60 protein-coding genes and 1 tRNA gene (2 of these 61 running past the window's edge) are annotated in these 53,045 nt (G+C 66.2%); 22 read left to right on the forward strand and 39 right to left on the reverse strand.

The annotated features are described in order from the left end of the window. Nucleotides 1-148: the 5' end (the start) of a translation initiation factor IF-2 subunit gamma gene (locus HACJB3_RS03760; RefSeq protein ID WP_049934262.1), read on the reverse strand. Its footprint begins 1,100 nt before the window's first position; only the first 148 of its 1,248 coding nucleotides appear in the window; its start codon is at nucleotides 146-148; its stop codon lies off the left edge, out of view. A 91-nt stretch (nucleotides 149-239) separates the two neighbouring features. Beyond that, a complete protein-coding gene (locus HACJB3_RS03765) occupies nucleotides 240-794 on the reverse strand; it encodes a carboxypeptidase-like regulatory domain-containing protein (protein ID WP_008417845.1) in 555 nt (184 codons plus the stop codon). 101 nt (nucleotides 795-895) lie between these two features. Here HACJB3_RS03765 and HACJB3_RS03770 point away from each other — a divergent pair, with 101 nt between their 5' ends. Further along, nucleotides 896-1,429: a hypothetical protein gene (locus HACJB3_RS03770; protein ID WP_008417844.1), complete on the forward strand. Its 534-nt coding sequence runs from the start codon at nucleotides 896-898 to the stop codon at nucleotides 1,427-1,429. 1 nt (nucleotide 1,430) lies between these two features. Here the strand turns inward: HACJB3_RS03770 and HACJB3_RS03775 are convergent, their stop codons facing one another. Genes HACJB3_RS03775 through HACJB3_RS03790 form a run of 4 tightly spaced genes read right to left on the reverse strand, consistent with a single transcriptional unit; the run spans nucleotide 1,431 to nucleotide 4,027 of the window. Beyond that, nucleotides 1,431-2,108, reverse strand: a complete 678-nt coding sequence (locus HACJB3_RS03775) for a cytochrome c biogenesis CcdA family protein (protein ID WP_008417843.1) — start codon at nucleotides 2,106-2,108, stop codon at nucleotides 1,431-1,433. Next, the gene (locus tag HACJB3_RS03780; RefSeq protein WP_008417842.1) at nucleotides 2,109-2,627 is read right to left on the reverse strand and encodes a TlpA family protein disulfide reductase; all 519 of its coding nucleotides are present in this window, start codon (nucleotides 2,625-2,627) and stop codon (nucleotides 2,109-2,111) included. It lies immediately after the preceding gene. Continuing rightward, complete coding sequence (locus HACJB3_RS03785; protein ID WP_008417840.1) at nucleotides 2,627-3,322, reverse strand: SCO family protein; 696 nt, start codon at nucleotides 3,320-3,322, stop codon at nucleotides 2,627-2,629. Before HACJB3_RS03785 ends, HACJB3_RS03780 begins: the two co-directional genes overlap by 1 nt. Nucleotides 3,323-3,373: 51 nt before the next feature. After that, nucleotides 3,374-4,027 (reverse strand): DsbA family protein, encoded by a 654-nt coding sequence (locus HACJB3_RS03790; RefSeq protein WP_008417839.1) that lies wholly within the window; start codon nucleotides 4,025-4,027, stop codon nucleotides 3,374-3,376. Between the two features lie 75 nt (nucleotides 4,028-4,102). Here HACJB3_RS03790 and HACJB3_RS03795 point away from each other — a divergent pair, with 75 nt between their 5' ends. Further along, nucleotides 4,103-5,059 carry a DUF5787 family protein gene (locus HACJB3_RS03795; protein ID WP_008417837.1) on the forward strand — a complete coding sequence of 319 codons (957 nt, stop codon included), beginning with the start codon at nucleotides 4,103-4,105 and terminating at the stop codon, nucleotides 5,057-5,059. A 16-nt stretch (nucleotides 5,060-5,075) separates the two neighbouring features. Here HACJB3_RS03795 and HACJB3_RS03800 read toward each other — a convergent pair whose 3' ends face one another. From HACJB3_RS03800 to HACJB3_RS03835, 8 genes are all read right to left on the reverse strand, one after another. Further along, entirely contained in the window at nucleotides 5,076-5,324 is a 249-nt protein-coding gene (locus HACJB3_RS03800; RefSeq protein WP_049934264.1) for a hypothetical protein, read from the reverse strand. Between the two features lie 2 nt (nucleotides 5,325-5,326). Continuing rightward, a complete protein-coding gene (locus tag HACJB3_RS03805; RefSeq protein WP_008417834.1) occupies nucleotides 5,327-6,502 on the reverse strand; it encodes an ABC transporter substrate-binding protein in 1,176 nt (391 codons plus the stop codon). A gap of 74 nt (nucleotides 6,503-6,576) precedes the next feature. Continuing rightward, nucleotides 6,577-7,455 (reverse strand): ABC transporter ATP-binding protein, encoded by an 879-nt coding sequence (locus HACJB3_RS03810; protein WP_008417833.1) that lies wholly within the window; start codon nucleotides 7,453-7,455, stop codon nucleotides 6,577-6,579. Then, nucleotides 7,455-8,570 (reverse strand): FecCD family ABC transporter permease, encoded by a 1,116-nt coding sequence (locus HACJB3_RS03815; RefSeq protein ID WP_008417832.1) that lies wholly within the window; start codon nucleotides 8,568-8,570, stop codon nucleotides 7,455-7,457. Before HACJB3_RS03815 ends, HACJB3_RS03810 begins: the two co-directional genes overlap by 1 nt. Before the next feature lie 55 nt (nucleotides 8,571-8,625). Further along, a complete protein-coding gene (locus HACJB3_RS03820; RefSeq protein ID WP_049934266.1) occupies nucleotides 8,626-9,840 on the reverse strand; it encodes an ABC transporter substrate-binding protein in 1,215 nt (404 codons plus the stop codon). 95 nt (nucleotides 9,841-9,935) lie between these two features. Next, nucleotides 9,936-10,670: a DUF7260 family protein gene (locus HACJB3_RS03825; RefSeq protein WP_008417830.1), complete on the reverse strand. Its 735-nt coding sequence runs from the start codon at nucleotides 10,668-10,670 to the stop codon at nucleotides 9,936-9,938. A 7-nt stretch (nucleotides 10,671-10,677) separates the two neighbouring features. Next, entirely contained in the window at nucleotides 10,678-11,811 is a 1,134-nt protein-coding gene (locus HACJB3_RS03830; protein ID WP_008417829.1) for an ABC transporter substrate-binding protein, read from the reverse strand. Between the two features lie 58 nt (nucleotides 11,812-11,869). Beyond that, complete coding sequence (locus HACJB3_RS03835) at nucleotides 11,870-12,457, reverse strand: protoglobin domain-containing protein (protein WP_008417828.1); 588 nt, start codon at nucleotides 12,455-12,457, stop codon at nucleotides 11,870-11,872. 77 nt (nucleotides 12,458-12,534) lie between these two features. Here HACJB3_RS03835 and HACJB3_RS03840 point away from each other — a divergent pair, with 77 nt between their 5' ends. Then, nucleotides 12,535-12,804, forward strand: a complete 270-nt coding sequence (locus tag HACJB3_RS03840) for a winged helix-turn-helix transcriptional regulator (RefSeq protein ID WP_008417827.1) — start codon at nucleotides 12,535-12,537, stop codon at nucleotides 12,802-12,804. Here HACJB3_RS03840 and HACJB3_RS03845 read toward each other — a convergent pair. Both HACJB3_RS03845 and HACJB3_RS03850 read right to left on the reverse strand, forming a co-directional pair. Further along, nucleotides 12,801-13,619 (reverse strand): MBL fold metallo-hydrolase, encoded by an 819-nt coding sequence (locus tag HACJB3_RS03845; RefSeq protein ID WP_008417826.1) that lies wholly within the window; start codon nucleotides 13,617-13,619, stop codon nucleotides 12,801-12,803. The genes HACJB3_RS03840 and HACJB3_RS03845 overlap by 4 nt on opposite strands. Continuing rightward, nucleotides 13,619-14,956: an ATP-binding protein gene (locus HACJB3_RS03850; RefSeq protein WP_013199380.1), complete on the reverse strand. Its 1,338-nt coding sequence runs from the start codon at nucleotides 14,954-14,956 to the stop codon at nucleotides 13,619-13,621. Before HACJB3_RS03850 ends, HACJB3_RS03845 begins: the two co-directional genes overlap by 1 nt. Nucleotides 14,957-15,225: 269 nt before the next feature. On the opposite strand from HACJB3_RS03850, the gene HACJB3_RS03855 reads away from it, so the two are divergent. The 3 genes from HACJB3_RS03855 to HACJB3_RS03865 all read left to right on the forward strand — a co-directional run bounded on the left by HACJB3_RS03855 (nucleotide 15,226) and on the right by HACJB3_RS03865 (nucleotide 17,695). Continuing rightward, on the forward strand, nucleotides 15,226-16,014 hold the full coding sequence (locus HACJB3_RS03855; RefSeq protein WP_238532824.1) for a helix-turn-helix transcriptional regulator: 789 nt from the start codon (nucleotides 15,226-15,228) through the stop codon (nucleotides 16,012-16,014). Nucleotides 16,015-16,077: 63 nt separating this feature from the next. Further along, nucleotides 16,078-17,220 carry a thiolase family protein gene (locus HACJB3_RS03860; protein WP_008417823.1) on the forward strand — a complete coding sequence of 381 codons (1,143 nt, stop codon included), beginning with the start codon at nucleotides 16,078-16,080 and terminating at the stop codon, nucleotides 17,218-17,220. Between the two features lie 73 nt (nucleotides 17,221-17,293). After that, on the forward strand, nucleotides 17,294-17,695 hold the full coding sequence (locus tag HACJB3_RS03865) for a hypothetical protein (RefSeq protein ID WP_008417822.1): 402 nt from the start codon (nucleotides 17,294-17,296) through the stop codon (nucleotides 17,693-17,695). Between the two features lies 1 nt (nucleotide 17,696). Here HACJB3_RS03865 and HACJB3_RS20620 read toward each other — a convergent pair whose 3' ends face one another. The 6 genes from HACJB3_RS20620 to HACJB3_RS03895 all read right to left on the reverse strand — a co-directional run bounded on the left by HACJB3_RS20620 (nucleotide 17,697) and on the right by HACJB3_RS03895 (nucleotide 22,999). Beyond that, nucleotides 17,697-17,882, reverse strand: coding sequence for a hypothetical protein (locus tag HACJB3_RS20620; protein WP_008417821.1), 186 nt, complete (start codon nucleotides 17,880-17,882; stop codon nucleotides 17,697-17,699). Then, complete coding sequence (locus tag HACJB3_RS20625; RefSeq protein ID WP_008417820.1) at nucleotides 17,879-18,181, reverse strand: DUF2062 domain-containing protein; 303 nt, start codon at nucleotides 18,179-18,181, stop codon at nucleotides 17,879-17,881. Before HACJB3_RS20625 ends, HACJB3_RS20620 begins: the two co-directional genes overlap by 4 nt. Nucleotides 18,182-18,240: 59 nt before the next feature. Further along, complete coding sequence (locus HACJB3_RS03880; protein ID WP_008417819.1) at nucleotides 18,241-19,356, reverse strand: glycosyltransferase; 1,116 nt, start codon at nucleotides 19,354-19,356, stop codon at nucleotides 18,241-18,243. After that, nucleotides 19,357-20,328: a glycosyltransferase family 4 protein gene (locus HACJB3_RS03885; protein ID WP_008417817.1), complete on the reverse strand. Its 972-nt coding sequence runs from the start codon at nucleotides 20,326-20,328 to the stop codon at nucleotides 19,357-19,359. A gap of 171 nt (nucleotides 20,329-20,499) precedes the next feature. Beyond that, entirely contained in the window at nucleotides 20,500-21,354 is an 855-nt protein-coding gene (locus tag HACJB3_RS03890) for a hypothetical protein (RefSeq protein ID WP_008417816.1), read from the reverse strand. Between the two features lie 79 nt (nucleotides 21,355-21,433). Continuing rightward, nucleotides 21,434-22,999, reverse strand: a complete 1,566-nt coding sequence (locus HACJB3_RS03895) for a sulfatase (protein ID WP_008417814.1) — start codon at nucleotides 22,997-22,999, stop codon at nucleotides 21,434-21,436. Nucleotides 23,000-23,103: 104 nt separating this feature from the next. Between HACJB3_RS03895 and HACJB3_RS03900 the strand changes: the two genes are divergently transcribed. The 3 genes from HACJB3_RS03900 to HACJB3_RS18695 all read left to right on the forward strand — a co-directional run bounded on the left by HACJB3_RS03900 (nucleotide 23,104) and on the right by HACJB3_RS18695 (nucleotide 25,725). Further along, complete coding sequence (locus HACJB3_RS03900) at nucleotides 23,104-24,123, forward strand: lysylphosphatidylglycerol synthase transmembrane domain-containing protein (RefSeq protein WP_008417812.1); 1,020 nt, start codon at nucleotides 23,104-23,106, stop codon at nucleotides 24,121-24,123. Between the two features lie 63 nt (nucleotides 24,124-24,186). Beyond that, entirely contained in the window at nucleotides 24,187-24,729 is a 543-nt protein-coding gene (locus HACJB3_RS03905; RefSeq protein ID WP_008417810.1) for a DedA family protein, read from the forward strand. Between the two features lie 780 nt (nucleotides 24,730-25,509). Continuing rightward, on the forward strand, nucleotides 25,510-25,725 hold the full coding sequence (locus HACJB3_RS18695; RefSeq protein WP_008417805.1) for a helix-turn-helix transcriptional regulator: 216 nt from the start codon (nucleotides 25,510-25,512) through the stop codon (nucleotides 25,723-25,725). A 93-nt stretch (nucleotides 25,726-25,818) separates the two neighbouring features. Here the strand turns inward: HACJB3_RS18695 and HACJB3_RS03910 are convergent, their stop codons facing one another. Further along, a complete protein-coding gene (locus tag HACJB3_RS03910) occupies nucleotides 25,819-27,252 on the reverse strand; it encodes an aryl-sulfate sulfotransferase (RefSeq protein ID WP_008417803.1) in 1,434 nt (477 codons plus the stop codon). Between the two features lie 141 nt (nucleotides 27,253-27,393). Between HACJB3_RS03910 and HACJB3_RS03915 the strand changes: the two genes are divergently transcribed. Continuing rightward, complete coding sequence (locus tag HACJB3_RS03915) at nucleotides 27,394-28,458, forward strand: CNNM domain-containing protein (protein WP_008417801.1); 1,065 nt, start codon at nucleotides 27,394-27,396, stop codon at nucleotides 28,456-28,458. Between the two features lie 10 nt (nucleotides 28,459-28,468). Here HACJB3_RS03915 and HACJB3_RS03920 read toward each other — a convergent pair whose 3' ends face one another. After that, nucleotides 28,469-28,882: a universal stress protein gene (locus HACJB3_RS03920; protein WP_008417799.1), complete on the reverse strand. Its 414-nt coding sequence runs from the start codon at nucleotides 28,880-28,882 to the stop codon at nucleotides 28,469-28,471. A gap of 222 nt (nucleotides 28,883-29,104) precedes the next feature. Between HACJB3_RS03920 and HACJB3_RS03925 the strand changes: the two genes are divergently transcribed. From HACJB3_RS03925 to HACJB3_RS03935, 3 genes are all read left to right on the forward strand, one after another. Further along, nucleotides 29,105-29,821, forward strand: coding sequence for a hypothetical protein (locus tag HACJB3_RS03925; protein WP_008417797.1), 717 nt, complete (start codon nucleotides 29,105-29,107; stop codon nucleotides 29,819-29,821). 93 nt (nucleotides 29,822-29,914) lie between these two features. Then, a complete protein-coding gene (locus HACJB3_RS03930; protein ID WP_008417795.1) occupies nucleotides 29,915-30,190 on the forward strand; it encodes a glutaredoxin family protein in 276 nt (91 codons plus the stop codon). Further along, complete coding sequence (locus tag HACJB3_RS03935) at nucleotides 30,191-30,706, forward strand: redoxin domain-containing protein (protein ID WP_008417794.1); 516 nt, start codon at nucleotides 30,191-30,193, stop codon at nucleotides 30,704-30,706. A gap of 12 nt (nucleotides 30,707-30,718) precedes the next feature. Here the strand turns inward: HACJB3_RS03935 and HACJB3_RS03940 are convergent, their stop codons facing one another. Further along, nucleotides 30,719-31,402 (reverse strand): haloacid dehalogenase type II, encoded by a 684-nt coding sequence (locus HACJB3_RS03940; protein WP_008417792.1) that lies wholly within the window; start codon nucleotides 31,400-31,402, stop codon nucleotides 30,719-30,721. A gap of 94 nt (nucleotides 31,403-31,496) precedes the next feature. Here HACJB3_RS03940 and HACJB3_RS03945 point away from each other — a divergent pair, with 94 nt between their 5' ends. After that, on the forward strand, nucleotides 31,497-32,360 hold the full coding sequence (locus tag HACJB3_RS03945) for an SDR family oxidoreductase (RefSeq protein WP_008417790.1): 864 nt from the start codon (nucleotides 31,497-31,499) through the stop codon (nucleotides 32,358-32,360). A gap of 31 nt (nucleotides 32,361-32,391) precedes the next feature. On the opposite strand, the gene HACJB3_RS03950 is transcribed toward HACJB3_RS03945, so the two are convergent. The 3 genes from HACJB3_RS03950 to HACJB3_RS03960 form a co-directional block, all read right to left on the reverse strand. Further along, complete coding sequence (locus HACJB3_RS03950; RefSeq protein WP_008417788.1) at nucleotides 32,392-32,925, reverse strand: HTH domain-containing protein; 534 nt, start codon at nucleotides 32,923-32,925, stop codon at nucleotides 32,392-32,394. 185 nt (nucleotides 32,926-33,110) lie between these two features. Beyond that, on the reverse strand, nucleotides 33,111-34,775 hold the full coding sequence (locus HACJB3_RS03955) for an aldehyde ferredoxin oxidoreductase family protein (protein WP_008417786.1): 1,665 nt from the start codon (nucleotides 34,773-34,775) through the stop codon (nucleotides 33,111-33,113). 41 nt (nucleotides 34,776-34,816) lie between these two features. Next, nucleotides 34,817-36,244, reverse strand: coding sequence for a sodium:solute symporter (locus HACJB3_RS03960; RefSeq protein WP_008417785.1), 1,428 nt, complete (start codon nucleotides 36,242-36,244; stop codon nucleotides 34,817-34,819). A 138-nt stretch (nucleotides 36,245-36,382) separates the two neighbouring features. On the opposite strand from HACJB3_RS03960, the gene HACJB3_RS03965 reads away from it, so the two are divergent. Beyond that, nucleotides 36,383-37,429 carry an agmatinase family protein gene (locus HACJB3_RS03965; protein ID WP_013199382.1) on the forward strand — a complete coding sequence of 349 codons (1,047 nt, stop codon included), beginning with the start codon at nucleotides 36,383-36,385 and terminating at the stop codon, nucleotides 37,427-37,429. Between the two features lie 139 nt (nucleotides 37,430-37,568). Here the strand turns inward: HACJB3_RS03965 and HACJB3_RS03970 are convergent, their stop codons facing one another. From HACJB3_RS03970 to HACJB3_RS03985, 5 genes are all read right to left on the reverse strand, one after another. Then, complete coding sequence (locus HACJB3_RS03970) at nucleotides 37,569-37,979, reverse strand: DUF2391 family protein (protein WP_008417781.1); 411 nt, start codon at nucleotides 37,977-37,979, stop codon at nucleotides 37,569-37,571. A gap of 48 nt (nucleotides 37,980-38,027) precedes the next feature. Further along, nucleotides 38,028-39,944: a cation:proton antiporter domain-containing protein gene (locus tag HACJB3_RS03975; RefSeq protein WP_013199383.1), complete on the reverse strand. Its 1,917-nt coding sequence runs from the start codon at nucleotides 39,942-39,944 to the stop codon at nucleotides 38,028-38,030. A 108-nt stretch (nucleotides 39,945-40,052) separates the two neighbouring features. Beyond that, nucleotides 40,053-41,996 carry an AMP-dependent synthetase/ligase gene (locus tag HACJB3_RS03980; RefSeq protein ID WP_008417778.1) on the reverse strand — a complete coding sequence of 648 codons (1,944 nt, stop codon included), beginning with the start codon at nucleotides 41,994-41,996 and terminating at the stop codon, nucleotides 40,053-40,055. A 147-nt stretch (nucleotides 41,997-42,143) separates the two neighbouring features. Beyond that, nucleotides 42,144-42,266, reverse strand: coding sequence for a hypothetical protein (locus HACJB3_RS20995; RefSeq protein ID WP_274378062.1), 123 nt, complete (start codon nucleotides 42,264-42,266; stop codon nucleotides 42,144-42,146). A 27-nt stretch (nucleotides 42,267-42,293) separates the two neighbouring features. Beyond that, the gene (locus HACJB3_RS03985; protein WP_008417776.1) at nucleotides 42,294-43,208 is read right to left on the reverse strand and encodes an MBL fold metallo-hydrolase; all 915 of its coding nucleotides are present in this window, start codon (nucleotides 43,206-43,208) and stop codon (nucleotides 42,294-42,296) included. Nucleotides 43,209-43,300: 92 nt separating this feature from the next. Here HACJB3_RS03985 and serS point away from each other — a divergent pair, with 92 nt between their 5' ends. Next, the gene (gene serS / locus HACJB3_RS03990) at nucleotides 43,301-44,674 is read left to right on the forward strand and encodes a serine--tRNA ligase (RefSeq protein WP_008417774.1); all 1,374 of its coding nucleotides are present in this window, start codon (nucleotides 43,301-43,303) and stop codon (nucleotides 44,672-44,674) included. Between the two features lie 66 nt (nucleotides 44,675-44,740). Beyond that, on the forward strand, nucleotides 44,741-45,889 hold the full coding sequence (locus HACJB3_RS03995; protein ID WP_008417772.1) for an MFS transporter: 1,149 nt from the start codon (nucleotides 44,741-44,743) through the stop codon (nucleotides 45,887-45,889). On the opposite strand, the gene HACJB3_RS04000 is transcribed toward HACJB3_RS03995, so the two are convergent. Next, entirely contained in the window at nucleotides 45,877-46,194 is a 318-nt protein-coding gene (locus tag HACJB3_RS04000) for a nuclear transport factor 2 family protein (RefSeq protein ID WP_008417769.1), read from the reverse strand. The genes HACJB3_RS03995 and HACJB3_RS04000 overlap by 13 nt on opposite strands. A gap of 76 nt (nucleotides 46,195-46,270) precedes the next feature. Here HACJB3_RS04000 and HACJB3_RS04005 point away from each other — a divergent pair, with 76 nt between their 5' ends. The 5 genes from HACJB3_RS04005 to HACJB3_RS04025 all read left to right on the forward strand — a co-directional run bounded on the left by HACJB3_RS04005 (nucleotide 46,271) and on the right by HACJB3_RS04025 (nucleotide 49,046). Then, complete coding sequence (locus HACJB3_RS04005; protein WP_008417767.1) at nucleotides 46,271-46,774, forward strand: DUF367 family protein; 504 nt, start codon at nucleotides 46,271-46,273, stop codon at nucleotides 46,772-46,774. A 159-nt stretch (nucleotides 46,775-46,933) separates the two neighbouring features. After that, nucleotides 46,934-47,146, forward strand: a complete 213-nt coding sequence (locus tag HACJB3_RS04010; protein ID WP_008417765.1) for a DUF3311 domain-containing protein — start codon at nucleotides 46,934-46,936, stop codon at nucleotides 47,144-47,146. Continuing rightward, on the forward strand, nucleotides 47,143-48,606 hold the full coding sequence (locus HACJB3_RS04015) for a sodium:solute symporter family protein (protein ID WP_008417763.1): 1,464 nt from the start codon (nucleotides 47,143-47,145) through the stop codon (nucleotides 48,604-48,606). The genes HACJB3_RS04010 and HACJB3_RS04015 overlap by 4 nt, the downstream gene beginning before the upstream one ends. A gap of 34 nt (nucleotides 48,607-48,640) precedes the next feature. After that, complete coding sequence (locus HACJB3_RS04020) at nucleotides 48,641-48,790, forward strand: 50S ribosomal protein L40e (RefSeq protein WP_008417761.1); 150 nt, start codon at nucleotides 48,641-48,643, stop codon at nucleotides 48,788-48,790. 171 nt (nucleotides 48,791-48,961) lie between these two features. Further along, nucleotides 48,962-49,046, forward strand: a tRNA-Leu gene (locus HACJB3_RS04025). A 316-nt stretch (nucleotides 49,047-49,362) separates the two neighbouring features. Here HACJB3_RS04025 and phoU read toward each other — a convergent pair. The 5 genes in view from phoU to HACJB3_RS04050 are tightly spaced (at most 58 nt apart) and all read right to left on the reverse strand, a layout consistent with a single transcriptional unit that may run on beyond the window. Beyond that, complete coding sequence (gene phoU, locus HACJB3_RS04030) at nucleotides 49,363-50,043, reverse strand: phosphate signaling complex protein PhoU (RefSeq protein ID WP_008417759.1); 681 nt, start codon at nucleotides 50,041-50,043, stop codon at nucleotides 49,363-49,365. Between the two features lie 2 nt (nucleotides 50,044-50,045). Next, on the reverse strand, nucleotides 50,046-50,909 hold the full coding sequence (gene pstB / locus HACJB3_RS04035; protein WP_013199386.1) for a phosphate ABC transporter ATP-binding protein PstB: 864 nt from the start codon (nucleotides 50,907-50,909) through the stop codon (nucleotides 50,046-50,048). A gap of 11 nt (nucleotides 50,910-50,920) precedes the next feature. Further along, entirely contained in the window at nucleotides 50,921-51,808 is an 888-nt protein-coding gene (pstA, locus tag HACJB3_RS04040) for a phosphate ABC transporter permease PstA (protein ID WP_008414246.1), read from the reverse strand. Beyond that, nucleotides 51,808-52,743: a phosphate ABC transporter permease subunit PstC gene (pstC, locus tag HACJB3_RS04045; RefSeq protein ID WP_008414248.1), complete on the reverse strand. Its 936-nt coding sequence runs from the start codon at nucleotides 52,741-52,743 to the stop codon at nucleotides 51,808-51,810. The genes pstA and pstC overlap by 1 nt, the downstream gene beginning before the upstream one ends. 58 nt (nucleotides 52,744-52,801) lie before the next feature. Further along, nucleotides 52,802-53,045 carry the 3' end of a phosphate ABC transporter substrate-binding protein PstS family protein gene (locus tag HACJB3_RS04050; RefSeq protein ID WP_049934275.1) on the reverse strand. 731 nt of this gene lie beyond the right edge of the window, so 244 of the gene's 975 nt are visible here — the last part of the coding sequence; the start codon falls outside the window, past its right edge — the gene reads right to left on this strand; the stop codon is at nucleotides 52,802-52,804.

Here is a 53,045-nt window from a genome sequence, read left to right on the forward strand (position 1 = left end):
AGATCCCGCGTTTCATCTCCTCGGAGTGCTGGTCGGTCCACGACCCGCTCAGCGCCTGTACCAGCGTCGTCTTGCCGTGGTCGACGTGGCCGACCAGTCCGATGTTCACCTCCGGTTGCCGTTGTTTCTCCGCCAATGAAGCCTCCATAGTAATTTGGTGAGTGTTCGCCCCGAACGACTGATAAACCTACTGTTCTCTCCCCTCTCGCCGTGCGAACCGTCACCGCATTTCGTCCCGATTAGCCCCCGGTTTCGTTCGTCCCGTTCGATCCGTCCGTCCCGCTCTCGTTGCCAGTCGACGACCCGGTATCGCCCCCCTCGCTCGGAGCGGTCTCGAAGGTAAACGTCAGGCTCTCGTCGTCGTCGGCCGCGAGGCTGACCTCCCGTCGGTCCTCCCGATCGCCGACGGCCGCGGTGACGGCGTACTCGCCGGGCTCGACCCCTCGCCGGATGACGCGCCCGTCGGCGTCGGTGGTGAACGATTCGTCCTCGATCGCGCCGCCCGAAACGGTCACTGTCGCCCCCTCGATCGCGAGTCCGGTCCCGTCGACCACCCGTACGAAGAGGTTCGTCCCCTCGACGTCGAGGCCGCCGTCCTCGGGCGCGCCGTGTCCCGCGCCGCTCTCGTTGTCCCCCTCGGGGTCCTCGGCGCTTTCGTCGTCCGCGCCGCCCTCCTCACCGCCCTCGTCTCCGCCACCGGTGGATCCGTTCTCGTCCGCACAGCCGGCAAGCGTCGCAGCGACCGCGAGGCCGGCGAGAAAACGCCGTCGGCTGGGGTGGCGCTCGGGGTTCATCTCTCGATTACCCGTATCGGCGGGATGATAAAAACACCCCCGTTCGCTGTCGCCGACCGACAGGCGGATGTTCTCGGCGGGCCGACCTCCGGCGAGATCGAATGCGAACGGGACTCCTCGCGGTCGCCTGTCTGCTGGTGTTCGTCTCGGCAGCCATCCACCTCGCAATGGGCGTCGTCGGCCTTCTCGAAGCGATTTCGGGGGGCGGAAGTGTGCTCCTGCCGGCGCTGTATCTGCTCGGCGGGTTGGCCGCGCTCGCCCTGCTTGGTGTCGTCGTGACCGGTCGGTTTTCCGCGCCGATCACCTACGCGGCCGGCGTGGGGCTGATGGGACTTCTGGTGTTCGCGTACGCCGACGTCCACGCCCTCGGCCTCGCCGAATCGACCCTCGGGATCGAGACGGGCCACGACCACGGAGCGACATCGGCCCACGACGGTGCCCACAGTCACGACCACGGGGCAGGCGAGCACGGTCACAGTCATGACCACGACCACGGCGAGCACGCCGACACGGGCGCGCTGGCGACGCTCGCGAGTCACCTCCGTGGGGACACCTATGCGTTGGTTTCGAAAGCCGCCGAAGTGGGCGCCGGCGTTCTGTTCGTCGCGTTGCTCGCGTTGGAGCGCGCTCGCTGATTCAGAGCACGTCGAGGACGACGACCGAGAGGTACAGCTGGCCGAGCCCGGCCAGGATCATGACCGCGCCCGCGAGCCGCCGCAACCGCCCGCCGTAGCCGACGAACCGCGAGGTCCCGAGTGCCACCCCCACGCCGGTGGCGACGGTCGTCGCGACCATCAGCAGGCTCACCCCGCCCGCGTACGCACCGACCACGAGCGCCGCCTCCGTCGGCGGGCGGGCGATGGCCCCCAGGAACACCCCCAGCACGACCGGCACGACACAGCCGGCGGCCGCGAGCGCGTAGACCGCCCCGAAGAGCACGAAGCCGGCCACGTCGGTGCGCCGTGCGGGCAGGGCGACCCGCAGCGAGGGACCCCGATCGAGAACGACGAACAGGCCGACGACGACGAGCGCCGCCCCGATTACGGGTTCGAGTGCCACGAGTCGCTCGAAGCCGGCCTGTCCGACCCCCACCGCGAGTGCCGCGAGCGCCGCGAATACCGCGAGGACGCCCGCGCCGGCGGCAAGCCCCCTGAGGAGTGCGCCGCCGACCGGTCGGCGATCCCCCGCCTCGGCCCGTGAGACGTAGTAGCCGACGTAGCCCGGCAACAGCGGGTATGCACACGGCGAAAAGAAGGTCGCTACGCCGGCCCCGAAGGCAAAGCCCATCGTCCCGAGGAGTTCGAGGTCGGCCATCTACCGGGCGTCCTCGATCGCGCCGACCAGTCGATCGGCCTCGGCCAGTCCCGTGTGGGACCACGTGACGGTGTTCTCGGCGTCGAGCACCACGGCGGTCGGCAGACGAGTCACGTCGTGGCGCTCGGTGAGTTCGTGCTCGGCGTCGTGGGCGACGGTCCACGCCCCGCCGTTTTCGGCCCACCACTCGGCGACGTCCTCGGGCGGAAGGGTGGTGCCGACGGGTTCGTTCGTGATCGAGACGAACTGCACGTCCGTGTCCGCGACTCGCTCGTGGCTCGTCGCGAGCGCGGGCATCTGGGTCTCACAGGGCCCACACCACGTCCCGAAGAAATCGAGAAAGCTCACCCGCCCGCGCTCGGGCACCCGGATCTCGCCGGCGTCGCTCCCGGGTGCCGCGATGGTTTCGAGGGTCAGGGGCGCGTAGCCGCCGCCGAGCGAGGTCGTCGACACCGCCCACGCACCCGCGCCGACGACCCCGGCGCTCGCCACGCCCGCAAGCAGGTCGCGCCGGCGCATCAGTTCCCGGTGACCGTCCCGAGGTCCTCGACGACGCGGGAGGTGCCGGGCACGCCGGTGTAAGCGCGTTCGACGTAGCCCTCGCGGTTGACGAGGTAGGTGATCGGGTAGTGGTCGAAGCCGTACTCACCCATGTCGTGGCCCGAGTGGTCGCCCTGCATCTCCGAGGGATCGATCCGCTCGTACTCGACGCCGTAGGTGTCGGTGACGACCTCGCGGGCGCGCTCTTCGCTTTCAGGGCGCAGGAAGTGCCACCCCCCGGCCTCGTAGTCGACGCCCTGTTCGTCGCCGAACTCCCGGAGGACGTCTGCGGTATCGCGCTCGGGGTCGAACGTGGTCGCGAGAAAGGCTACATCGCCCGTATATTCCTTCTCGACGGCGTCGGCCTGCGCGTGGCGAAGCACCTGGGTCAGGGCGGGACAGACCCCGTCGGGACAGTGCGTGTAGATGAACGTCATCACCACGACCCGGTCGTCCTCGAAGTCGGCGGTCGAGACCTCCTCCCCCGAGAGCGCGTCCGGAAGCGTCGATTCGGGGAACTCCTCGCCGTAAGCGGGATAGGGCAGGTCCTCGCTGTCGGCGCCCTGATCCTCGGGCTCGCCGAGGCTGGTTTCCTGTGCGCCCCGTCCCAGACAGCCGGCAGCGAGTGTCCCCACGGTCCCCGCAGCCGCGCCGAGGTACGTACGCCGGTCCATGTCCCCCGCTCGGGTGCGGGGACAATTAGCCTCGTTGGTTCGCCCGTCGAATCAGCTCAGCGCCGATTCGATGGCCTCGCGCAGCTCCTCGACACTCGGAGCCTGTAGCTGTTGGTCGTTGACGAACACCGTGGGCGTGGCCTCGATACCTCGCTGTTGACCCTCGGATTTACTCTCCTTGAGCTGTTCGCAGAACGGACCGCTCTCGATCGCCTCCCGTACCGGCTGCTCGCTCGCACCCAGTTCGGCGGCGAGGCCGGCGACGTTATCGGCCGAGTACTCGCCCTGATACTGGTAGACCTCCTCGATGAAGGGGTAGTAGGCCTCCGCGCCCGCATCCTCGAAGACAGCGAGCGAGGCGTTCGCGACCGGCCAGGACCACTCCCCGTGAAACGGGAAGTCCCGATGTTCGTAGGCGATATCGCCGGGTTCGGCGTACTCGGCTTTGATCTCGGGGGCAGTATTCTCGGCGTACTGCTTGCAGCCCGGACACGCGAAGTCCTCGTAGGCGGTGACGACGACGTCGCTTTCGGGATCGCCCAGCGGCGGGACCTCGACGCTGCGTTGCTCGCCCGAGCACTCGCGCTCGTCGCCACTGCCGTTTCCACCGGAACCACCGGAACCGCCGCCGAGACAGCCCGCGAGCCCGCCCGCCGAGAGCGTGCCGGCGCTCGCGAGCAGCGCCCGCCGGGAGAATCGCTTCATACCCGACGGTTCGGCGCAGTCGGGTTAGGCCTGTCGCTCCGGCGGCCTTTTCTCGCTCGACTCCCTACCCAGCCCGTGCGCGAGTTCGGCTTCGAACTGTCGCTGTGTGCCCGCCTTGAACGGGAGGGTGGGATCGTCGCCCGCCAGCTCGGCGGCGCCGTCGCCGCCCCGGGGAGCCGGATCCTCGACGTCGTTCACGTCGAACCGGGCCCCGATCTCGACGAACGGGCGGCGATCACGCCCGAGCGCATCCCGGGACCGGCGATCGAGGCCGACGTCGGGACCGGCAGGGCGCGCTACTGGAAGGACGCCTTCTCGATCCACCCCGACCGCGCTCGGGGAGTCGTCGACAGAGCGGTCGAGGTGGGGTTTTTCGAGCGCGAACGACGCGGCGGGCGCGAGTACGTCCGCCAGACGGCCCGCTATCCCGACTGGTTCGGGCCGATCACGGCCATCGAGAACAAACCCGACCTCGGCTCGCCGGGCGATCTGGACCGCCAGCTCCGGTTCGACGTCTCCCTCGGTTTGGTCGATCGGGTCGTCCTCGCGACCGAGAGCTACGTCACGCGCGCCCATCTGAACCGACTCCCCGAGGCCGTGGGCGTCTGGCGGGTCGTCGACGGCGAGCGCGAGGTCGTCCAGGAGCCCACCCCGCTCGATCCCGAGGGGTGGGGTGTCGAACTCCGCGAGCGAACGCCGCTGCGAACCGACGTCTCGATGGTCTCACCCGCCCGGAAGGCGAGAAAGCGCCGCCGGATCGCCGAACGCGCCTACGCGAAGGGATGGCGAAGCGAGCCGCCGGCCTGCACTCACGGCGGGATCGAGACGGTCGCGGGCGCGAGCGTCCCCTACTGTACCCACTACGACCGGATCGTCGATCCCGGCGACTGTGGCCCCGGGTGTCCGGGCTACGACCCCGACCGAGCGCCCGAGATCGACCTCGCCGCCGAGCGCGAGCGCCGGACGCCGTGGGTGGCGGACCCGGCGGGACGAACGCGACGCCAGACCGGCCTCGATCGGTTCTCGACCTGACTCGCCCTCATACCCCCTACCGCCGGACCCGTATCGGGCGCTCGGCCCGGATGAACGGGTCGCTCTCCCCGTCCTCGGCGAGCGCCAGCCCCCCGTCGTCGCTGATGACCCGCCAGTCGGGCAGTGCCGGGATCCCGTAGGTTTCCGGATCGGCGTAGCGGTACGCCACTGCCCATACCCGCGCGCGCATCGACGACCGGCCGTCCGTCCCGCGTCGAGACCCCGATCCGACCGGCCGGCCCGTCGCCGTTTCCTTCTCGTCCATCGTCACACCTCTTCGGCGATGGCCCGCGCAACTCGCTCGCGGTCGAACAACCGCTCCTCGGCGGGGAGTTCGGGGTACGGCCCCTCCTCGTAGGCCGGCCACTCGCCGAAGGCCTCGGGGTAGAGCTGTTTGGCGGTCATCTCGAGCTGGAAGAGGTTCAGGATCGGGCCCTGATACCGCGCGCCCTGCGGATAGACACGCCCTTCTCTCACGGCGGCAATCTCTGTAGCGACGGGATTCGACTCGAGCGCCGCCCGGGTGTCGGGCAGGCTCGTCTCGGGTTCCATCCCGCCGAGAAACAGGATCACCTCGGGGTCGGCCTCCAACAACGTCTCGTAATCGACCGTCGCGCCCGAATCGACCGCCCCCTCGAAGGCGTCGCGCGGTCCCAGCGGCCGGGTGTGGGCCGTCAGGAACCCCGGGTTGCTAAGCGTATAGGCGTAGATCGTCTCCATGTCCCCCGAGGAGATCATGGCCGCCGTCGGCCGCTGTTCTTCGGGGGGCAACCCCGAGTCGATCGTCGCGAGCAGTTCCTCGTACACCGCCGCGAGTTCCTCGAAACGAGCTGTCTCGCCGAACGCCGTCGCGACGAGTTCGAACTGCTCCCAGAGGCTGTAGTACTCGTAACCCTCGGCCCACGCCGTCGGCGGCTCTTGGTGGCGGTCGCTCAGGGAGTTGCCCAACCACGGGGCGACGTTCTCGGCGATCTCGTCGATGTCCTCGCGAGTCCAGCCCTCGATCTGTGTGACCCACGCCGGATCCGCCAGATGGACGTCGCTGTCGAGTTCGTACAGCGTCTCCTTATCGGGCTCCCACGAGGAGTACAGCCCCGACCAGTCCAGCGAGACGCCCGGCAGGCGCTCGACGAACTGGTTCCACAGTCCGTCGTAGTACTCGGGGGCGTGCAGCGCTGTGATCCCCTCCCCGCGCCCGAGCGCGAACGCCATGTCCGCGTGGTGGGTCAGTCGCGTAAAGACCGTCTCGGGCGGGGACTCGAAGCTGACCTCCCCGACCGGTGACATCGAGACGGTAGTGCCCGCCCCGTCCTGCTCGCCCGACCCGCCGCCGTCCGAGCCGCCACCGCCGGTACAGCCCGCGAGCAGACCGCCCGCAAGCACCGTTGTACCGTACTTCACGTACTCGCGTCGCGTCGGTTCGTCGCGTGATCGTTGGGACATAGTTTTAGGCCCACCTAAAAAACGATAACTCCTCCGGTTCGAGGCCGGTCGAAATAGAGGGGGTCGACCGGGTGCTACTCGGCGTCGACGGAGCCGTGGTGGGCGCGGATGGGCGTTACCCGCGGGCCGCGGTCGGTACGTTCGACCTCCGCTTCGATCCCGAAGACCTCGGCAAGTAACTCCTCGGTGATGACCGTTCCGGGGGCACCACGCGCCTGGATCTCGCCGTCTTTGAGTGCGACCACGTAATCGGCGTAGCGGGCGGCCTGCTCGATATCGTGGAGCACGAGTACGACGGTGATCTCGCGATCCTCCCGGAGGGTTCGGACGATCTCCATCACTTCGAGCTGGTGGTGGAGATCGAGGAAGGTCGTGGGCTCGTCCAACAGCAGGACGTCGGTGTCCTGGGCCAACACCATCGCGATCCAGACGAGCTGGCGCTGCCCGCCGCTCAGGCTGCTCACCTCCCGGTCGCGGAGGTGCCCGACGCCCGCAAGCGAGATCGCGTCTTGAACCGCACACTCGTCCTCGTCGTCGACGCTCTCGAAGAAGCCTCTGTGGGGGTAGCGGCCGTGATAGACCAGCTCCTCGACGGTGATCGATTCCGGCGAGACGTTCTCTTGGGAGAGCAGTCCGAGCTTGCGCGCGAGTTCTTTGGTCCCGAGTGACTGGACGTCCTGGCCGTCGAGCACGACCGACCCCGCATCCGGCGAGAGCTGGTTTGCAAGCCCCTTGAGAAGCGTGCTCTTTCCCGAGCCGTTGGGCCCGACCAGCGCCGTCACCGCCCCCCGTTGGGCGACGATCGACTCGCCGTCGAGGACCGGCTCGCCGCCGGGATAGCTCACCACGAGGTCCTCACACGAGAGTTCGCTCGCCGAGGAGTTCGTGGCGTCGCGGCGGTTCGTGTTGCGATCCGTCTCGGTCGTGCCGTATTCGAGTGTGTGTTTCGACATCAGATCTCACCCATGTTTTGCTGTTTGCGCATCAGATACAGGAAGTAGGGGCCGCCGACCAGTCCGGTGACGATCCCCACCGGTATCTGGACCGGGTTGAGCGCGAGGCGTGCCCCGACGTCGGCGCCGACCATCAGCGCCGGGCCGACGAACAGACAGCCGACCATCAGCTTCCGGTAGTCGCTGCCGACGAGGTTCCGAACCATGTGAGGGACGATCAGCCCGACGAACCCGACGATCCCCGCCACGGCGATGCTCGCCGCGGCCGCTAGCACCGCGACCCCCGAGAGCGCGAAGCGAACCCGCTCGATCGACATACCCAGCGAGCGTGCGGTGCTCTCACCGAGCAACAGGACGTTACACTGCCGTGAGCCCGCCACCGACAGCGACACCGCCACTAGCGTCCAGGGCAAGGCCAACCGGACCTGCTGCCAGTCGGTGCCCGTTAGCGAGCCGGTCGTCCAGGCGATCGCCGACTGGACGACGCCGATGTCCTCGGCGAAGAAAAACAGCGCCGTCTGGAGGCTCCCGAAGACGGTGCCGACGATGACGCCCGCGAGCACCAGGCGTACCGGCGAGGTGCCGCCCTTCCAGGCGATGACGTAGACGATCAGGAAGGCCCCAGCCCCGCCCAGCGAGGCGATCAGCGGGAGGAACGCGGTGAGACTCCCGAAGACCACGAGCGTCAGCAGGATGAGGAGCCCGGCCCCCGAGGAGACGCCCAGAATGAACGGACTCGCGAGTTCGTTTCGGGTGACCGCCTGGAAGATCGCCCCCGAAACCCCGAGGTTCATCCCGACGAGGATCCCGACGAACACCCGCGGAAGGCGGATGTTCCAGACGATGAGGCTCTCGCGGCTCATCTCGGGGACCTCGCCGCCGAAGAGGAACGCACTCCAGGCCTGAGCGTTGAAGATCACCTCGGGGTTGAACACCGCCGCCCACGCCTGCGAGAGCGTCATCGAGTACGCGCCGAAGCTCACCTGCACCAGCCCGCCGCCGACGACCACGGCGGCGCTCGCGAGCGCGACGACCAGAAGCTTCGGATCGAACAGCCACGAGAGACGCCCCTCGGCGGCGACGTTCGACGATTCGAGGCTCGACCCGCCGCTCATGGTGCCTCGTGTTCCCGGGGGCGTGCGTACGCGAGTGCGTCGAGCGCGCTCACGGTCAGGCCTCTCCGGTGACGATCTCGGCGACTTCGGCCCGGTCGAACAACTGTTCCTCGGCAGGGATCTCGGGATACGGCTCGCCGGCTGCATACTCGGGCCACTCGCCGAAGACCTCGGGGTAGAGCTGTTTGGCGGTCATCTCCAACTGGAAGAGGTTCATCAGCGGGCCCTGTACCGGGTCCCCCGAAGGATAGACCCGCCCCGACTCGACGGCCGACAGCTGACTCCCGACGGGGTGATCGGCCAGCGTCTCGGCGATCGCCCCGACGTCGTAGTACGAGGCGATACCGTACTCGTGGAGCAACACGTCCGGATCGAACTCGAGCATCGTCTCGTACCCGTAGCTCGTCCCGCCGGTGATCTCCTCGCCGGCCAATGCGTCGGGCGCGCCGAGCGGACGAACGTGTGCGTTGGCAAAGCCCGGCGTGTCCGACCGGGTGGGATAGAACGTCCCGTCCATGAAGATGACCGTCGCGACCGTCGGGCGCTCCTCCTCGGGCGGGAGGTTCGACTCGATCGTTTCGAGGAGCTCCGAGTGGACGGCCGCAAGCGCCTCGAAACGGTCCTCGGTTCGGAACACCCCCGCGACCTGCTGTGCGATCTCCCAGAGGGTGTAGTACTCGTAGTCCTCGCGACACTCCTCGGGGGGTTGTGCGTGGTCGCGACTGAGGGTGTTTCCGAACCACGGCCCGATGTTCCGCTCGATCTCGTCGACGTCAGCCGACTCCCAGCCGTCGAACGAGAGGACGAGACAGGGATCGACCAGGTGAAGGTCGGAGTTCAGTTCGTAAAACAGCTCCTTGCCCACGTCGAGCTGTCCCGAGCCGGTGTTGAGCTGTGCCAGCCCCTCCCGGTCGAACGCCACCCCGTCGAGGGCTTCGTAGTAGGCGTCGAGCGTGTTCCCGCCGGTTTCGGCGTCGAACCCCAGCGAGTTCACCGACTCGCCGTGGCCGTACGCGACCGCCATGTCCGCGTACAGCAGGCTATAGACCATCACGCTCTCGGGGACCGCCGTGAACTCGACGTCGCCCACCGGAGCCATCGACGCCGTGTAGGTCTCGCCCCCCTCGGAACCGTCCGATCCGTCCGACTGCCCCTTCCCACTATCGTCGCCAGTACATCCTGCAAGCAGGCCGCCGCCGGCGACTACCCCACCGTACTTGACGTACTCTCGCCGGGTCACTCCCCCACGGTCGGCCGCCTCTCTTCCCATGGGTCTTAGGGGTCCCTAAAAACATAAAGCGTTTTCGACTTTTCGGGGTGCCTAAAACGAACCCCGGACCGGGACACTGCGCTTTCGTCGGCCGGCTACACTCGACGCACGAGGTGATCCCGAACGGTTCGCTGACACTCCCGGCAGAGTTCCTCGAGGCGCACGGCAGTCACGAGCACCGGGTGATCGATCGGGAGTCCCTCGTAGAGATAGCTCGCGAGGTCCCGCTGTCTGACGCCCGCCCGGCCCTGTGCGCCCGTGGTCCGCCCGAGGTCCGTCTGGCGGTCGGCGAGCAGCCCCTCACAGTCCGCCCGAAACGCCCCGAGGCGGGCGTGGCGCTCGCGCAGTCCCTCGAACCCATACGCCGAAAGCGCCGTCTCGTTCTCCTCGATCATCCACTCGCGGACCGGCTCGACGACTCCCCTCGCGCGTCGAAGCGAGTCGGCTTCGGCCTCGAGCGCGCCGTCCATCGCGGCGAGTTCGGCCCGACGGCGATCGACTTCGGTGCCGATCGCCCGATAGAGCGGGGGCGAGACGCCGCCGGTCGCGAGCGCCGTCGCGATCTCCTCGCCGAGTTCCGCGCCGAGCAGTTCCATCGTCGCGCGGTCCTCGCAGGTCGGCGCGACCGTCTCGGCGAACGCCTCCCGGATCGGTCGCGCGCCCGTCCGGCCGGCCGAGGAGACGAGGGTGTCGCCGCCGTCGGCGATCGCTGCCCGTGGCGAGACCGATTCTATCCGGGTGCGAAACCGGTCGTAGGCCGCGCGCTTTTCGGAAACCGCCTCGCGTTCGCGCGCGACGCGTTCGCGTGCCCCCTCGATGTGGGTCCTCATCGGCTCCTCATTGGCCGGTGACGATCCCGGCGACCTCGTCCCGGTCGAACAGCTCCTCCTCGATCCCGTAGACCTGTCCAGCGGCCCGCTCGGTGAGCACGAGGTTCGTGATCGGGCCCTGATAGAGCGGTCCACCCCGGTAGACGTCGCCGTTCTGGACGGCGGTCAGACGGCTCGCGACGTCGTCGTTCTCCAGGAACGAGACGACGGTGTCTTGGAACTCCGAGGCGGTTTTTCCCTCCTGGCCCCGCAGGAGCAACACCTCGGGGTCGACCTCCAGCAGCGTCTCGAAGTCCAGTTCCCCGCGATTGGTGTGGAAGTCCTCGACCTCCGAGTTCGCGAGCGCGTCGCGCACGCCCAGATCGCGCCACTGCTTGAAGCTCGTCCCCTCGCTGATCAGGTACGGCAGGAACGTTTCGGGCTGGTCGCCGTCGGCCCACAGGATCGCCACCTCGGGGCGCTCTCCTTCCGGCGGAACGATCTCCTCGACCCGGCCCTGAAACTCCTCGTGGAGCGCGACGAACTGCTCGTAGCGCTCTTGTTCCTGAAAGGCCTCCGCGAGCTTCCCGAACGCCTCGTACAGGGTATAGTACTGGTAGTCGTCGTGCCAGGCGTACTCCTGCGAGAAGATGCTGTTCCCGAAGAAGGGTCCGACGCTCTCGTCGATCTCGTCGATGTCGGCCTGCTCCCAGCCGCTGTAGCGATTCAACAGGAAGTTCGGGTCGATGACGTGGACGTCGGCGTCGAGTTCGTAGAACAGCTCCTTGTCGACGCCGTTCTGATAGAGGTCCGTCATCCCGCTCGTATCGACAGAGACGTCCGGGATCCCGTCGTAGTACCGGGTGTGATACCGGCTCGTGAGCCACAGCGCTTCGGGGGGCTCGTGGCCGAGCGCCACCCCCATGTCCGCCCAGCTCCCGTTGTTCGCGACCCACCGCTCGGGCGGGGACTCGAAGGTGACCTCCCCGACCGGCTCCATCGAGACGGTGTAGGACCCGCCTCCGCCCCCGCCATCGTCGCTCGAACCGTTCCCGTCTCCATCGCCATCGCCGCCGGTACAGCCCGCGAGTGCGAGCCCCGCCGCCGAACCGCCCGATACTAGTACCTCCCGTCGCGTCGGTCCCCTCGAACTACCTGCCATATGATTTAGGGCCGCCTAAAGAGACATAGTTCTTTCCGTTTTCGGTAAGCCTAAACCGTCACCAATCGCCCTCCGGGAAGTACGGCTGGGTCCAGAGGGTCACCTGGAGGGTGACCGACTTGAACCATGCGTGGAACATGTCGTTTACCATCCCCTCGCTGTGATCCCCGTTCTCGAGGAAGTCCCGGATCGTGGCGGAGATGGGATAGATGAAGGCGATCAGGTAGCGCGCGTGGATATGGTCGACGGCGTCGGCGTCGTCGGTTCGGTTCTTCTTCTCGCGGTGATGTCGCAGTCCGATCTCGTACTGGTAGTTCAGCCACTCTTGGTCGTAGGGCGGATCGCAGGTGTCACGTATCCACTGGCCGAACCGTGCGCGCACCCGATCGAGGTACTCCTCGTCGGGGGTGCCCTCTCCGTCGGTGAAGTAGTAGACGAGGTGGTCGTTCGCGCCGACGAAGTCGTACCACAGATCGAGGATCTCCTCGATCTGGGGTTCGAGCACCTCACCGGCCTCCCGAAGCGCCTCCTCGTCCTCGGCGTCGAACATCACCGCCGCCTGCAGCCTCTCCAGTTCCTCCTCGTCGTACGGGGCCTCGGGGAGCGATTCGTCGCCGTAGTCGTAGCCGGGGATCTCCTCGGACATCACGGGAGAGGATACCACGCCCGAAGTTGTAAATCGGGGAGTAAGAACCAAGCGAGTAGGTCCACGATTTCGAAGCGATGGGAACCGATCTCTGGGACGTGCTTGGCTGTAAGTGGACCCGGCGGATCGTCGCGCATCTCGCGGGCGGGGAGACGCGCTTCAACGAGATCAAGCGCGCCCTCGGGGTTCCCACGAGCACCCTCTCGGCCCGTCTCAAACGCCTCGAATCGTCGGATATCGTCTTTCGGGAGGTCGAGGAGAGCACGCCCCCGGCGGTACACTACGGCCTCACGAACCGGGGCGAGCGACTGGCAGAACTGCTCGCCGAGATCGACCGTCTCGACTAGAGGCTGTAGCGTTCGCCGTCGACCGCGAGCGGCTCCGCGAACGCCTCCTCGGGCGGGTAGAAGTGCGCGAGGTGGACGAGGCGGGTCCGCTCGGCGTTCAGTTCTTCGGCTAAGTCGAGTGCCCCCTCGCGGGTCATGTGTTTGGTCCCGAACGTACGGGGCACACCTTCGGAATCGTGGTGGCGTCCCCCGATGGGATGGCCTTCACACCGCGAGGCCGGAACGATGGCGTCCGCGAGCAGGAGGTCCGGGTCCGAAAGCGCCTCCTTCGAACGGTCGGGCACGTCGTAGCTGGTGTCGCCGGTCAGCGAGAGCTTCGTCTCCCCTTCCTCGATGACGAGCCCGTAGCAGTAAAGCGGCGGGTGATCGACCGGCACGAGCGTCACGTCGAACCCGCAGGTCCGAAACCGCTCGAATGGCGCGTGGTCTCGAACCGTGATCCGGTCGAGGTAGTCGTATTTGTCCCGGATCGTATCGGCGACGCTTTCGTCGGTCACGGGGTCGATCTCGTTGGCAGCGTGAACCGGGAGGTCCTCGAACAGCCGGTAGGCGTTTCCGAGCCCGTCGAGGTGGTCGAAGTGGATGTGGCTGATGACCATCGCATCGGGCAGCGGGACTTCCTGTGTGAGAAACTGGTGGCGAAAGTCGGGGCTGGCGTCGATCAACAGCGACTGGTCGGTCACCTCGTTGGTGAGGTGAACCGAAAAGCGACTGCGCTCGACGCCGAGTTCGCGCGCGCGCTCGCAGGTCCCACATTCACAGTCCGGCGTCGGGGTCCCGGTCGTATCGCCGGTCCCCAACAGCGTGACTTCCATCAGTGATCGTGGTCGTGATCGTGTCCCTCGGGTGACCCGCCGGCGACCAGCGCCTCGTGATCGCCCTCGATCATGTCGAGGTCCTTCAAGGTGTCTCGCTCCTCGAAGTCCGTAACCGCATCCAGCAGGTCACGCTGGGTCAGCGTGCGACGGTTCTCGGTCAGCGCCTCCAACACCGCTTCCCGGAGGACCATCCGCAGGTCGCTGCCGGTCAGGCCCTCGGTTTCCGTAGCGATCTCCCCGGGGTCGAAGCCGGTGATGTCCATCTCGCGGGTGATGACGCTGAAGATGTCCGCGCGCATTCGATCGTCGGGTTTGGGGAAGTTGACGATCTCGTCGAAGCGGCGCCACGCCGCGGCGTCGAGTTGGTCGGGGTGGTTGGTCGCCCCGATGAGAAGGACGTCGTCCTGGATCAGGCTCACCTCGTCGATACTCTTCAACAGCGTGTTGACGGCGCGCTTGATCGCGGCGTGCTCGTCGCTTCGCCGCGTTTTGGCGACGAAGTCGAACTCGTCGATAAAGAGGATACACGGCGAGAGGCGTTTGGCGACCTCGAAGACCTTATCGACGTTTTTGGCCGTTTCACCGAGGTACTGGCTGGTGATCATCGAAAGTTTGACTTCGACGAACGGCAGGTCCAGATCGTGGGCCAGCGCCCGCGAGGTCGTGGTCTTGCCGGTGCCGGGCGGTCCGACGAAGAGGAGCTTGCCGATCTCGCGAAGCCCGATGGCCGCCAGGTACTCGCGGTGCTCGATGGCTTTGACGATCTTGTCGATCTCGGCCTCCTGCTGGTCGGTCAGTACGAGATCGTCGAGGGTCATCTCGATCTCCTCGGGGGCCCGGATGTCGACGAGATCGAGCATCTCCGCCTCGTCCTCGTCGTCGGGATCGAAGTACGTCTCGAGCAGGTTGTCGATCCAGACGCGATCGGCCCGGATCGGCCGGGCGTTCTCGCGGGCGTGCTCGTAGTCGACGGGCACGTCGATATCGCGGTCCTCGTAGAACCCCGAGAGGGTGGGGTTGTCGGCGAGTCGCCCCTCGTCGGTTCGCGTTGCGACCCAGTCGGCCGCCAGATCGGAATCCGAGAGCGTCAACTCGCCGGAGAACTCGGCTCGCTGGGTAAAGAGCAGATCCGAAACCGCCTCCCAGGGCTCGTTGACGCCCGTAGCTTCTCGGGCGTTCTCCTCGGTCACCGAGAGCGGGCGCTCGATCGACCCGCCCTCCCAGAACACCTTTCGGTACTCGGCGGGCAGGTCGTTCTCGTCGAAGCGCCGGTCGGTGCTGTAGGCGTGAGCCGTCAGTAGGAACTCGACCACCGGAAGCGCCGAATTACTCATTCCCACCACACTTATCGCCCCGGATTCTTAACGCCATCGACATTCGGACCGCGTTGTTCTCCTCGCGTCCGCCTCTTGTATTATTATTTATCATTTATTATATATTCGTGCCCGATCCGTCGATCCGTCGACCGCCGAGCACTCTCCTCTAGGTGTTCGTACCCGTCCGAACGGGAGCTAGTCGAAGCCAATGGGCAGAACGTGTATCGAAAACGACTGATATACTACGGATGGAATAAGCTTTTGTCTCTGAAAGATCATTAATGGGTATGACTGCTCCAGCGCACAGTCTCCTCGAGACCGTCATGCGGCGGCGGGCGGTTCTCGAGTGTCTCGGGGACGGTCCACGCGAGAAGCGCGGCCTCACCGAGCGCCTCGACGTCTCGAGACAGACGGTCGATCGCTCGGTTCGGGAACTCGAGGCCGCCGCCTTGGTCGAACGTGCCGACGAGGGCTACCGGCTGACGCTCGTCGGGAACCTGGCCTACCGGGAGTTCGAATCGCTGCTCGAGCGGTACGACCGCCTCCGTCTCGCCCGCGACCTCCTCGCCTATCTCCCGCCGGAGACGGGACTCGATGTCGACTGTCTCCTCGGCGCGGAGGTCGTCCATGCCGGCCATCCGATGCCCCACGAACCGGTTCGGGAACTCGAACGCCTCGTCGAGAGCGCAGCGCACCTCGTGGGCTACTCCCCGATCGCGTTTCCCCAGTACGTCTCGCTGTTCTACGAGCAGATCACGCGGACCGACACCGAAATCGAACTGTTCCTCGATGCCCCGCTGGTCGAACAGCTCCGCTCGAAGTACGACGAGAAGCTCCGTGAGGGGCTTGCGGCGCCGAACTTCACCCTCTATCGGCTCTCCGAGTCGCTCTGTCCGAACATGGGGATCCTCATCGCCGACGGCACGACCGTCTGGATCGGCATCTACGACGAGACCGGCAACGTCCGCGGGTCGATCACGACCGAGGCCGACTCGGCGCTCGCGTGGGCCCGCACCCACCTCGATGGCTGTCGGGATCACGGCCGGGAGGTACGCTTGCGATCGACCGGTCGATGAACTCCTCTCCCGGTCCCGGGAGTTGTACGGCCGTTTAAGTTCGCCCCGGCCGAAACGGGCCCAATGGCACCTGATACCACCCCCGTGATCGCGCAGGCGGTTCGCACCCCCTTCGGCAAGCAGGACGGGGTCTTCGAGTCGGTCCGCAGCGAGGACCTCTCGATCCCGCTGATCGACGAGATCCTCGCCGAGACGGGACTGGGAAGCGACGACGTCGACGACCTGATGTGGGGCGTCGCCCAGCAGCGCGGCCAGCAGGACAACAACGTCGCGCGCGTGATCGCGTTGCTGTCGGAACTGGGCGAGGGGACGCCGGCGACGACGATCAACCGCTGGTGTGCCTCCTCGATGCAGGCGATCATCTCCGCGAGCGACGCGATCCGCGCCGGCCAGCGCGAGGCGATCATCGCCGGCGGCGTCGAGTCCATGTCGAACGTGCCGATGGACGGGGAGTCCTACGCGCACCTCCATCCCCGACTCGCCGAGACCTACAACGTCGGCGAACTGGAGATGGGGATGACCGCCGAGAAGGTCGCCGAGACCTACGACGTCTCCCGGGAGACCCAAGACGAGTTCGCCCTGCGGAGCCACCGACGGGCCGCCGAGGCGACCGACGAGGGCCGGTTCGACGACGAGATCGTCCCCATCCGGACCGACGAGGGGACCGTCGACGAGGACGAGGGGATCCGACGGAATACGGACATGGAGACGCTCGCGGGTCTACCGACGGTGTTCAAGGGCGACGGCACCGTCACGCCCGGCAACGCCTCCCAGATCACTGACGGTGCCGCGGCGACGCTGGTGACCAGCCGCGCGTTCGCCGAGGACCACGGTCTCGACGTGCTCGCGGCGGTCGGCTCGAACGCCGTCGCCGGCGTCGATCCGACGGTGATGGGAATCGGGCCCGTTCCCGCCACCGAGAGCCTGCTCGAACGCACGGGTCGGGGGATCGACGAGTACGATCTGGTCGAGATCAACGAGGCCTTCGCCAGCCAGTGTGAGTACTCCCGGCGCGAACTCGGGATCGATCCCGAGCGCCTGAACGTCAACGGCGGGGCGATCGCGCTCGGCCACCCGCTGGGTGCAAGCGGCGCACGCCTGCCCGTGACGCTGCTTCACGAACTCACAAAGCGCGACGCGAGTCGTGGACTCGCGACGCTGTGTGTCGGGTTCGGTCAGGGCGCAGCCATCGAGTTCGTCCGATAGCGTCCCCGAGCGGAGCCCTATATACTCCTCCTAGAAAACGCCATTACCCGCTCGCCCGATCGTTTCGACACCGATGGGAGCCCCGACGCCGGAACCGGACCGTTCGAACCGGACCGAACGCGACCGCCCGCGACGTGGAATCGACCGGGGATCGCCGTCCCTCCGCCGGGCTCGTGCGCCCTGCGAACGCTGTGGGGACGCCATCGAGACGGACGTACCGGCGTGTCCTCACTGCGGGAATCACCCGCTCGCCGGCGTCAAGACCGGCAGCGTCGTCGTCATGTTCGTCGGGGCGGTGCTCGCGGTGGCCCTGAGCCACGGCGCGTTCGCGCTCGTCTCGCTTCTCGGGGTCGGGCTGTTCTGTGGCGGGGCCGGCGTCTACTGGATCGCCACCGAGCGTTACAGCCCGACCGAACACGACGCGGGCGGCTCCCCGCGTTCTGTGACCGAAGCGAGCGACGCCCGAACGGACTGACTCACTCCGAGAGGCGCTCGGACAGGAAGTCACCGAACCGGGCCTCGCGCCGGCGGTACTCGTGGACGAACCGCAGCGCGCCGACGTACCCGACGGCCGTCAGGACGACGGCGACGAGGAGGTTGCCGAGCACCAGCCGGGTGACGATGGCCGGTCCTGCGTCGAACGAGACGTCGGCGAGCGTCACGCCCGGGACCGGCCCGAGCAGGAGCGTTCCCAGCGAGAAACTCGCGGCGTAGACGCCCCACTTCGCGACGGGGTTGAGGACCCGACGGAGGCAAACAGCGCGAGTTTGCTCACGCGCTCGAGGAGCGCGACGATGAGGACGAACACCAGCAATCCCGCGCCCAGCGTCGGCAGCGCCGTGATGAAGACCCCGAGCGCGAAGCTCGCGGCGATGTCGCGGGGTGGGTGGTCCTCGGTCGAGATCGCCTCCAGTTCCGACCGGACCCCACGCCGGTACTCCGACAGCCGTTCCCGAAGCATCGGCTGGTCCGACGTGGTCGAGCGAGATCAACCCTTCGTACCCGTGCCGGCGACGCCCGTCACCCCTCTCGGTTGGCCTCGCCGGCCAGTTCGCGCCGCGAGCGCCCGCTGGAGGGCGGCCCCGCCGGGCGGTCCTCGTCGTCGTCGGTGACGTCCCGATAGAGGGTTTCGAGGAGGCCGATCGTGTGGTGGATCGAGTAGCGCTCGACGGCGGCTCTGGTCTCCCGGTCGCCGTCGAGACACGCCTCGATCGCTCCGGCCATCGAGTCGAGGTCGCCGTACTCGAAGCGCACCCCGTTGTCCGGGCCGATGGTCCGGTCGAACGGCGGCGCGTCGACGGCCGCGACGGGGGTTCCACAGGCGTTGGCCTCGAGCGTCGACAGCCCCAGCGTGTCCGCGGTCGAGGCGGTCACGAAGACGTCGATCGAACTGTAGAACGTCGGCAGCTCCTCGCGGGGCAGAAACCCCCTGATCTCGACGTTTTCGGGGGCGCGTTCCTCGAGGGAGTCGCGAAACGGACCCGCACCCACGATGCGAACGTCGTACTCGGGTAGTTGCCTCGCAATCCGGAGGATCTCCCGGACGTTTTTCTCCATGCTGAGACGCCCGCTGTAGCCGATCACGGGTCGCTCGGAGAACCACCGCCGTTCGGTCGGCGCGAAGAAGTCCATGTCGATGCCCACCGGGAGTTCGACGTGCTCGACGTCGCGCTCGATCCGCGAGGTCGAGGCGGTCACGGCGTCGAAACTCCGCAGAAAGGCGTTCTCGAGGGGCACGTAGGCCCGTCCGAGCGCGCGCGCCAGCCGGTCCGAGCCGACGCTCTGGTGGAAGTACTCCTCGAGGGGGGTGTGGTGGGTGTAGATCGCCGGGATGTCGTGTTTCCGGGCGTAGTACCGGCCGAGCAGTCCCACCGGGGCCGGGCCGTGACAGTGCACGAGATCGAGGTCGGGCAGCGTCGAGGGACGCCGGAACAGCGGGACGTTGTACCCGCCGTAGAAGGGATTGGGCAGCGAGGTGACGGGGAGTTCGCGCTCGTCGGGTTCGTAGTCGCCGTCGGGGTAGACGACGGACACCTCGTGGCCGGCCGCCTCGAGTCGCTCGCGCCAGAGCTGGATGGTGTAGGTCACCCCGTCGATCTCCGGGAAGTAGCTGTCAGTGAAAAAGCCGATCCTCATTCAGACCACCGCCTCGTAGACGGCTTCGAGCTGGCGGGCGGTCTCCGGGAGGGCGAAGGAGTCGCTGGTTCGGGCCGCATTCGTACCGAGTTCTTCTCGGCGTTCGGGGTCTTTCAACGCTTCGAGTTCGCGCTCGAACGATCCCGCTGTCTTGAGACAGTCCTCGCCGTCGGTCAGCCACGAGAACGTCTCGATGTCCCTGACCACCGCGGGATGGCCGGTACTCATCGCCTCCAGCAGCGCGATCCCCTCGTTTTCCTCGTGGGTCGGGAAGAAGAAGACGTCGCCGGCCGCGTACGCCCCCCGGATGTCCTCGACGTAGCCGGTGAACGTGCAGTTCTCCGGCGACCCGTCGATCAGCCGCTTGGTCTCGCGGCCCTTCAGGGAGCGATCCAATGGGCCGAACCACGCGAAGTCCAGTTCGGGCATCCGACGGGCCGTCTCGACGAACGTCTCGAGTCCCTTGCGCTTGAGGACGTGCCCGACCGCGAAGACGGTCGGCTCCGAGAGGTCGTAGCGCTCGCGGTATTCCGATTCGAGGGCCGCGAAGCCCGCGAGTTTCTCGCGGTCGACCCCGTTCGAGATCACGGTCGTCGGCGTGTCGGTGTACTCCTCGATCAGCCGGCGGTTGTACTCCGAGGGACAGATCAGCGCGTCCGCAAGCCCGTAGACGCGCTCGAGATACGGCTTGAGCGGTTTGGCGAGGGCGTTCGTAAAGCGAAAGCTGTCACCGAAGTCCTCGGCGGTCACGTGGGTGTGGGCGATGACGGGCACGCCGCGGGTACGGGCCCGTTTCGCATACCACACCGAGCGCGGGCCCATCAGATTGAGGTGCAGGGCGTCCGAGTCGAGGTGCGGGTCCATCGACTGGTCGATCCCAAGCCGGCGCAGCATCTTGCGCTGGTTCTTGACCGACTCGCGGATCCCACCGGTGATGTGGTCCTCGAACTCGAAGTAGTGACTGATCTTCATGCAGTCTGCGCTAGCTCATACGGAACCCGTACTATCAATCTTTCAGTATTGACTCCGTCCCCACCGTGGACGCTCGATTCGACCGGTGGGCTTCCGTTCCGAAGATATCAAAAGAGCTTCACGAGCCGCACGGTTCGCTTCGATGGCAGGTCCCCGCGGCGCGATTCGATTTTAGTCGAGTTCGAGCCACGGCACCTCGATCAGCGCCGGAATCGGCGTCTCGATGTGGTGTTCCCAGACGCCCTCCTCGCCGAAGGCCTCCCCGTGGTCGGCGGTGACGACGACCCGTCCGTCGAGGTCCGCCACCAGATCGTCGACCTCTTCGAGCGCGATCCGGAGGTTCTCCTCGTAGAGTTCCATCGCCGCCTCGCGGGTGCCGTTTCGCACCAGATCGGCCGGATCGAGTTCGAGCCACAGCCCCGCCTTCTGGGCGAGTTTGCTCCCATCGAGGGCGCTCTCGACCTTCGGGCGGACGACGTCGCTGATCCCCGAGAGCGCACTGCCGCCGTCGGCGCTCGCCTCCCGGCCCTGCCGGTCGATGCCCTTGCGGATCTGCTTGAGTTTCTGGCCCTTTCCGCGCCCGAGATACGGCGCGTGGGGCTGCATGTAGTGCAGTACCGTCCGGTCGGCGCGCTCGACGGCCTCGGAGTGCTCGCGGAACGACGCGGCGAGGCTCTCGGGGGGGACCGTCCCCAGCTCGTCGTCCCAGCCGTGTTTCCAGACGTCGAACACCTCGGTGATGTGATCGGCGGCGGCCCACTCGTAGTCGCAACTGGCGCCCCACTTGAGTTCGTTCAGCGGGATGCCGAGGCTGTTGATGAAGGGGTTGCCTGAGAAGTACGCGATGTCGTGGTGATCGGTAAAGGTCCGATAGGCCCACTCGGGCGTCGAGGAGCCCTTGCTGCGGCGCTTTTCGAGCGTGCCGTCGAGGTACTCGTCGTAGACCTCGCTGAAGACGTCGTAGCGACACGCGTCGAGCACCACACAGTAATCCCAGTCGGACTCGAGAAAGCGGTGGTCCTCCATTAGTTGCCGTCGGTTCCCGTCACGGCCATGTATTCCTATTGGTTTCGGCCTGCTCGGGGTAGAATCGTTCCCGAGCGAATCACTCCAGATATCCCAGTTCCCGCAGGCGGTCTTTCGTCTCCGCGTCGGCCTCGTCGAGCGCGTCCTCGGCGCTCGCCTCCGCGGGCGTGGTCCACGCGCCTCCGACCTCGTCCTCGAATCGGGAGAGTGCCCGCTCGGCGGCTGCGACCCGCTCGTCCTCCTCGGACGAGAGCGACGAGACCTCCCCTGGATCGTCGTCGAGTCGGTAGCCTTCATCGGGGATCCGGTCGGCCCGGACGTACTTACCCGCCTCGCCGCGGGCGGCACGCATCCGGGCGTAGGCCCGATGGTCCTCGGGCAGGGTGATGCGGGCCTCGCTGGCCTTTTCTTCGAGATGGTGGAGTTCGATCACCGGCTGGGCGTACTCGACGAAGGCGTAGTCCCCGCGTTCTCCCTCCTCGCCGTCGCCATCCAGTACGGCGCGCTGGCCGATATCGGGGGAGTCGACACCGTCGAACGCCCGGTACTCGTTCGACAGCAGCGAGCGGGTGGGATCGAACGCGGTCGCGCCCGGAACGCCCCCGGCGTCGACTGAAAGCGAATCGAGTGTCGTGTGATAGAGGTCGAGCAGTTCGACCAGCTCCTCGTTTCGCCCCGCGTCGATCTCGGGGTGTTTGACGAGGAGCGGGACGTTGATCAGTTCCTCGTAGAGGGCGAACTCGTGGCCATAGAGGTCGTGTTCGCCGTGGAGTTCGCCGTGATCGGCACAGACGATGACGGTGGTGTCGTCCCACTGGTCGGTCTCGCGCAGCCACGCGAACAGCCGACCGAGCTGGGCGTCCATATGAGCGATCTCGGCGTCGTACAGCCCCCGGATCGCCTCCCACTCCTCGTCGTCGATGTCGCGTGCCCCGGAGTTGTACTCCTTCGAGTTCTGGCACACGTCGGCGGGATCGACGCCGGGAGCGAACTGCTCGCGCTGGTCCTCGGGGGGGTAGTACGGCAGGTGGGCGTCCATCAGGTTGACGAACGCGAACCACCCCGCTTCGCTCTCGCTTTCCTCGATGAACGATCTCGTGCGGTCGATTACTGCCGGTGTTTTCGAGTCCGCGCCCTCGCCGCTTGCGAGTTTCTCGTGGGCTTGGGCACCCAGCCTGACGAGCCGGGTCGCGACCTCGTTGAGCCGGTCGTTGTCGTTAACCAGCCGCCAGGCGCGCGCCAGTGGCCCCGAGAATAGGTCCTGGGGCAACACCTCGAAAAACGAGTCCTGGGCGTCGAACCCGCGGGTCAGCTCGGTGTAGGGGGTAATCCAGGCGTTCGAGGAGTAACAGGCCGTGTCGTAGCCCGCCGCCGAGAGCGCCGAGGCCAGCGTCGGGACGTCCTCCAGATACGGGCTCTCCTGGTCGGCGCCGTGCTGGCTCGGATAGAGCCCGGTGAACATCGAGGCATGAACTGGAAGCGTCCACGGCGCGGGCGCGACGGCCGACTCGAAGACGGCCGCCTCCTCGGCGAGCGTCTCCAGTTCCGGCGTCGTCGGCCGGTCGTAGCCGTAGGGCGTGAGGTGGTCTTTCCGAACCGTATCCAGAACGACCATCAGGACGTTCCGGGGCTGCTGGCGGCCCATTTCTCCGTCAATCGGTCGTCCGTACCGATAAATCGGTCGACATGCGTCCGCCCCGGTGCGAACGATATCAGACGTTTCAAGGTCCGCTCACGCCTCGATCGTGTATGAACGGTCGAAACTGGCGGGCGCTGGTCCTCGGCTTTGGGGCGGCGCTCGTGCTGTTCGTCGGGCTCTTCTTCCTCGTCGGTGCGGGCGACGTCCTCGATTCGCTCGCGACGGCCGACCCGACGCTCGTGGCCGCGACCGTCGTCGGGGCGCTGTGCTGGCTCGCCGCGTGGGCGCTCATGCTCCGGTCGATCCTCCGGACCCTCGACGTCACCATCCCGGTCGTCCGGGTGTTTTTCGTCTACGCCAGCGCCGTCTTCGCGAACAACGTCACCCCCTTCGGGCAGGCCGGGGGCGAGCCGGTCGCGGCGCTGCTCATCTCGAAGGTCTCGAAGGCGCGCTACGAGACCGGCTTCGTGGGCATCGCCACCGTCGACGTGCTCAACGTCGTCTCGTCGCTCTCGCTGGTGTTCGTCGGCGTCGGCTACTACGCGACGACGACCATCATCGGCGAGCGCCTCCAAACGGCCGTCCTCTCGGCGATCGCGGTCGTCGCAGCCGTCGCCGTCCTCCTGGTACTCGGCTGGCGCTACCGCGAGCGGATCGTCGAGTCCGTCTCCGAGGGCGCCGCCGACACGGTCGCACGCCTCCCGGTCGGCCACTCGGACCCCGAGGCCGTCGCCGAGGACCTCTCGGGGCGTCTGGAACGATTTTTCGATCACATCGCCCGGCTCGCGACCCGCCGGCGGGCGCTCGCGGTCGCGTTCGGGCTCTCGACGCTGGGATGGCTCTTTCAGGCCGTCGCGTTGCTGACCGCCTTTTGGGCCATCGGCCACAGCGTCCCGATCTACGTCGCGCTGTTCGTGATCCCGCTCGGTAACCTCGCCGGGGCGGCCCCGCTGCCGGGCGGACTGGGTGGGATCGAGGCGGCCTTCGTCGCGCTGTTGGTCCCGACGACGGGGCTGGCGGCCGCGACCGTCACCGCCGCGGTCCTGATCTACCGGGGGACGATCTATTGGCTGCCGGTACTGATCGGCGGGGGGTCGATGGCGGCCTTCGGCGCCCGCACGGTGGCGTGAGACTCAGAGCGCGGAGAGACAAGGCTTAACGCGCGACCCCGCTTTCGGGAGACTGTCTCGCCAATGTACCTGCTGCAACTCGATCGGATTCCGACGGAGGTCGAGACTCTGCTCACCTCGGAGTTCGCCCTCGCCGTGTTGTTGCTCATCGCCGTCCTCGAGGGGGCGATGATGCTCCGATTCATGCCGAGCGAACTCGTCGTTCCCACCGCCATCCTGTTGATCGGCTCGTCGATCCCCGAGGTGATCACTATCGTCGCCGTCACCGTCGTCGGGACCACGATCGGCCAGTTCGTCCTCTTCTCGCTGGTTCGGCGCGGCGGGCGGAACTACATCCTGCAAAAGCGCTGGTTCCCCATCAGCGAGTCCCGCCTCGACCGGATCGACGGCTGGTTCGAGCGCTGGGGCCCGGTCGCCGTGCCGGTGAGCAACACGATGCTGTTCATCCGCGGCCTGCTCACCGTTCCCGCCGGCCTCTCGGACATGGATAGCCGAGTGTTCGTCGTCCTCTCGGCACTCGGATCGCTCTCCTTTCAGTCGATCCTCGCGGCGCTGTACCTGCTGGTCGATTACCAGTTCGTGCTGGATAACTACCTGCTCGTCTGAGGATTCTTCGATACGGGAGCCGGTCGAGCGAAAACGAATGGCTCCGTTGGAACACCATCTGTTCCATATCTACGAGTCGGATAGCCGGTAGATTGTTTATGCGAGTCTTACAGACGGTCGGATACATGAGAATCTCGCTGAATACTCATTATGGGAAGAAGATTTTTAGTTGAACAAAAGTCATATGGGCCATGGCTTCCCGTGAAAATCGCCTAACTGTAGTTTCCATCATTATCGCCCTTCCAACAGCCTATCTTTCGAGAGCGCTACTTGACTCCGTTAACGTTGGCGAACAGACCGGCTTTATGGTGTCGTTCTTCGTCCTGATAGGTGTCGGTGTCTTCCTGCCCCAGTTCCTTAACCGCCGCCTCAATTAGATACCTCCCCTGTATCTACCACCGACCGGTATTCCAGTACTTTCCCGAGGACCTCGTAGGGAGCGGCTGATACGTAGCTCGTGCGAATTGGTCGAAGTCTTGTGGAGCGATTCATCGTGGATTAGTGGAAAATCTTATCACTATTTAGTAAAGATATGTTTACACAATATCGAACTTACCCTTTATTGGGAGAGAAGATGAACGGTCTCAGAAAATTGGAGAACGGGCCTCGATGTGGGCATATATAGCCCTTTCAGCACTGCTTTTAGCGATCATCGTCATGCACGTTGTCGAGAACGGATTCACGAATATTGGAGCCATCAGTCTCGAAATCACTGGCTTTGTTCTCGGGTGGGTAGTCTACTTCGGGATGGGGCTGTACTACACCCGAGCGATGTAAGCGATGAAAAATGACCTCAAAGTACGACGAGCGAGACACGAGTTGACACAGAGTGACCTTGCGGAGGCCGTTGATGTATCTCGGCAGACGATTAGTGCGATTGAAGCAGGTCGCTATAATCCAAGTCTCGAACTTGCCTTCCACCTTGCAGAATACTTCGACTGCTCTATTGAGGATATCTTTGAACCGCCTTTGACCAAAGAAGAGTCCCAATCATAAGGCATTTCTCTCTATCTACCGGTCCCTCACTCCGCCCTCGTAATAGTCGAGTTTCGACGAGCTAAGCGAATCTACACTCGAACGGCGCTTCGCCTACCGGTCCCGATAGACCGGCAGCTGGGCCCTGATCCCTATATCCCGGAGCTGCCAGACGAGTTCGGCCCCGATCCAGACCAGCGCCGTCAGGATCCCGATCCCGGCCGCCGCGAAGTGGGCCGTACCCATCCACACCGGGCTGATGAAGAGGATGGCGTTGTGGATCCGGAAGGGGATGAACGACTCGATGATCAGACCGATCTCGTGGAAGAAGCCGACGATCGCGCCCAGCGGGTCGAATCCGCTCTCGGCGCTCTCGGTGCTCTCCCCGCCGCCTTCCTCGGGGGTTCGGGACTCGTAGCCCAGTTGCTGGGCGCTCTGGCCGCCCTCGCTCTCGTCGCCGCTTTCGAGTCGCTCGGCCTCGTAGGGCATCGTCGAGCCGACCTCCCAGACGACCTCGCCGTCGGGGGTCAGCTCCATGACGCGGTTGCCGTGGCTGTCGGTCACGAGCGTGTTGCCGTTGGGCAGCCGGTCGGCGTCCCGTGGCCACTGCATCTGCTGGTCGGACCACTCCCACGTCTGGGTCCACTCGTCGCCCTCGCGCTGGTACTCCTCGACGTTGCCGTTCTCCGAGTCGGCGACGACGACCGCGGGCCCGCCCTGATCGGTGGGGATGTAGTCGGGGTTGTGCTGCTGGTAGAGGACGCTGTGGTCGTTCTGGGCACCGAGGGTCCACTCCTCCTGGAGGCCCTCCTCGGGGTCGACGAAGACGACCTGGTCCTGATTGCGCATGCTGACCATGATGGTGCCGTTGACCTCGCTACCCGGATCATCGACGTATTCGACGTCGTTGATGTGTGCCCAGTCACCCGGGAAGGGGCCGCCCTCCTCGACCGGGTAGTCCGCCTGGGCGTCCCACATCCACTCGATGAGTTCGGTTTCGGTGTTGACGATGAAGACCTGGTCGTCGATCATGTCGGCGACGACGAACCGGTTCTCGTCGAGCCGATCGACGTCGTGCCACTCGGCGCCGGTCTCGGTGGCGTCGTAGCGCTCGTAGAGCACCTCCGTCTCGCCGGTTTCGAGGTTCGTGCGCTCGATGGCGTTGACGGCACACGGCGGCGAGCCACAGGTCGGGCCCTCGCTGTGGATCGTGTCGGTCGTCGCGTACTCGACGGTCAGGGGCTCGCCCTCGACGGGGTCGACGTCGAAGTACTTGGTCCGCTCGTTCTCGTAATAGAGGACGCTCCCGTCGGGGTTGTAGGCGGTGATCGTACCGGCGCGTCCCGACTCGGTGATGACGGTGTGACCGTCGCTCTCGGGCGCGGTCGGTACGTCCTCCTCGGTCGCCGTCGAGAGCCCCCCTGCGGTCGCACCGCTGACGAGAACGGCGATCGAGAGGACGATCAGCACCGCGAAGGCGATCCGCACCTTGTTGCGCGAGACGGCCGACCGAACGCGCTCGGCCCCCGTTGAGGATCGCTCGCTCACGGCTTCCTACCCGTCGGGTCTGGTCCCTCCGTTCCTCGAACTGTCATACGTCGCCTTTGGGAATCGTGCGGATATTACTTTCCTTTTTGGCCCCCTCGTGGTCGAACTCCCTTTCAGTCTCGACCGTTACGGTTCGGTCGAATGGTAACTCTAGAGGTCGTCGCTCGGCTCGTCGCCGGTGTGGGGCTCATCCTCGCGAACGCGTTTTTCGTCGCCATCGAGTTCGCGCTGACCCGCGCCCGGCAGTTCAGCGAAGGGGAGTTCGTCGGGGACAACCAGTCCTTGGAGCGGGCTTGGGAGATGACTCAGAACCTCGAACTGTACTTGACGACCTGTCAGGTCGGGATCACGGCCTCGAGCATTGCGGTCGGAATCGTCGCCGAACCCGCGCTGGCCGCGCTCTTCGAGCCGCTGTTCGAGGGGACCCTGCTGGCGTCGGTCGGGTCGGCGGCGATCCTCTCGTTTCTGATCATCAACCTCGTCCACCTGACCCACGGCGAACAGACCCCGACGTATCTGGGCGTCGAGCGCTCGCGGTGGGTCTGTCGGTACGGGGCGACGCCGCTGTACTGGTTTCACTGGCTGATCTCCCCGCTGATCACGCTCGGCGACTGGGTCGCGAAGGCGACGCTTTCGCTGTTCGGCATCGAGATGACCGGCGCGTGGCTCGAAACCGAACAGGACGTCATCGAGAGCCGGGCGGACCTCAGGAACCGAATGCGTTCGCTGCTCGCGGAAGGCGACCTCGACGAGGAGCGATACGAGGAGGTACTGAGCGCGCTTGCGGCCGGCAGGATGACCGTCGGAGACGTCATGGTCGACCGCGAGGAGATCGTCTTCCTCTCGACGGAACTGCCCCTCGCGGAGAACCTCGAACGGCTCTCGGGATCGCTGCACAACCGCTATCCGCTGATCGGTGAGGAGCCCGAGGACTTCCGCGGGATCGTCTACGTCTCAGCGGCCCTCGATCGGATCGACGCCCTCCAAGCGGGGGAGACGACCCTCGAGGACATCGCCGCGCCGCCGCTGACCGTCTCCGAAGACATGACCGTCAGCGACGTCATCGATCGGTTTCAGGACGAAAGCCAGGAGCTCGCGCTCGTTCGCACCGAGAACGGCGATCTCATCGGACTCGTGACCGCCACGGACGCGATGGAGGCGGTCGTCGGGGAACTCGAAGACCCCCTCGACGAGGTGGCGGCCTAATTGCTTGTCCTCAGAGGACGAGCACCGGCGTGTCCGTCAGCCGGATCACGCGGTCGGTGACGCTTCCCAACAGTGCCTCCTGAAGCCGTCCGCGCTCTCGTTTTCGCATGACGATCAGGTCGATCTCGCGGGCGTCGGCGTACGCCACGACCTCTTCGTGGGGCGTCCCCTGAACGACCTCCGTCTCGACCCGAACCGAGTGCTCGCGCGCCCGGTCTGCGAACCGCTCGGCGGCGTCGGTCGCCTCGGTCTCCAGGGTATCGATCACCTCGCCGCCGAGGTTCGTCACGCTGTCGCGGTTGGTGTCCGCGACCGAGAGGACCACTATCGTCGCTCCGTGCTCGCGTGCGAGATCGAAGACGGGCTCGTATCGATCGTCCGGCGACGCCTTTTCGCCGACCGGGAGCAAGAGGCGCTCGTACATCACCCGTCCCTATCGGCCGATCACTTATAGGTGTGCCCACGGTGGCGTTCGCGACCGTCGCAGACGTCCCGTCGACGGGCGTCCGGAGTGACCGACAGCGCGCCGTCGGCCGGCCGGTACGGACCCGTTACGGACTCGGCCGGTCCCTACTCCCGCTATGGTCGCAATTACAATCGGGACCCGACCGGTGGACTCTCCAACGGACGCCGGTCCCGAGATATCATGCACGACGACTCCCGCCACGACGTTCGAGAACCGAACCCGACGGACCCGCCCGCCCGGCAATCCCGCTCCCGACCCGCCCCCGCCCGCTCGCGGCGCGACCTGTTGGGGACCCTCGCCGGCCTCGGGTTCGTCTCGGCGTTCGGCACGCGTCCGGTCGCCGCCGAATCCGATATCGGCGACGGGTCGGTCGGATCCAGTGACGACCCCGACGACCCGACCGATCCCGACGAGCGCTATCTCCAGTTGCTGGCCGCTCAGCGCGAGTTGCGCGCCTCGAACGGGTCGAACCTCGATACGGACGGTATTCGGGCCGTCCTCGAGGAACGCGCCGCCGACTTCGAGGGCCAGTTGCTCTTTTTCGCCGCAAGCGACTTCGGCCAGCCCCGCGTGTTCCTCCCGTCGGATCTCTCGGACCCGGACGACGCGCTTCAGGCGGTGCTCGACCGGGTCCACGCGGAGAAGTGGAGCCCGGATCACGACGGGCTCCGTGCGGTCAGACGGCGGGTGTTCGAGGAGACGACCGGGGTCCACCAGGCGCTTCCGGCGCTGTTCTACGACTCTGGCGACGCCGAGTACGATCTGACCGGTCCGTGGGACGAGGAGTACAACTTCGTCACGATCCGGCAGGTCGTCGGGCTCGTCGACTGGCTCACCAACGCCGACCGGCAGTGGGTCGAGGGCCGACGGCTCGTCTACGACGCCCCGAAGGAGTGAGTCCCGTGCCCCGTCAGGGTACGGTGAGCTTACACCCCGCGTGATCTGCTGGCAACAACGCGTTTACCTGTCTGCCGGCCCGATCACTACGCGATGAGCGAGACGAGTTCTCCCGACGACCCACCGATCACGCTGTACCGGCTGCAGGCCTGTCCTTTCTGTGAGCGCGTCGTCCGCGCGCTCGACGAGCACGGACTGGCGTATCGTTCGCGGTTCGTCGAACCCATGCACTCGGAGCGCGACGTGGTAAAGCGAATCAGCGGCAAGCGGTCGGTCCCGGCGCTCGTCGACGCCACCACCGGCGTGACGATGTCCGAGAGCGCGAACATCGTCGCGTACATCGAGAACACCTACGGGGAGGCGGCCTGAATGGAGCTGGAGTTCGACGTCGTCGACCTCGGCGAGGCAGACCACCCCATCGAGGGCGAGGAGGCCCCCGATTTCGTGCGCCCACTCGTGAACGACGAGTACTGGGAGGACGTCGCCCTCTCGGAGCTGACCGCCGAGGGTCCCGTTCTGCTGGTGTTCTACCCGATGGATGGGGACTTCCCCGCGACGTACATCTGGAACGAACTCCGGGATCGCGGGCTCGAAGAGACCGCCGACGTGACGGTCGTCGGCCTCTCGATCTCCTCGCCCTACGAGCACACGACGTTCATCGACGAACGCGGGATGGACTACCGCCTGTTCAGCGACCCGCAAAACGGCGTCGCCGAGGCCTACGGGATCGTCAACGACCTCGACGGGATGGCCGGCATCAGCGAACCCCGGCCCGCCGTCTTCCTGCTTGATTCCGACCGGACGATCCGGTATGCGTGGGTCGCACGCCAGTGGCCCGATTTCCCCGACTACGACGAACTCGAAGCCCGACTCGCGGACCGATAGCCCGCCGCCCGGTTAGACGCCCAACTCCTCGGCGAGGTCGTAGAACGTCTCGATCGTGCAGTCCGGATCGCCGCCGAAGGGCTCCCACGGGGTCGCCTTCCGGTCGACCCACACGCCCTGCATCCCGGCGTGGCGTGCGCCGAGCACGTCGAACCAGCCCGCGGTGACGTGTGCGATGGCCCTGATGGGGGTCCCCGTCCGGGCGGCGGCGTGGCGATACAGCTCCGCGTCGGGTTTGAACGTCTCCACCTCGTCGGCGCTGATGGTGTCTTCAAGTAAGTCCCCGATGTCGGCGTGTTCGACCATCGATTCGAGCATCTCGGGGTTGCCGTTCGAGACGACATAACAGTCGTATCCGCCCTCGCGCAGGCGCTCGATGCCCTCGCGAACGTCCTCGAAGACGTCGAGTTCGTGATACACGGCGAGGATCTCGTCGCGTTCGGTCTCGGAGACGTCGGCCCCGTGGACGTCGAGCGCGTACTGAAGCGCGTCGCGGTTCATCTCGTAGAAGGGTTGGTAGGCGTCGACGTGGTTCGCGACGAAGGTGTATTCGAGCGAGCGGGCCCGCCAGAGCTTCGAGACCGGTTCGGGTTCCGCGACCCGCTCGGCGAGTGCCGCCTCCGCGGCGTCCACGTCGACGAGGGTGCTATACGAGTCGAACGTGACCGTCTCGACCGCGCTTGCGTCGAACGTCATGGACGTCGGTTTGCCGTCCGCGAGGATAACTCCCCGGGCCGCCCGGGTCCCGATGGCACCTACTGTTTTGATCCCCGCCGCCGTTCGTCCGCCCATGTCGACCGACGAGTTCGACCCGACCGTCCCCGAGTTGACAGCCGACGACCTGCTGGTTCTCGACGATCCCCGCTTCGGCCCCGGGACCGTCGCCGTCGTGACCGGGGCGGCCTCGGGGATCGGCCGGGCCACCGCCGTCGCGCTCGCCGCCAACGGCCTTACGGTCGTGGGTGCCGACATCGACGAAGACGGACTCGAGGAGACGGTCGGGATCGCCGCGGACGTTGGGGCCGCCGGCGAGGTCCGTCCCGTTCGGACCGACCTCACCGCCGACGACGAGGTCGAGTCGATGGTCGAGGCCGCCGCCGAGGCGGGCGATCTGCGCTACGTCGCGAACATCGCGGGGATGCAACACATCGCCTCGATCCCCGCGTTCCCGATGGATCGCTACGACCTGCTTTCGGATCTCATGGTGCGTGCGCCGTTTCTCGTCTCGAAACTCGCGATGCCCCACATCCGCGACACCGACGACGGCGTCGGCGCGATCGGGAACATGTCCTCGGTCCACGGTCATTACGCTACCAAGGACAAGCCCGCCTACATCACCGCGAAACACGCTCTCAATGGCTTGACACGGTCGATTGCCGCCGAGGGCGAGGGCACTCTCAGGGGGTTTTCGGTCAGCGTCGGCTACGTGCTGACGCCGCTGATGGCCGACCAGATAGCGGATACTGCCACAGAGCGCGGCATCAGCGAGCGCGAAGTCGTCGAGGACGTGATGCTCGGACAGGCCCGCACGACGGAGATGATGGCCCCGGCGGAGGTGGCGAACCTGTTCGTCTTCGGCTTTTCCTCGCACGCGACCCACCTCAACGGTGGGGATCTGCTGTTCGACGGCGGTTTCACCACGACCTACGAGTGACCCGATTCCCTCCGAGCCGAGGATCGGGGCCTCACCGGCTCCCGACAACGACCGGGCGCGGTTCGCTCTCGTCGCGTTCGTCCTCGGAGAAGGCCCCGTCGGTGGAATCCGTCGCCCAGCGTTCGAGGGTCGCGATCCCGTCCATGACGGTGTAGGTCTGCTCGCCGTCCGAACACGGGAAGACCGCCCGAACGGGGTCCTCGTCGTCCTCCTCGACGGCGTAGACCACGAGACAGATCAGCGGAAAACTGATGACCTCCTCGCTGCGGTCGTCGACGATCGACTCGCGTCGCTGGCGGTCGAACCCCGGCGTGAGCGTCCGGTTTCGTCCGGCAGCCCACGACTCGATGACCTCGTAGCGCTCGTGGGCCGCGGTTCGCACGGCGGGGTCCGCCTGCATCTCCCGGCCCCACACTTCGACGTCGACGGCCTCCAGTAGCCCGGTTTCGAGGACGTTCTCGACCCGCTCGATGATCGCTCCCTGGCGTTCGCTGACGCCGTGGGGTGCGAGCGAACGCAGGACGATCTCGGCCCGATACGTCTCCGCGCTGGAGTGGCGTTTCATTGGCGTGTGATGCCCGGGGGCGTCAATAAAGTTAATCGAAATAACACGACAGGTCAATCGCCGCGGTGTGTAACTTATCCAATCGGTTCGCAAGAATCGCGGGACCGTCCGCCGAACGCGTCGCCCTCGTCCGCTGACCGGTGGTGAAGCTCCCCGACCAGCGGACCACTCGCGGCCGACGCCGGTCAGTCGTCGGCCGACACCCCCGCGACGGTGCCGTCGTCGTTCCAGCCCCGGACCGCGTAGTACTCGCTGAGGGCGTCGTCGAAGCCCTCCAACTGATCGACGTACGGCAGGGTGTCGTCGCCCCGGTCGAACCCGCGCTCGTTGTTGAACTGGCGTTCCATCCCGATGACGCGCGCGCCGACATCGAGCAGGTCCTCGTAGTCGGCCGAGAACAAGTTCTCGTAGCGCTCGGGGTTCATGATCCCTCTCGAAAACCGACAGACGATCCCGCAGTCCTCCAGTGCCCGGGTGTTCTCCTGGGTGACGACCGCCTCGGGCTTGCCCTCGAAGCCGCCCTGGGGGAACGCGTCGTCCTTCCCCACCAACGGGTACTCCCAGGCGTAAAACGTCGAGTACATGTGGTCTGCACCGCGGTTCGCGACCGCGTAGGCCAGTCCCTGGCCGTGGAGTGTGCGGCCCTCGTGGCCCGCAAACGAGAGGTGCTTGACCGTCCAGTTCTCGACGCCGAGGTCCTCGTGAGCGCGGCTGATTCCCTCGGCGAGGGTATCGCCGACGCCCTCCCTGTGGGCGATCCTTTCCACCGTGTCGTGGATCAACTGTGCGTCGCCGAAGGCGTCCTCGCTCGCGAGATACCCGGCAATAGTGTTGCCACAGGAGATGGTGTCGAGGCCGAACTCGTCACAGAGCTCGTTCGACTGCATCACGTCGACGATGTCGTCGATCGCGCAGTTCGAGCCGAAGGCCATCACCGTCTCGAACTCGGGGCCTTCGGTCTCGACACCGCGTTCCTCGTCGCGCGTGGGGAGCTTACAGGCGAAGGCACACGCAGAACAGGTCCCCTTCTTGAACTTCTTCTCCTCGACGCGATCGCCGTTGATCCCCTCCGCGCCCTCGAAGCGCTGTTCGGAGAAGTACCGGGTGGGGAGGCCGTTGACCTCGTTCGCGAGGTCGGTCACCGAGGTGGTACCCTGGCGTTTCATAATGTGATCGGTCGTCGCGGCCTCGCGATGCACGTCGTTCTGGACGTCGGGGATCTCGATTTCGGGATGTGAATCGCCGTCGAAGGTGATCGCCTTGACGTTCTTCGATCCGAGAACGGCCCCGAGCCCGCCCCGGCCGAACGCGCGCGATTCGGTGGTCATGATCGAGGCAAACCGCACCAAATTCTCGCCGGCGGGGCCGATCGCGACGGCGTTCTCCTCGGTGAGGTCACGACTTTCGACGTACTCGGTGACTTCCGAGACGAGTGCACCCGCCAGATCCGGTACGGGATCGAACTCGACGCCCTGGTCGGTGATATGGATCGCGATCGGCTCGTCACTCCGTCCTTTGAACTCGATCGCGCCGTAGCCCGTCCCGGCGAGGTTGCGCGAGACGAACCCGCCGGCGTTCGAGGAGACGAGGCCATCAGTCAGCGGCGAGAGGGCCGTCGCGTTCGTCCGGCCGGTGTAGCTCATCCGGCTGGCCTGCATCGGGCCGGTGGTGAAGTAGAGCCGGTTCTCGGGGCCCAGCGGGTCGGCGTCGAACGGAACTCTGTCGAAGGCGAGCTTCGTTCCGACGCCCCGTCCGCCGATAAAACTGGACAAAACGTCGTCGATGTCTTCGGTTTCGACCGTGCGCTCGGTCAGGTCGATCGAGCACAGCGGCCCCTCGGCGTGAAGCATACACGGGTGTTATCAGCCCGGCAGATAAAGCTGCGCGCGACTCATTCGACGGGGTCCGACGTGTCGGCGAGCCAGCGTTCGAGTTTTTCCCTCGGTGGCGGACCGGTCAGGAGACCCACACCGACGAAGAGGACCAGACTCGACGCCAGCCCGTAGATGATCGGGAGGTCCGAGGCGAACCCGTAGGTCGCCATGCTCGCGACGACGACGACCGATCCGCCGACGATCGCCGAGAGCGCCCCCTGCCAGGTCGCGCCCTTCCAGAAGAAGGCACCCAGCACGGGGACGAAGATCGCGCCGGTCAGCAGGTTATAGGCGAGCGTCAGGGCGTTGACCACGTCGCCGATGACGACCGCGGCCCAGATCGAGATGGCCCCGAGCACGACGATACCGATCCGGGAGGCAGTGGTGTAGCGCTCCTCGCTCGCGTCGGGATCGATAAAGCGCCGGTAGACGTCGTTCGTAAACAGCGTACTCGAAGCGAGCAGGGCCGAATCCGCGGTCGACATCATCGCGGAGATAAAGCCCGCGAGGATCAGCCCCGCGAGACCGACCGGGACGGTCTCGAGGACCATCGTCGGCAAGGCGAGGTCGGGGTTCTCGATCGCCGGGAACAACACGAGGGCGATCATGCCCAACACGGCGGTCGAGATCCCGTAGACCACGGCGTACGCCCCTGTCGCGACGTTACCGACCCGTGCGGTGCGGGCGCTGTCGGCGGTAAAGACGCGCTGCCAGATGTCCTGGCCGATCATGATCCCGAGGAAATACAGGAGAAAGTAGGTAAACACCGTCCCCCACCCGATCCCGCCGGGGCTGAAGTAGGAGGGATCGAGCTCCGCCTGCAGGCCGGAGACCCCGCCGACCTCGAGCAATCCCAACGGCAAGGCGAGCGCGAAGATCCCGACGGTCATGACCAGCCACTGGATGAAGTCGGTGATCGTCACCGAGAGCATTCCCCCGAGCGCCGTATAAAGGACGACGATCACGCCGGCGAGAACGGTCATCGTCGTGAGGCCGTACCCCGAGAGCGCGCTCAACACGGTGCCGATCGAGATCACCTGCGTGATGGCGATCGTCAGCGCGTAGACGCCCGCGACGACCGCGCCCACCGTACCGGAGTACTCGTCGAACCGGCGCTCTAACACCTCCCCGAGCGTGTAGGCCTTGAGGTTCGCGAGCTGCGTCGAAATGAGGAGTCCGATGGCGGCGACGCCCAGCCCGAGCCAGACGACGAGCCACGCCCCGGAGACCCCGTACTGGTATCCCAGCCCGGCCCCGCCGATCGTCGAGGCCCCCCCGAGGATCACCGCCGACATGACCGGGACGTACATCCAGATCGGAATCGACCGCCCGGCGACGAGATAGTCATCTAGGGACGCCGAGCGGCGATATCCCCAATATCCGACCCCGATCATGCCGAGGAGATAGAGAACGACGACCCCGCCGTCGATGAGTGTGCCTGCCATGGCTCGACTGTCGGATCGACCCGTATAACTACACCGATTCGGTACACGACACGCCGGATGCTGGACGAACGCCCAGTTCGGATCCGGCCTCGCCTCGATCACGGAACGTATAAGCGCCCGTCGGTCACCTCTCGGGACATGGTCGGATCCGACGACGGCGCTCCGGACACGGGCAGTACGGCCGAGGACTCCCCCGCCGCGCGCTTTCGCGAGCGAGTACCCGAATCGAGCGTCGAACTCGCCTACGCCGGGCTCAACACCTTTCTCAAAGGTGATCCTCGCGACGTGGCGGACCTCTCTGAGAGCGATGTCGGCGTACTCGGCGCGCCCTACGACGGCGCAGTGAGCAATCGTCCGGGGGCGCGCTACGGCCCCGAGGCGATCCGCCGGGCCAGCGCGTGGTGGGCGTATCTCTCGGGGTACAAGGGCGGGCTGACGAACATGGGGACGGGCGAGCAGGTCGACTTCTCGAACCTGTCGATCGCCGACTGTGGCGATATTCCCGTCTTTCCGATGGATCGCGAGACGACCGCCGAGAGCATCACCGCCCACGTCGCGACGGTCGCCCAGCGGGCGTTCCCGGTCATGCTCGGTGGCGATCACTACTGTACGTACCCCGCCGTCCGGGGCTTCGCCGAGGGGATCGACGCCGGTTCCGTAGGACTGGTCCAGATCGACGCCCACACCGATACCGTCGCCGAAAGTGCCGTCTTCGGCGAGCATTTTCATGGTTCTAGCACCCACCACATCGCCGACTCCGAGTACGCGGAGTACGAAAACGTCAGCCAGGTCGCGATTCGAGGCTACGAGAGCCCCGACTTCTTCGACTTCGCCGACGAAGTGGGACTGAACCTCTTTACCATGAACGCGGTGCGAGAAGAGGGGATCGAGCGGGTGGTCGAGCGGGCGGTCGAAGCCGCAGCGGAAGGCACCGACGCGGTCTACGTCACCTTCGACATCGACGCGGTCGATCCGTCCGTGGCTCCCGGGACCGGGACGCCGGTCCCCGGCGGACTGTCGGCCGAGGAGGCGCTCTCGGTGATGGACGTCTTGGGGGCGAGCGAGGCCGTCGGCGCGGTCGACCTGATGGAGGTCGCGCCGACCTACGACCCGAGCGAGGGGACCGGGCGACTGGGGGCGTACCTGCTGGTGCGGTTCCTGGAGCAGAAGTTCGCCGCACAGTAGCTTAGTCGGGGCCGAACGCTGCGGTGATGTGCGTGGCCGTGATGGCGTGCGCCGGGTGGAAAACCCCCGGCGATGACCGACGGGACCGCCAGTCCGCGGGCCGGGCGAAGCGAGCGCACCCGAGCCGGTAAACGGCCCCTCAGAAGACGCTGTCGGCGGTCGCCGCGCCGACGACGCTGAACACCGCGCCGATACAGATCGCCCGCAGCGCCACCGACCACCCGGCGTCGAAGGCGTCGGGCGCGTCGAAGAGCACGGCCAGCAGCGCGACGGAGCCAAACGCCACGACCATCAGCGAGACGAACCGCAGCGGGATCCCGCCGACGTCGAGTTCGGCCTCGGGGTCGCGATCGCGGTCGGCCGAGTACAGCGCGCCGTAGCCGATCAGTCCGACGAGCCCCGCGGTCGCGAGCGCCTGCCAGCGGGCCATCGTCGCCGCGAGCGTCCAGACCTCCTCGGTGACGACGAACGGGCCGGCAAGCAGGAAGCCGCCGACGACCTGCTGGGCGACGTCCGAGGGGCGAAACCGGGGGCGGCGCGGGCGGCGCATACCGTGGTTCGCCGGTCGAGGCCCTCGATCCTTTCGATCCGCCCCGCCTCAGTCGTGGGGGTGGAACCGATCGACGGCCTCACGGACCGCCTCGGTCTGGCCGAGAAACGTCAGCCGATCGCCATACTGCAGGGTGTCCTCGGCGTCCGGAACGCGGTGATCGCCGTCCCGGCCCAACAGCGCGATCAGACACCCGCTCGGAAGCTCCGAGCCGAGCGTGCCGATCGTCTTGCCGTCGGTCTCTTCGGAGGTCACCTCGACTTCCTGCACGTCGCCCGAGCGGCCCAATTCGGTCATCCAGTTCGACAGCGCGGGCCGCTCGATGGCGTTGTCGATCGCCCACGCCGTCGCGTCGGTCCCGGAGATGGTCTGCACGCCGAGTTCTTCGAGCGGATCGACGTTCTTCGGGTCGTTCACCCGGGCGATGACGTCCTCGACGTCGAAGGTCGTCCGGGCGAGCTGGGAGACCAGCAGGTTCGTATCGTCGTCGCCGGTGGCCGCGACCACGGTCTTTGCGTTCTCGATGCCCGCGCTCCGGAGCACGTCCGTATCGGTTCCGTCACCCGATTTGACGGTGAATCCGGCCGAGCGAGAGGATTCGAGGGTCGCCGCGTCCTCCTCGATGACGACGACGTCCTCGCCACGTTCGACGAGGCGTTCGGCGAGCGATCGACCGACCTTGCCCGACCCGACGACGAGTACACGCATAGGAAGGACGTCGAGGCGCTCGGCGATCCATCTTGCGGGTCCGCCCTGGAAGACGACCGTGGCGACGATCACCATGAACACCGTGCCGGCGAGGATGTTCGACTGGGCGATCAGCGACTGTCTGCCCTCCTGGGCGGCCAGATGCTGGAGTTCGAGCGCGAACAGCGTCGCGATCGCCGCCGGGATGATCCCGCGGGGCCCGATCGCGCTGACGAACAGCTTCTCGCGAAACGAGAAGTCCGTCCCGGTCGTCGAGAGAAACACCAACAGCGGGCGCAACACGAGCGCCACGACGATCACGACGGCCACGCCCGCGACCCCTATCGACAGCAGGGTGTCGATGTCGATCAGCGCCGCCAGCGCGATGAAGATAAACGAGAGCACGATCAGCCGGATGGTGCCTTTGAACTCCTCGATCTCCTCGCGGTAGGGCAACTCGACGTTTCCGAGGACGACCCCGGCGGTCGCGACGGCGGCGACGCCGGCCTCGGTGGCGATGGTGTTTGCGACCCCGTAGGCCACCAGCGCGCCCGCGAAGGTGATCGACCGGGCGTTCTCGGGGGCGTTGCCCGAGGAGAGGTCGACGTGCGTGAGGACATACCACAGGACGCCCGCGACCAGCAGGCCCACGCCGACCCCGACGCCCAGTCGCTCGAGGAACCCGACGAGAAAGCCCCGCGGGTCGATCTGCTGGGCGGTGACGGCCTTGAAGATCACCGCCGCGAGGATCGCCGCAGTCACGTCGTTGACGATCCCCTCGGTTTCGAGGGCGGCCCCGACGGACCGTCGCACCGGGACGATCTCGAGGATCGGCGTGATGACCGTCGGCCCCGTCGCGATCAACAGCGCCCCGACGACGAGCGCGATCCCCGGATCGGCACCCAGCAGGTAGTAGACGGCCGCCGCGGTCCCCAGAAACGAGATCAGCGAACCGAGCGTGACCAGCCGAAACGCCGCCGAGGGCGACTGGCGAAGCTTGTCGACGTGGAGGTGAAAGGCCCCCTCGAAGACGATGATCGCGACGCTGAGTCCGACGATCGTCGACAGCGAGCCCCCGAAGGCGTCCTGGGTGACCACCCCGAGGACCTTCGGTCCGAGGACGATCCCCGAGAGGATGAGAAACAGCACGCTCGGCACCTGATAGCGATCGGCAAGCACCTGCGAGAACACCCCGAAGGTGACGATCGAGGCGACGATCACCAGCAGGGTGGGTTCGAAGTCGATCGGGAGCAACTGCATCGACGGTGCCCCGGTCATCGCTGGGGCAGGGGCGGTGGCGACTCGAAGCGCTCGGCGTGGACTCCCACGGTCTGCGTCATACCGACGGGTAGGGAATCCGGTCGGATAAGCGACTCCCTCGCGGCGTCACTCGGCGTAGATCGCCTCGACGTCGTCGGCGAAGCGTTCGAGGATGTTGCGGCGTTTCTTCTTCATCGTCGGGGTCAACATGTCGTTGTCCTCAGTGAACTCCTCGGGCACCAATCGGAACTGCTTGATACGCTCGTGGGACTCGACGTTCTCGTTTACGCGCTCGATCTCCTCGTCGATCCGTTCTTTGACCCGTTCGTCCCGACAGAGTTCGCGCTCCCCGTCTGGCAGGGAAATCCCCTCGCTTGCGGCCCACTCGCGGATGCCCTCGACGTTCGGGACGACCAACGCGGAGATGAACTTCCGGCCGTCGCCCATCACGAAACACTGCTCGACGAGTTCGCTCGCGGCAAACGCGTCCTCGATGGGCCCGGGCGCGACGTTCTTGCCCGTCGAGAGGACGATGATCTGTTTCGCCCGCTCGCGAAAGACGACGTAGTCGTCCGGGCGGATCTCGACGACGTCGCCGGTGCGAAACCAGTCTTCCGTGAAGGATTCGGCGGTCGCCTCCTCGTTTCGCCAGTAGCCCCGCGTGACGTTCGGCCCGCGCACGAGGAGTTCCCCCACCTCGCCGTCGGCGTCCCGGCGCTGGGCCTCGCCGACGACCGACGCGTCGACTCGGGCCTCCACGTCGGGAAGCGGCGGGCCGATGGTGCCGATCTCGGGGGCCTCGATGGGGTTGACCGAGATCACCGGCGAGGTCTCGGTCAGGCCGTACCCCTCCAGAATGGGCATCCCCATCCCGTGATACAGCGCACAGAGCTCCGCCGAGAGGCTGCCCCCGCCGCTGATGAGGAACTCGATCTCGCCACCTAAGGCCTCCTTGACCTGGCTGAAGACGAGTTTGTCCGCGATCGCCTGCTTGCCCGTGAGGACGGGCCCCGGCGAGGGATCACGGTGGTACGCCTTGCCAACGTCGACGGCCCACTCGAAGATCCGCCGTCTGAGGTCGGACTCGCTGGCTTGCGAGCGGATCGCGTCGTAGATCTTCTCGTAGACGCGGGGTACGCTTGTGCCGGTCGTGGGCCGCACCGCCTGGAAGTCCTCCTGGAGGGTGTCGGGACTCTCCGCGTACGCGACGGCGGCCCCGCTCGCGAACATCAGAAAGTGCCCGGCGGTCCGTTCGAGGACGTGAGCAAGCGGGAGAAACGAGACCGTCCGGGTCTCGCCGTCGATCGCTGGCAGTCCCTTTGCCTCCTTGTCGGGCCGGGGGCCGAAGCGTTTGCGACACTGGGTGACGTTCGCCCGGAGGTTCCGGTGGGTGAGTTCGACGCCCTTCGGTTGGCCCGTCGTCCCCGAGGTGTAGATCAGCGTCGCCAGGTCCTCGGGCGCGACGGCGTCGACCCAGTCCTCGTAGGCCTCGCGGTCGAACGCCGCCTCGCCCCGGTCGTGGAGCTCCGCGAGCGTCAGGACGTCCTCGCGCTCGTCGTAGCCCTCGGTCCGGTCCATGACGACGATAAACGAGAGATCGAGTTCGTCCTCGACCGCCAGCACCCGTTCGAGGCGCTCCTTGTTCTCGACGACGACGCCGGTCGCGTCGGCATCGGAGAGGAGATACTCGACCTGATTCGGCGAGGAACCGGCGTAGACCGTCGTGACGACCGCGCCGGCGGCGAGCAGTCCGAAGTCGGTCTGGGCCCACTCCATGCGGGTATCGGCGAAGATCCCAACCCGGTCGCCGGCTTTGGCGCCGAGATCACGAAAGCCGGCCGCGAGGTTCCGGACGATATCAGCCATCTCGCCGTAGGTCAGCGTCGTGAACTCGCCGTCGGGGGCCGCCGGAAGCACTCCCGGCGAAAGCGACCGGTCGTAGACGCCGCCCTTGTACCGCTGGGCGACGCGCTGTTCGTTCCGGGCGACGCTCTCCTCGAAGAGCCGCGCGAGCGTCGACTCGCCGGTCACCGCGTCGGTGTACTCGCGTTCGGCCTCGCGCCAGTGCATGGCGTGTGGGTAGCCGGCACAGCACGAAAAGTATGCCGGCAACGCGACACATCTGTCTCGGAGTTTATTCGCCGGACGCCGCCCGGTCCTGGGTCGGGGACCTCTCGGAACGCGGACGTTAGACGAGCGCGATGAGGACGAACAGCATCACGACGCTCGCGTGAACATCGCGGGACCGACCGAAAGCGCCGAGAAGACGGCCCACGCGAGCGCAGTCCGTCCCCGACGAGCAGAATGGGCCAATACCGCCAGCCGGACGGGAAGCGCCATTCACACCGCCTACCGCGTCGACGTTTGTTACTGGTCCGACTCCGCCGACGCGTCCAGATAGCCCAGCACGCCCCGCGTGTTCAGGCGTTCCTCGGCACGGGCCTTTCGCTCGCCCCAGACCTCGGCCATCTCCGTATTCTCGACGAAATACTCGATCACCGCCTCGTCGTCGAGTTCCCCGCGTTTCTCCTCGACCGCCCCGACCCACTCGGAGAGGACCTGCTTGTAGGTGTCGAGCAGTTCGTCGCTGGCCTCGGCCGGCCCGAAGTGCCCGAATAGGAGCGTATCAGAGTCGAGCGCGCGGATCGTCTCGCCGTCGTCGAGGCAGGCTTCGAGGTCGAAGTTCGCCGGCGGGGAGGTCTGGCGCACGGTTTCGAGCTGGGGCACCCAGATGCCTGCGGCGTCGCCGGTCGCGACGACCGCCGCGTCGGGATCGTAGTAGATCACCTGGTGGGGGGCGTGACCGGGGGCGTGGTACACCTCCAGCGTGCGGTCCCCGAGGTCGATCGTATCACCCCCGGAGAGTTCGGTGATCCGCTCTTCAGGAACGGGTTTGGGCTCGGCGTAGTACTCCCACTGGTCCTCGACGGCCGCTTTCGTCCCCGCGATCAGGCGCTCGGGATCGACGAGATGGGGCGCGCCGATTTCGTGAACATGGATCTCGGCGTTGGGACATTCGGCGGCGAGGTAGCCCGCTCCGCCGGCGTGGTCGAGGTGGATATGAGTGGGCGCGATGACGGCGAGTTCCTCGGGGGTGATCCCGATTTCGGCCATCGCCGACAGGATGAACTCGTAGTTCGTGCCGATCCCGGTATCGATCACGGCGGGGCGCTCGGCGTCGACGATGTAGACCGCGCCGTAGCGCTCGGTGTCGTACATGCCGGTATCGAGGTAGTAGTAGTCCTGACAGCCATCAACGGGGTAGTAGTCACCGATTGCCATACTCAACCCCCCGAGCCACGGAGTAAAAACGTTCGTCATCCGGCGGCGAGGCCGATACGCTCTTTTCCCCGGGCGGCAAATCGCGACCAAGAATGCTCGACCGTTCGATTCTCCGCGAGGATCCCGAGAGGGTGCGCTGGGCGCTCGATGTCAAGGGCGTCGACGTCGATCTCGACGAGGTGCTCGCGGTCGACGAGGAGTGGCGCGAACTGAAAGCCGAGGGCGACTCGCTTCGTCACGAGCGAAACGAGGTCAGCAGCGAGATCGGCGAGCTCAAACAGGCGGGCGAGGAAGAGAAAGCCCAGCAGGCCATCGAGCGATCGAGCGAGCTGAAAGCCGAACTGCAGGACCTCGAGGATCGGGCCGACGAGCTCGAAGGGCGCTTAGAGGAGGCCCTGCTCGAACTCCCGCAGATCCCCCACGAGTCGGTGCCCGTCGGCGAGGACGAGGACGACAACGTCGAGCGCTACCGCGAGGGCTTTTCCGATCTGCGGGACCTCCCAGAGGAGATCGTCCCCCACTACGACATCGGCGAGGAGCTCGACCTGCTCGACTTCGAGCGCGGCGCGAAGGTCACGGGCGGGGGCTATCAGTTCGTCAAAGGCGACGGCGCGCGCCTCGAACACGCGTTGATCCAGTTCATGCTCGACGTCCACCGCGAGCAGAGCTATACCGACGTGTTCCCACCGATTCCGGTCAACAGCGCCTCGATGCGCGGGACCGGCCAACTCCCGAAGTTCGCCGAGGACGCCTATCGGGTGGGAGCTCGCCAGGAGGACACATACGACGACGACGACCTCTGGTTGCTGCCCACCGCGGAGGTTCCAGTCACCAACATGTACCGCGACGAGATCCTGCTGGACGAGGACCTCCCGCTCAAGCATCAGGCCTTCACCCCGAACTTCCGTCGGGAGGCCGGCGAACACGGCACCGAAACGCGGGGCTACGTCCGCGTCCACCAGTTCAACAAGGTCGAGCTCGTCAACTTCGTCCGGCCCGAGGAGAGCTACGACCGCCTCGAAGGGCTCCTGACGGAGGCCGAGGAGGTGCTAAAGCGCCTCGAACTGCCCTATCGCGTGCTCGATATGTGTACCGGCGACATGGGCTTCACCCAGGCGAAGAAGTACGACATCGAGGTGTGGGCACCGGGCGACGACATGGCGGAGGGTCCCGAGGAGGGCGGGCGCTGGCTCGAAGTCTCCTCGGTGTCGAACTTCGAGGCGTTCCAGGCCCGGCGGGCGGGCATCCAGTTCCGGCCCGAACACCACGAGCCCGCCCAGTACCTCCATACGCTCAACGGCTCCGGGGTAGCTGTCCCGCGCGTGATGGTCGCCATTCTCGAGTACTACCAGAACGAGGACGGAACCATCACCGTGCCCGAAGCGCTTCGCCCCTACATGGGCGGCCAGGCGGTCATCGAGGGCCACGAGCCGGTCGGCGAGAGCGCACTGGGAACCGGCGAGTAGCGCTGAACTACCGGAGAGATCGGCATCGACGCGGACGTATTTAGGCATCGGACGGGTGGCCGCGATATGGAGCGTCGCACCCGCTGGACGGCCGCGATCTTCCTCTTCGTCGCACTCGACGCCGCCAGCCTCCAGATCCGCGGCGCACTTCTCCCGCAGTTCGAGGCGACCTTTTCGGTCCCGCCGGGGCTCTTGGGCCTCGTTGCTCCCGCCGGCACGGCCGGCTTCTTTCTCACCGTGCTGGTCGTAGGGTTGGCCGCCGGCCGGATCCGGGTCCACAGAACGCTGCTGCTCGGTGTCCTCGGTGCCGGCGCGTTCCTGCTCGTGATGAGCGGTGCGCCCGTCTATCCGCTCTTTTTGGGCGCGCTCGTGTGCCACGGGGTCTCGCTGGGTGGGTTCCGTGCCCTCGACCGGGCGCTGTTGAGCCACCTCTATCCCGAGCGTCGGGGTCGGATATTCACGCTGCACGGGCTCGCGTGGGCGATCGGGGCGGTCTCGGGGCCCGCACTCGCAGCGCTCGTGATCTGGGTGGCCGACTGGCGGGCGGTGTTCGTCGTGCTGGGACTCGGCTTCCTGCCCGTTGGGCTTTCGATCCGGAACCTCCCGCTGCCCGAGCGTATGGCGAACGAGCGCCCGATCTCCGTAGACGGTGCGACAGACCTGTTCCGTGATCCGGCCATCCTCGGGATGACGGGCGCGCTGTTGCTGGTCGGCGGGATCGAAGGCGCGATCTTCACCTGGTTGCCGTACTACGCCGGCACGTCGTTGCCGGCGGCACTCGCGCCGCTTGCGCTTTCCGCCTACCTCCTCGCGTACGTCCCGGGACGGATCACCTACACCGTGCTGGCCGAACGCGTCGGCTACGCGCCCCTCTCGCTTGCGCTCGCCCTCCCGGCGATCCCCGCCATGTACGTCGCACTGGTCGCCACCGAGGGGTACGCGATGCTCGCGGCGGTGTTCGTCCTCGGCCTGTTCATGTCCGGGCAGTTTCCCTTGCTGTCGGCCGTCGGCGTCGAGGCCGCAAGCGAATACAGCGGGCCCGTAAACGCGATCTCGACGAGCGCGACCTACGTCGGGATGGCGATCGTCCCGACCGTGATGGGCGTGATCACCGAAACCGACGGGATCGCGAGCGCGATGCTCGTCCCGGTGGTGCTCGTCGTCGGGGCCAGTGGACTGATCGGGGCGACGTGGCTCGCCACCTATCGGGAGTAGGTGTAGATCGCCGCGATCCCCGCCGTCGAGAACTCGAAGACGTCGACGAAGCCAAAGAGCGCCTCGCCCTCGCTATCGAGGAGTCGCCCGCGGACCGCAACACCCTCGTCCGCCTCGTAGACGGTGCGAACCTCATGCGAGGTGTCTTTCATCGGGCGCTTCTCGCGCATGAACTCCACGAACCCCTCGCGGCCCTCGATGGTTCGATCGGGCCGATAGTGGACGAACGCCGGGTCGAGCAGTTCGGAGAGGTCGTCGTAGGCGTGCGAGTCGATCGCGCGGTAGTACTCGCGGGCCTCGTGCATACCTCGGAGACGACCGGGTACGAGAAGAACGTTCGGGACGGGAGGCTTTTGCTCCCCGACCGTCTTCCCTCTGGCAGTGCAGCTTCACGTCCGCTACGAGGGCGACGACGACCCCGCGAAATGCACGGCCCGGAAGCTCGCGCGGTTCGACCTCGCGGAGCTTCATCGCTCGGATCGGGCAACCCCCTATGGGATCGTGCTCAATCCACACGCCGAGCAGGCGCTCTCGCCCGCGGATCGCGAGAAAACCGATCGACTCGTCGCCCTCGATTGCTCGTGGGAAAGCGCCGGCGAGGCGCTGTTCTCGATGGCCGGCGAGCATCGCGCACTGCCCTATCTGGTCGCCGCCAACCCCGTGAACTTCGGCCGACCGTTCCGCCTCACCACCGTCGAGGCGCTCGCGGCCGGGCTGGTCGTCCTCGGCGAGCGCGACCACGCCGAGTCGATCCTCTCGAAGTTCCGCTGGGGCCACACCTTCCTCGAACTCAACGAGGAACCCCTCGGCCGGTACGCCGACTGTGCGGACTCCTCGGAGGTCGTCGCGGTCCAGGGCGAGTACCTCGATCGAGGACCCGATTGAAACCCGCTCCCTCGAAACTCGATCGCGACCCGGCGTTCCTCGCGTCCCTCCCCGGGATCGGGCGTTGATCCCCGGCGCTCGATGAGGAGCCGTCCGGCCGTGGCTCGAACGTGGAAAGTGACAACGCTTATCACCGGCTGGTCGATACTCCCGCCAACGATGGCGTCGAACCTCGATCGATACGCGTGGGGCGTGGTCTTTCTCGCGCTGATCGTCCTCGCGGTCCCGTGGTTTCTGTGGGGTGATTCGCGGGTCGTTGCGGGTCTGCCGGTCTGGCTCTGGTGGCACATCGGCTGGATGGGGCTGGCGTCGATCGCCTTCTGGCTGTTCTCCCGGCGCGCGTGGGGGCTCTGGATCGAGGGGACGCCGTGAGCCTCGGTGTCCAACTCGGGATCGTCGTCGGCTATCTGTGTTTCGCGCTGGCGATCGGGATCGGCGCCTACCGGCTGACCGAGCGTACCGCCGAGGACTACTACCTCGCGAGTCGGACCCTCGGAACCGTCGTCCTGCTGTTTACCACCTTTGCGACCCTGCTGTCTGCGTTTACGTTCTTCGCCGGGCCGAACACCGCCTACCGGGAGGGCCCCGAATGGATCCTCGTCATGGGCGTCATGGACGGGATCCTCTTTGCCGTGTTGTGGTACCTCGTGGGGTACAAACAGTGGCTCGTCGGGCGCGAGTACGGCTACCTGACGCTGGGCGAGATGCTCGGGGACCGCTTCGGCTCTCCCCGCCTGCGGGCGCTCGTTGCAGGAATCAGCCTCTTTTGGCTCTTTCCCTACGTAATGTTACAGCAGATGGGGGCGGGGAGTGCCCTGTCGGCGCTCACCGACGGGGCGGTACCCTACTGGGCCGGCGCGGGATTGATCACCGTCTTCATGATCGTCTACGTCGTGCTAGCGGGGATGCGCGGGGTCGCGTGGACGGACACGCTCCAGGGAGCCTTCATGCTCGTCACCGTCTGGGCGGCCCTGTTGTGGGTGCTGTTGTCGGTCGGCGGGCCCGCCGCGGCGACGGGTGACCTCCTCGGTGTCGCTCCCGAGTTCGCGACACTCGGCGGCGAGTTCTACACCCCGGCGTTCGTCATCACGCAGGCCGTCTCGATCGCGTTCGGGGTGGCGATGTTCCCGCAGGTCAACCAGCGCTTTTTCGTTGCTCGGTCGCGGGCGGTGCTCAAACGCACCTTCGCGCTCTGGCCGCTCCTCGTGCTCGCGCTGTTCGTTCCGGCGTTCATGCTCGGAGCGTGGGCCCGCGGGCTCGGCATCGACGCCGAAGCCGGCACGAACGTCCTGCCCCTGGTGCTCGCGGAGTACACCCCCGCGTGGTTCGCCGCGCTCGTGATCGCGGGCGCGGTCGCGGCGATGATGTCCTCCTCGGATTCGATGTTGCTCTCGGGGTCGTCCTATTTCACACGGGACCTCTATCGCCCGTTCGTCAACCCGGCCGCGAGCGAGCGCCGCGAGGACTCCCTGGGACGCGCGGGGGTGGTCGCCTTCGCGACCGGGGCCTTTCTCGCGAGCCTGCTTCGACCCGGTACCCTTCTGGAGGTCGGCTCGACCGCCTTCGGCGGGTTCGCCCAGCTCGCTTTCCCCGTTCTGGTCGCCCTCTACTGGCCTCGAACGACCAGAACGGGGATCACCGCCGGGATCGTCGCCAGTCAGGCGTTCTACCTGGCGAGCGTCTTCCTCCCGTTCGTGCCGGCCGCCTACGGTGGGTGGGGAGCGTCGCTGGTCGGGATGGCGCTCGGACTCGCCCTGACGGTCGGCGTCTCGTGGGTCACGACGCCCGCGGCGGGCGAAGAGCGTGCGATCTACTTCGAGTTCGCGGACTGAGAAGCCTTAACTACGCCGGGAGAAAAACGGGGGTATGGCTTCGTTCGACACCGCAGAGCGCCGGACGCTCGAGAAGATGATCTGCATGAAGTGCAACGCCCGCAACCCCCCGGACGCGGACCGCTGTCGCAAATGCGGCTACGGCAAGCTCCGACCCAAAGCGAAGGAACGCCGGTCCGTCTGAGGGACCTTTTTACGACTCAGGGTCGCCCCGCGACCCGCTCGGCGCAAAAACCGCCTCGAAAAAGCCGGCGCGGCGAAGCCGCGCCAGTCTACCTGTTATTAGTCAGTAGCCGTTGTTCCTCTATTCACGGACCGAAACGCACTTTTGAGCGACCGAGAGAGGGACGTATGCGCGAGGGTGGCTGAGCTTGGCCAAAAGTGGCGGGCTTAAGACCCGCTCCCGTAGGGGTTCGAGGGTTCAAATCCCTTCCCTCGCATGACTGCCGCGAGCAAACCGCGAGCGGCAGTTCTCGAACGGAGGGTTTGAATCAGGGACTGTAGCGGAGCGACCGTGGTTCAAGTCCTGTCCCGCGAATTTTCACTACGGAACACACGAACCTGGCAATAGAACTAACCCGTCCTTAGCCGATTCTGAACTCGATTCTACCGGGAGATTGACAGCCGGTCCTTGATCCCGACTGACCACGCAGCAGACCGCGAACGAATGCAGAGAGTGAGCGGCTTTTTAGTGCAGGTTTTTGCAAGTGGTTCGAGCGCCCGAAGGGTGCGAGGACCCGCAGCAAAAAAGTGCGGTTAGAACAGGAGTTCGTCGTCGTTCTCGGCCATATACAGGGTGCGCGCGGCGATGTTGACCGCGTGATCGCCGACGCGCTCTAAGTCGCGGATGGTCAACAGGAGCCGCGAGACGTCCTGGAGCATCTCCTCGATCTCGTTTTCGTCGGTGCCGTCGCCCAGTTCCGTCTCGATCAGATCCCGGACGACGACCTCGCTCGCGCGCTCGCAGCGCTCGTCCAATGCGTCGTCGCGTTCCGCGATCTCGTAGCAGTCGGCGACGTTCTCGGTGGCGTAGGCGGCCATCGCCGCTTCGACCATCTCCAGGGTGTCCGAGCCGATCCCCTGCACGTCGACGTCGGGAAACAGGTCCCGGGTCGCCTGCTTGGTGTACTCGCCGAGGTTGGTCGCGAGATCCGCGACCCGCTCCAAATCGGTGATGATCTTAAAGGAGGCTGCGATAAAGCGCAGGTCGCCCGCGACGGGCTGTTGGAGCGCGATCAGGTCGGTGCACTCGCGTTCGAGTTCGAGGTACATCTCGTTGATCTCGGCGTCGCGGGTGATGACCTCCTCTGCGAGCGCTTCGTCCTTGTCCTCGAGGGCTGCAAGCCCCATCCGGAGGCGCTCTTGGACGATCTCGCCCATGTAGAGGACGTTCTCGCGCAACTCGTTGAGCTTCTGTTGGTATTCCTTCCGTGCCATTCTTACCCGAACTTACCGGTGATGTAGTCTTCAACCTGCTGATTTTCCGGATTTTCGAAGACCTTGTTGGTGTCGCCGAACTCGACGAGTTCCCCGCCGGTGAGGAACACGGCGGTTTTGTCGCTGATGCGGGCGGCTTGCTGCATGTTGTGGGTGACGATCACGACCGTATAATCGCGGGCGAGGTCCTCGATCAGGTCCTCGATCTTCGAGGTGGCGACGGGATCGAGCGCGCTCGCGGGCTCGTCCATCAGGATCACCTCCGGGTCGGGCGCGATCGCCCGGGCGATACACAATCGTTGTTGCTGCCCCCCGGAGAGATCCAGCCCTGAGGAGTCGAGTTTGTCTTTGACTTCCTCCCAGAGGGCCGCGTGTTTGAGCGCGCGCTCGATCTTCTCGTCGGTGACCTCTTCGCCCTGGACTTTCAGCCCGTAGGCGACGTTGTCCCGAATGGATTTCGGGAACGGGTTCGGTTTCTGGAAGACCATGCCGATGCGGCGGCGCAGGGCGACGGAATCGACGTCTTGGTCGTAGACGTTCTTGCCCCGAAAGAGGAGCTCGCCCTCGACCCGGGCGACGTCGATGAGGTCGTTCATGCGGTTGATCGAGCGCAGGAAGGTGGACTTCCCACAGCCGGAGGGTCCGATGATCGCCGTGACCTGGTGTTCCGGGATCTCCATCGACGTGGGCTGGAGTGCCTGCTCCTCGCCGTAGTACACCGCTAGGTCCCGGCTCTCGACGACGCTTCGTGCGCCCGAGGTGTCTTCCCGGGTGGTCGGTTGTGTGCGCGCCTCAGCGAACCCGCCGGGATCCGGACTCGTCGAGGCGGTCGTTCCGTCGCTTTCGTCCGGGTCCGATGTCGTCATGTCTCGTGTCATTATGAACGCACCGTCTGATACTTGTTGCGAATGAGTATCGCGATCGAGTTGATCGAAAGCAGTACCACCAGCAGCGTCACGACGCCCGCCGAGACCACACCGTACTGGAAGGCCGTATCGGGGTAGCTCGACCAGGTGTAGATCTGCATCGGCATCGCGCTGAACTTCGCGAACAGGCCGTTCGGCACGCCGAACACGGTGGTCGGCACGCCGATCATGATCAGCGGGGCGGTCTCGCCGATCGCCCGCCCGAGTGCGAGGATCGTTCCGGTCATGATCCCCGGGAGCGACCGGGGGAGGACGACGTTACGGATCGTCTGGCGCTTGGTCGCGCCCATGCCGTACGAGGCTTCTCGCAGCGAATCGGGCACCGACCGGATCGCCTCCTGTGCGGAGATGATGACGATCGGGAGGATCAACAGCGACACCGTAAAGCCGGCCACGAGCAGGGTACCGTAGCCGAAGTTGATCAGTTGGACGAACAGCCCCAGTCCCAACAGCCCGTAGACCACCGAGGGAACGCCCGCGAGGTTCGCGATGTTGAGCTGGATGAACTGCGTCAGGCGGCCGTCGGAGGCGTACTCTTCGAGATAGACCGCCGCACCGACGCCGAGCGGGAACGTGATCAGCGCGATCAGTACCATCAGGACGATCGATCCGACGAGCGCCGGGAAGATCCCCGCCTCTTCGGGGAGCGGGTGGGGTGGACTCGTGAGGAACTGCAGATCGAGCCACCCGACGGCGTCGATGGTGACGTAGACCAGTAATACCGCCAGGGTGACGATGCCAAAGAGTGCCGCCGCCAGCGTCACGGACTCGAAGATCCGGTCCTTCCAGCGGCTGACCTCGCCGAAATCGGTCCCTTCGGTTTGGGTTTCGGCGGCCATTAGCGGTACTCCTCCCGGTAGCGCGAGGCTACCCACTCGCTTATCAGGTTCATGGCGAAGGTAATGACGAACAGCGTCAGTCCGACTGCAAACAGGCTCCGGTAGGCCAGCGACTGGCCGGTTACGTCGCTCGCACCCAACTGGACCATCGCGGCGGTCATCGTCTGGATCGAGTTCAGAAAGATCCCCGCCGGGTCCGTGAGATCGACCAGCCGCGGGGTGTTACCCGCCGCGATGGTGACCGCCATCGTCTCGCCGATCGCTCGCGAAAGCGCGAGGATGTACGAGGAGGCGATCCCCGAGATCGACGCGGGGACGACGACGCTCGTCGAGACAGTAAAGCGCGTCGCGCCCAGCCCGTAGCTCGCCTCCCGAAGCGAGTCGGGCACCGAACTCATCGCGTCCTCGCTGATCGAGGAGACCATCGGGATGATCATGATCCCGACGATAATCGAGGCCGACAGCGCGTTGAACGTGCTGATCGCCGGGAAGACGACGCTCAGCGCAGGCGTGACGTACACCAGCGCGAAGTAGCCATACACCACCGTCGGTACGCCGGCGAGCACCTCGATCGCGGGTTTCAGTATCGACCGCACCCGGTCGCTCGCGTACTCCGCGAGGTAGATCGCCGTCAGCAGCCCGACCGGCAGCGCGATCGCGGCCGCGCCGAACGTGATGACGAGCGTCCCGGTGATCAGCGGGAGGACGCCGAAACTGACGGGGTCGTTGGCCGGACTCCAGGTCGTTCCGGTCAAAAAGGCGATCGGGGAGACCTCCGCGAAGAACGTGATCGCGTCCCCAAGAAGTGTCACGACGATGGCGGCCGTCGTGAGGATCGACAGCAATGCACAGGTGAAAAAGACCGCCCGATAGACGAATTCGCGGGTGTTCTGTCCGCTCCGCCGCGAGAGATCCGGGGCCGTGGCGTCGCTCATCGGCGCTCACCCCCCGTCGGGAACGCCCTCGTTCGACACGCCCCGACGTCCGATCGGATCATGCGACCTCCTCCAGGGCCGCATCCAGGCGGTCGAGATTCGCTTGCTTTTCCTCCTCGGTGATCGGGACGTAGCCGACCTCCGAGACGAGATCGGTCGCCGACTTCTCGATGAAGTACCGGACGAACTTCTCGACGGCCGGATCCGCGAGCGCCTCCTTTGCGGCGTAGGTAAAGAGTGACCGCGAGAGGGGCTGATATCTGCCTGATTTCGCCGTCTCGAGCGAGGGTTCTACGCAGGTC

Origin of the sequence: Halalkalicoccus jeotgali B3, from assembly GCF_000196895.1 — an archaeon.
GTDB lineage: Archaea > Halobacteriota > Halobacteria > Halobacteriales > Halalkalicoccaceae > Halalkalicoccus > Halalkalicoccus jeotgali.

Excerpts from the sequence above, each read along its gene's own strand:
- HACJB3_RS03955 (WP_008417786.1), bottom strand. The coding sequence starts at position 34,775 with ATGCTTCACGCCGAGGGGCCGCTGTGCTCGATCGACCTGACCGAGCGC.
- HACJB3_RS04020 (WP_008417761.1), top strand. The coding sequence starts at position 48,641 with ATGGCTTCGTTCGACACCGCAGAGCGCCGGACGCTCGAGAAGATGATC.
- HACJB3_RS03785 (WP_008417840.1), bottom strand. The coding sequence starts at position 3,322 with ATGGACCGGCGTACGTACCTCGGCGCGGCTGCGGGGACCGTGGGGACA.
- HACJB3_RS03855 (WP_238532824.1), top strand. The coding sequence starts at position 15,226 with ATGACTGCTCCAGCGCACAGTCTCCTCGAGACCGTCATGCGGCGGCGG.
- HACJB3_RS03950 (WP_008417788.1), bottom strand. The coding sequence starts at position 32,925 with ATGAAACGCCACTCCAGCGCGGAGACGTATCGGGCCGAGATCGTCCTG.
- HACJB3_RS03960 (WP_008417785.1), bottom strand. The coding sequence starts at position 36,244 with ATGGCAGGCACACTCATCGACGGCGGGGTCGTCGTTCTCTATCTCCTC.
- phoU (WP_008417759.1), bottom strand. The coding sequence starts at position 50,043 with ATGGCACGGAAGGAATACCAACAGAAGCTCAACGAGTTGCGCGAGAAC.
- HACJB3_RS03845 (WP_008417826.1), bottom strand. The coding sequence starts at position 13,619 with ATGGAAGTCACGCTGTTGGGGACCGGCGATACGACCGGGACCCCGACG.
- HACJB3_RS03970 (WP_008417781.1), bottom strand. The coding sequence starts at position 37,979 with ATGCGCCGCCCGCGCCGCCCCCGGTTTCGCCCCTCGGACGTCGCCCAG.
- HACJB3_RS20625 (WP_008417820.1), bottom strand. The coding sequence starts at position 18,181 with ATGCTTCGGGAACGGCTGTCGGAGTACCGGCGTGGGGTCCGGTCGGAA.
- pstB (WP_013199386.1), bottom strand. The coding sequence starts at position 50,909 with ATGACGACATCGGACCCGGACGAAAGCGACGGAACGACCGCCTCGACG.
- HACJB3_RS03945 (WP_008417790.1), top strand. The coding sequence starts at position 31,497 with ATGTCGACCGACGAGTTCGACCCGACCGTCCCCGAGTTGACAGCCGAC.
- HACJB3_RS03775 (WP_008417843.1), bottom strand. The coding sequence starts at position 2,108 with ATGGCCGACCTCGAACTCCTCGGGACGATGGGCTTTGCCTTCGGGGCC.
- HACJB3_RS03965 (WP_013199382.1), top strand. The coding sequence starts at position 36,383 with ATGGTCGGATCCGACGACGGCGCTCCGGACACGGGCAGTACGGCCGAG.
- HACJB3_RS03895 (WP_008417814.1), bottom strand. The coding sequence starts at position 22,999 with ATGGGCCGCCAGCAGCCCCGGAACGTCCTGATGGTCGTTCTGGATACG.
- HACJB3_RS03985 (WP_008417776.1), bottom strand. The coding sequence starts at position 43,208 with ATGGCAATCGGTGACTACTACCCCGTTGATGGCTGTCAGGACTACTAC.
- HACJB3_RS03860 (WP_008417823.1), top strand. The coding sequence starts at position 16,078 with ATGGCACCTGATACCACCCCCGTGATCGCGCAGGCGGTTCGCACCCCC.
- HACJB3_RS03980 (WP_008417778.1), bottom strand. The coding sequence starts at position 41,996 with ATGCACTGGCGCGAGGCCGAACGCGAGTACACCGACGCGGTGACCGGC.
- HACJB3_RS03805 (WP_008417834.1), bottom strand. The coding sequence starts at position 6,502 with ATGTCCCAACGATCACGCGACGAACCGACGCGACGCGAGTACGTGAAG.
- HACJB3_RS03905 (WP_008417810.1), top strand. The coding sequence starts at position 24,187 with ATGTACCTGCTGCAACTCGATCGGATTCCGACGGAGGTCGAGACTCTG.
- HACJB3_RS03770 (WP_008417844.1), top strand. The coding sequence starts at position 896 with ATGCGAACGGGACTCCTCGCGGTCGCCTGTCTGCTGGTGTTCGTCTCG.
- HACJB3_RS03915 (WP_008417801.1), top strand. The coding sequence starts at position 27,394 with ATGGTAACTCTAGAGGTCGTCGCTCGGCTCGTCGCCGGTGTGGGGCTC.
- HACJB3_RS04000 (WP_008417769.1), bottom strand. The coding sequence starts at position 46,194 with ATGCACGAGGCCCGCGAGTACTACCGCGCGATCGACTCGCACGCCTAC.
- HACJB3_RS03790 (WP_008417839.1), bottom strand. The coding sequence starts at position 4,027 with ATGAAGCGATTCTCCCGGCGGGCGCTGCTCGCGAGCGCCGGCACGCTC.
- HACJB3_RS03925 (WP_008417797.1), top strand. The coding sequence starts at position 29,105 with ATGCACGACGACTCCCGCCACGACGTTCGAGAACCGAACCCGACGGAC.
- pstC (WP_008414248.1), bottom strand. The coding sequence starts at position 52,743 with ATGAGCGACGCCACGGCCCCGGATCTCTCGCGGCGGAGCGGACAGAAC.
- HACJB3_RS18695 (WP_008417805.1), top strand. The coding sequence starts at position 25,510 with ATGAAAAATGACCTCAAAGTACGACGAGCGAGACACGAGTTGACACAG.
- HACJB3_RS03850 (WP_013199380.1), bottom strand. The coding sequence starts at position 14,956 with ATGAGTAATTCGGCGCTTCCGGTGGTCGAGTTCCTACTGACGGCTCAC.
- HACJB3_RS03885 (WP_008417817.1), bottom strand. The coding sequence starts at position 20,328 with ATGAAGATCAGTCACTACTTCGAGTTCGAGGACCACATCACCGGTGGG.
- HACJB3_RS04010 (WP_008417765.1), top strand. The coding sequence starts at position 46,934 with ATGGCGTCGAACCTCGATCGATACGCGTGGGGCGTGGTCTTTCTCGCG.
- HACJB3_RS03975 (WP_013199383.1), bottom strand. The coding sequence starts at position 39,944 with ATGACCGGGGCACCGTCGATGCAGTTGCTCCCGATCGACTTCGAACCC.
- HACJB3_RS03815 (WP_008417832.1), bottom strand. The coding sequence starts at position 8,570 with ATGAGCGGCGGGTCGAGCCTCGAATCGTCGAACGTCGCCGCCGAGGGG.
- HACJB3_RS03995 (WP_008417772.1), top strand. The coding sequence starts at position 44,741 with ATGGAGCGTCGCACCCGCTGGACGGCCGCGATCTTCCTCTTCGTCGCA.
- HACJB3_RS03935 (WP_008417794.1), top strand. The coding sequence starts at position 30,191 with ATGGAGCTGGAGTTCGACGTCGTCGACCTCGGCGAGGCAGACCACCCC.
- pstA (WP_008414246.1), bottom strand. The coding sequence starts at position 51,808 with ATGGCCGCCGAAACCCAAACCGAAGGGACCGATTTCGGCGAGGTCAGC.
- HACJB3_RS20995 (WP_274378062.1), bottom strand. The coding sequence starts at position 42,266 with ATGGCGCTTCCCGTCCGGCTGGCGGTATTGGCCCATTCTGCTCGTCGG.
- HACJB3_RS03825 (WP_008417830.1), bottom strand. The coding sequence starts at position 10,670 with ATGAGGACCCACATCGAGGGGGCACGCGAACGCGTCGCGCGCGAACGC.
- HACJB3_RS03820 (WP_049934266.1), bottom strand. The coding sequence starts at position 9,840 with ATGGGAAGAGAGGCGGCCGACCGTGGGGGAGTGACCCGGCGAGAGTAC.
- HACJB3_RS03830 (WP_008417829.1), bottom strand. The coding sequence starts at position 11,811 with ATGGCAGGTAGTTCGAGGGGACCGACGCGACGGGAGGTACTAGTATCG.
- HACJB3_RS03765 (WP_008417845.1), bottom strand. The coding sequence starts at position 794 with ATGAACCCCGAGCGCCACCCCAGCCGACGGCGTTTTCTCGCCGGCCTC.
- HACJB3_RS03810 (WP_008417833.1), bottom strand. The coding sequence starts at position 7,455 with ATGTCGAAACACACACTCGAATACGGCACGACCGAGACGGATCGCAAC.
- HACJB3_RS03930 (WP_008417795.1), top strand. The coding sequence starts at position 29,915 with ATGAGCGAGACGAGTTCTCCCGACGACCCACCGATCACGCTGTACCGG.
- HACJB3_RS03800 (WP_049934264.1), bottom strand. The coding sequence starts at position 5,324 with ATGGACGAGAAGGAAACGGCGACGGGCCGGCCGGTCGGATCGGGGTCT.
- serS (WP_008417774.1), top strand. The coding sequence starts at position 43,301 with ATGCTCGACCGTTCGATTCTCCGCGAGGATCCCGAGAGGGTGCGCTGG.
- HACJB3_RS03880 (WP_008417819.1), bottom strand. The coding sequence starts at position 19,356 with ATGAGGATCGGCTTTTTCACTGACAGCTACTTCCCGGAGATCGACGGG.
- HACJB3_RS03780 (WP_008417842.1), bottom strand. The coding sequence starts at position 2,627 with ATGCGCCGGCGCGACCTGCTTGCGGGCGTGGCGAGCGCCGGGGTCGTC.
- HACJB3_RS03840 (WP_008417827.1), top strand. The coding sequence starts at position 12,535 with ATGGGAACCGATCTCTGGGACGTGCTTGGCTGTAAGTGGACCCGGCGG.
- HACJB3_RS03835 (WP_008417828.1), bottom strand. The coding sequence starts at position 12,457 with ATGTCCGAGGAGATCCCCGGCTACGACTACGGCGACGAATCGCTCCCC.
- HACJB3_RS03940 (WP_008417792.1), bottom strand. The coding sequence starts at position 31,402 with ATGACGTTCGACGCAAGCGCGGTCGAGACGGTCACGTTCGACTCGTAT.
- HACJB3_RS03865 (WP_008417822.1), top strand. The coding sequence starts at position 17,294 with ATGGGAGCCCCGACGCCGGAACCGGACCGTTCGAACCGGACCGAACGC.
- HACJB3_RS03890 (WP_008417816.1), bottom strand. The coding sequence starts at position 21,354 with ATGGAGGACCACCGCTTTCTCGAGTCCGACTGGGATTACTGTGTGGTG.
- HACJB3_RS03900 (WP_008417812.1), top strand. The coding sequence starts at position 23,104 with ATGAACGGTCGAAACTGGCGGGCGCTGGTCCTCGGCTTTGGGGCGGCG.
- HACJB3_RS03920 (WP_008417799.1), bottom strand. The coding sequence starts at position 28,882 with ATGTACGAGCGCCTCTTGCTCCCGGTCGGCGAAAAGGCGTCGCCGGAC.